The sequence below is a fragment of the Streptomyces sp. NPDC002181 genome (assembly GCF_042890485.1).
In the GTDB taxonomy this organism is placed as follows: Bacteria; Actinomycetota; Actinomycetes; order Streptomycetales; family Streptomycetaceae; genus Streptomyces.
Map to the genome: position 1 here is coordinate 171,762 of NZ_JBIASC010000006.1, position 55,906 is coordinate 227,667.

At 73.2% G+C, this 55,906-nt stretch carries 50 protein-coding genes (2 of these 50 only partly in view); 34 read left to right on the forward strand and 16 right to left on the reverse strand.

Annotated features, from left to right (window positions below; all coding sequences use genetic code 11):
- The 3 genes from ACFYXV_RS18055 to ACFYXV_RS18065 form a co-directional block, all read right to left on the reverse strand.
- Positions 1-2,690, reverse strand: partial view of an AAA domain-containing protein gene (locus ACFYXV_RS18055; protein WP_389383412.1) — the 5' portion only. 1,177 nt of this gene lie to the left of the window's left edge; only the first 2,690 of its 3,867 coding nucleotides appear in the window; its start codon is at positions 2,688-2,690; its stop codon lies beyond the left edge, outside the window.
- Complete coding sequence (locus ACFYXV_RS18060) at positions 2,687-3,103, reverse strand: hypothetical protein (RefSeq protein WP_389383414.1); 417 nt, start codon at positions 3,101-3,103, stop codon at positions 2,687-2,689. Before ACFYXV_RS18060 ends, ACFYXV_RS18055 begins: the two co-directional genes overlap by 4 nt.
- Positions 3,104-3,255: 152 nt before the next feature.
- Entirely contained in the window at positions 3,256-3,705 is a 450-nt protein-coding gene (locus ACFYXV_RS18065; RefSeq protein WP_385460494.1) for an Lrp/AsnC family transcriptional regulator, read from the reverse strand.
- A gap of 138 nt (positions 3,706-3,843) precedes the next feature.
- Here ACFYXV_RS18065 and ACFYXV_RS18070 point away from each other — a divergent pair, with 138 nt between their 5' ends.
- Positions 3,844-4,845, forward strand: coding sequence for an asparaginase (locus ACFYXV_RS18070; RefSeq protein ID WP_383337491.1), 1,002 nt, complete (start codon positions 3,844-3,846; stop codon positions 4,843-4,845).
- 67 nt (positions 4,846-4,912) lie between these two features.
- On the opposite strand, the gene meaB is transcribed toward ACFYXV_RS18070, so the two are convergent.
- The 3 genes from meaB to ACFYXV_RS18085 are packed head-to-tail and all read right to left on the reverse strand — an operon-like array spanning position 4,913 to position 10,003.
- A complete protein-coding gene (gene meaB, locus ACFYXV_RS18075) occupies positions 4,913-5,905 on the reverse strand; it encodes a methylmalonyl Co-A mutase-associated GTPase MeaB (RefSeq protein WP_383337493.1) in 993 nt (330 codons plus the stop codon).
- 10 nt (positions 5,906-5,915) lie between these two features.
- Positions 5,916-8,102, reverse strand: coding sequence for a methylmalonyl-CoA mutase (gene scpA / locus ACFYXV_RS18080; protein ID WP_385460500.1), 2,187 nt, complete (start codon positions 8,100-8,102; stop codon positions 5,916-5,918).
- On the reverse strand, positions 8,099-10,003 hold the full coding sequence (locus tag ACFYXV_RS18085) for a methylmalonyl-CoA mutase family protein (RefSeq protein WP_389383415.1): 1,905 nt from the start codon (positions 10,001-10,003) through the stop codon (positions 8,099-8,101). The genes scpA and ACFYXV_RS18085 overlap by 4 nt, the downstream gene beginning before the upstream one ends.
- A gap of 794 nt (positions 10,004-10,797) precedes the next feature.
- Here ACFYXV_RS18085 and ACFYXV_RS18090 point away from each other — a divergent pair.
- The 6 genes from ACFYXV_RS18090 to ACFYXV_RS18115 are packed head-to-tail and all read left to right on the forward strand — an operon-like array spanning position 10,798 to position 16,529.
- The gene (locus ACFYXV_RS18090) at positions 10,798-11,733 is read left to right on the forward strand and encodes a TauD/TfdA dioxygenase family protein (RefSeq protein ID WP_383337499.1); all 936 of its coding nucleotides are present in this window, start codon (positions 10,798-10,800) and stop codon (positions 11,731-11,733) included.
- A gap of 32 nt (positions 11,734-11,765) precedes the next feature.
- Entirely contained in the window at positions 11,766-12,317 is a 552-nt protein-coding gene (ssuE, locus tag ACFYXV_RS18095; RefSeq protein ID WP_383337501.1) for an NADPH-dependent FMN reductase, read from the forward strand.
- A 37-nt stretch (positions 12,318-12,354) separates the two neighbouring features.
- Positions 12,355-13,395, forward strand: coding sequence for an ABC transporter substrate-binding protein (locus tag ACFYXV_RS18100; protein ID WP_385460507.1), 1,041 nt, complete (start codon positions 12,355-12,357; stop codon positions 13,393-13,395).
- A gap of 5 nt (positions 13,396-13,400) precedes the next feature.
- On the forward strand, positions 13,401-14,246 hold the full coding sequence (locus ACFYXV_RS18105) for an ABC transporter ATP-binding protein (RefSeq protein ID WP_385460510.1): 846 nt from the start codon (positions 13,401-13,403) through the stop codon (positions 14,244-14,246).
- Positions 14,243-15,166, forward strand: coding sequence for an ABC transporter permease (locus ACFYXV_RS18110; protein ID WP_389383416.1), 924 nt, complete (start codon positions 14,243-14,245; stop codon positions 15,164-15,166). Before ACFYXV_RS18105 ends, ACFYXV_RS18110 begins: the two co-directional genes overlap by 4 nt.
- Before the next feature lie 31 nt (positions 15,167-15,197).
- Complete coding sequence (locus ACFYXV_RS18115) at positions 15,198-16,529, forward strand: LLM class flavin-dependent oxidoreductase (RefSeq protein WP_389383417.1); 1,332 nt, start codon at positions 15,198-15,200, stop codon at positions 16,527-16,529.
- A 53-nt stretch (positions 16,530-16,582) separates the two neighbouring features.
- Here the strand turns inward: ACFYXV_RS18115 and ACFYXV_RS18120 are convergent, their stop codons facing one another.
- Both ACFYXV_RS18120 and ACFYXV_RS18125 read right to left on the reverse strand, forming a co-directional pair.
- Complete coding sequence (locus ACFYXV_RS18120) at positions 16,583-17,503, reverse strand: NADP-dependent oxidoreductase (protein WP_389383418.1); 921 nt, start codon at positions 17,501-17,503, stop codon at positions 16,583-16,585.
- A gap of 49 nt (positions 17,504-17,552) precedes the next feature.
- Entirely contained in the window at positions 17,553-18,266 is a 714-nt protein-coding gene (locus tag ACFYXV_RS18125; protein WP_385460522.1) for a DUF2470 domain-containing protein, read from the reverse strand.
- Between the two features lie 163 nt (positions 18,267-18,429).
- On the opposite strand from ACFYXV_RS18125, the gene ACFYXV_RS18130 reads away from it, so the two are divergent.
- From ACFYXV_RS18130 to ACFYXV_RS18145, 4 genes are all read left to right on the forward strand, one after another.
- Positions 18,430-18,825 carry a cell division protein SepF gene (locus ACFYXV_RS18130; protein WP_030154409.1) on the forward strand — a complete coding sequence of 132 codons (396 nt, stop codon included), beginning with the start codon at positions 18,430-18,432 and terminating at the stop codon, positions 18,823-18,825.
- Between the two features lie 67 nt (positions 18,826-18,892).
- The gene (locus ACFYXV_RS18135; RefSeq protein ID WP_389383419.1) at positions 18,893-20,155 is read left to right on the forward strand and encodes an ATP-binding protein; all 1,263 of its coding nucleotides are present in this window, start codon (positions 18,893-18,895) and stop codon (positions 20,153-20,155) included.
- A complete protein-coding gene (locus ACFYXV_RS18140; protein ID WP_385460527.1) occupies positions 20,152-20,547 on the forward strand; it encodes a nucleotide pyrophosphohydrolase in 396 nt (131 codons plus the stop codon). The genes ACFYXV_RS18135 and ACFYXV_RS18140 overlap by 4 nt, the downstream gene beginning before the upstream one ends.
- 123 nt (positions 20,548-20,670) lie before the next feature.
- Positions 20,671-21,156, forward strand: coding sequence for a DUF6099 family protein (locus tag ACFYXV_RS18145; RefSeq protein ID WP_383337519.1), 486 nt, complete (start codon positions 20,671-20,673; stop codon positions 21,154-21,156).
- 106 nt (positions 21,157-21,262) lie between these two features.
- On the opposite strand, the gene ACFYXV_RS18150 is transcribed toward ACFYXV_RS18145, so the two are convergent.
- The gene (locus tag ACFYXV_RS18150; RefSeq protein WP_385460531.1) at positions 21,263-21,529 is read right to left on the reverse strand and encodes a hypothetical protein; all 267 of its coding nucleotides are present in this window, start codon (positions 21,527-21,529) and stop codon (positions 21,263-21,265) included.
- Positions 21,530-21,732: 203 nt separating this feature from the next.
- Between ACFYXV_RS18150 and ACFYXV_RS18155 the strand changes: the two genes are divergently transcribed.
- Together ACFYXV_RS18155 and mmuM are read left to right on the forward strand one after the other, a co-directional pair.
- Positions 21,733-22,656, forward strand: a complete 924-nt coding sequence (locus ACFYXV_RS18155) for an LLM class F420-dependent oxidoreductase (protein WP_383337523.1) — start codon at positions 21,733-21,735, stop codon at positions 22,654-22,656.
- A 15-nt stretch (positions 22,657-22,671) separates the two neighbouring features.
- Positions 22,672-23,607, forward strand: coding sequence for a homocysteine S-methyltransferase (gene mmuM / locus ACFYXV_RS18160; RefSeq protein ID WP_389383420.1), 936 nt, complete (start codon positions 22,672-22,674; stop codon positions 23,605-23,607).
- Here the strand turns inward: mmuM and ACFYXV_RS18165 are convergent.
- Positions 23,586-24,590, reverse strand: coding sequence for a PASTA domain-containing protein (locus ACFYXV_RS18165; RefSeq protein WP_389383421.1), 1,005 nt, complete (start codon positions 24,588-24,590; stop codon positions 23,586-23,588). The genes mmuM and ACFYXV_RS18165 overlap by 22 nt on opposite strands.
- Positions 24,591-24,805: 215 nt before the next feature.
- On the opposite strand from ACFYXV_RS18165, the gene ACFYXV_RS18170 reads away from it, so the two are divergent.
- The 5 genes from ACFYXV_RS18170 (at position 24,806) to argF (ending at position 31,995) form a co-directional block, all read left to right on the forward strand.
- Positions 24,806-26,338: a 3' terminal RNA ribose 2'-O-methyltransferase Hen1 gene (locus ACFYXV_RS18170; RefSeq protein ID WP_389383422.1), complete on the forward strand. Its 1,533-nt coding sequence runs from the start codon at positions 24,806-24,808 to the stop codon at positions 26,336-26,338.
- The gene (locus ACFYXV_RS18175; protein WP_389383424.1) at positions 26,335-28,911 is read left to right on the forward strand and encodes a polynucleotide kinase-phosphatase; all 2,577 of its coding nucleotides are present in this window, start codon (positions 26,335-26,337) and stop codon (positions 28,909-28,911) included. Before ACFYXV_RS18170 ends, ACFYXV_RS18175 begins: the two co-directional genes overlap by 4 nt.
- Before the next feature lie 197 nt (positions 28,912-29,108).
- Entirely contained in the window at positions 29,109-29,576 is a 468-nt protein-coding gene (locus ACFYXV_RS18180; RefSeq protein ID WP_385460544.1) for a hypothetical protein, read from the forward strand.
- A 101-nt stretch (positions 29,577-29,677) separates the two neighbouring features.
- Positions 29,678-30,904, forward strand: a complete 1,227-nt coding sequence (locus ACFYXV_RS18185) for an arginine deiminase (protein WP_383337535.1) — start codon at positions 29,678-29,680, stop codon at positions 30,902-30,904.
- 77 nt (positions 30,905-30,981) lie between these two features.
- On the forward strand, positions 30,982-31,995 hold the full coding sequence (gene argF / locus ACFYXV_RS18190; protein WP_389383426.1) for an ornithine carbamoyltransferase: 1,014 nt from the start codon (positions 30,982-30,984) through the stop codon (positions 31,993-31,995).
- 55 nt (positions 31,996-32,050) lie between these two features.
- Here the strand turns inward: argF and ACFYXV_RS18195 are convergent, their stop codons facing one another.
- Positions 32,051-32,494, reverse strand: coding sequence for an ATP-binding protein (locus ACFYXV_RS18195; protein ID WP_389383427.1), 444 nt, complete (start codon positions 32,492-32,494; stop codon positions 32,051-32,053).
- Positions 32,495-32,800: 306 nt separating this feature from the next.
- On the opposite strand from ACFYXV_RS18195, the gene ACFYXV_RS18200 reads away from it, so the two are divergent.
- Both ACFYXV_RS18200 and ACFYXV_RS18205 read left to right on the forward strand, forming a co-directional pair.
- The gene (locus ACFYXV_RS18200; RefSeq protein WP_385460550.1) at positions 32,801-33,628 is read left to right on the forward strand and encodes an enoyl-CoA hydratase family protein; all 828 of its coding nucleotides are present in this window, start codon (positions 32,801-32,803) and stop codon (positions 33,626-33,628) included.
- A 4-nt stretch (positions 33,629-33,632) separates the two neighbouring features.
- Complete coding sequence (locus ACFYXV_RS18205; RefSeq protein WP_389383429.1) at positions 33,633-35,891, forward strand: bifunctional salicylyl-CoA 5-hydroxylase/oxidoreductase; 2,259 nt, start codon at positions 33,633-33,635, stop codon at positions 35,889-35,891.
- A gap of 16 nt (positions 35,892-35,907) precedes the next feature.
- Here ACFYXV_RS18205 and ACFYXV_RS18210 read toward each other — a convergent pair whose 3' ends face one another.
- The 3 genes from ACFYXV_RS18210 to ACFYXV_RS18220 form a co-directional block, all read right to left on the reverse strand.
- Positions 35,908-36,747, reverse strand: a complete 840-nt coding sequence (locus ACFYXV_RS18210) for a GNAT family N-acetyltransferase (RefSeq protein WP_389383430.1) — start codon at positions 36,745-36,747, stop codon at positions 35,908-35,910.
- A 91-nt stretch (positions 36,748-36,838) separates the two neighbouring features.
- Positions 36,839-37,645, reverse strand: coding sequence for a PaaX family transcriptional regulator C-terminal domain-containing protein (locus ACFYXV_RS18215; RefSeq protein WP_389383432.1), 807 nt, complete (start codon positions 37,643-37,645; stop codon positions 36,839-36,841).
- A 45-nt stretch (positions 37,646-37,690) separates the two neighbouring features.
- Entirely contained in the window at positions 37,691-39,319 is a 1,629-nt protein-coding gene (locus ACFYXV_RS18220; RefSeq protein WP_389383433.1) for an AMP-binding protein, read from the reverse strand.
- Positions 39,320-39,458: 139 nt separating this feature from the next.
- On the opposite strand from ACFYXV_RS18220, the gene ACFYXV_RS18225 reads away from it, so the two are divergent.
- From ACFYXV_RS18225 to ACFYXV_RS18235, 3 genes are all read left to right on the forward strand, one after another.
- Positions 39,459-40,586: an acyl-CoA dehydrogenase family protein gene (locus ACFYXV_RS18225; protein ID WP_389383434.1), complete on the forward strand. Its 1,128-nt coding sequence runs from the start codon at positions 39,459-39,461 to the stop codon at positions 40,584-40,586.
- Positions 40,583-40,987: a RidA family protein gene (locus tag ACFYXV_RS18230; RefSeq protein ID WP_389383435.1), complete on the forward strand. Its 405-nt coding sequence runs from the start codon at positions 40,583-40,585 to the stop codon at positions 40,985-40,987. The genes ACFYXV_RS18225 and ACFYXV_RS18230 overlap by 4 nt, the downstream gene beginning before the upstream one ends.
- A 110-nt stretch (positions 40,988-41,097) precedes the next feature.
- Entirely contained in the window at positions 41,098-41,721 is a 624-nt protein-coding gene (locus tag ACFYXV_RS18235) for a hypothetical protein (RefSeq protein WP_385460571.1), read from the forward strand.
- Positions 41,722-41,750: 29 nt separating this feature from the next.
- Here the strand turns inward: ACFYXV_RS18235 and ACFYXV_RS18240 are convergent, their stop codons facing one another.
- On the reverse strand, positions 41,751-43,133 hold the full coding sequence (locus ACFYXV_RS18240) for an aminopeptidase P family protein (protein ID WP_389383436.1): 1,383 nt from the start codon (positions 43,131-43,133) through the stop codon (positions 41,751-41,753).
- Positions 43,134-43,323: 190 nt separating this feature from the next.
- On the opposite strand from ACFYXV_RS18240, the gene ACFYXV_RS18245 reads away from it, so the two are divergent.
- From ACFYXV_RS18245 to ACFYXV_RS18290, 10 genes are all read left to right on the forward strand, one after another.
- Entirely contained in the window at positions 43,324-45,726 is a 2,403-nt protein-coding gene (locus ACFYXV_RS18245) for a collagenase (protein WP_389383437.1), read from the forward strand.
- Positions 45,727-45,863: 137 nt separating this feature from the next.
- The gene (locus tag ACFYXV_RS18250) at positions 45,864-47,012 is read left to right on the forward strand and encodes an NAD(P)/FAD-dependent oxidoreductase (protein ID WP_385460580.1); all 1,149 of its coding nucleotides are present in this window, start codon (positions 45,864-45,866) and stop codon (positions 47,010-47,012) included.
- Positions 47,009-47,329: a (2Fe-2S)-binding protein gene (locus ACFYXV_RS18255; RefSeq protein ID WP_385460583.1), complete on the forward strand. Its 321-nt coding sequence runs from the start codon at positions 47,009-47,011 to the stop codon at positions 47,327-47,329. Before ACFYXV_RS18250 ends, ACFYXV_RS18255 begins: the two co-directional genes overlap by 4 nt.
- On the forward strand, positions 47,304-48,734 hold the full coding sequence (locus tag ACFYXV_RS18260) for an FAD-dependent oxidoreductase (RefSeq protein WP_389383438.1): 1,431 nt from the start codon (positions 47,304-47,306) through the stop codon (positions 48,732-48,734). Before ACFYXV_RS18255 ends, ACFYXV_RS18260 begins: the two co-directional genes overlap by 26 nt.
- An 88-nt stretch (positions 48,735-48,822) precedes the next feature.
- On the forward strand, positions 48,823-49,755 hold the full coding sequence (locus ACFYXV_RS18265) for a dihydrodipicolinate synthase family protein (protein WP_385460589.1): 933 nt from the start codon (positions 48,823-48,825) through the stop codon (positions 49,753-49,755).
- 18 nt (positions 49,756-49,773) lie between these two features.
- A complete protein-coding gene (locus ACFYXV_RS18270) occupies positions 49,774-50,778 on the forward strand; it encodes a proline racemase family protein (RefSeq protein WP_385460592.1) in 1,005 nt (334 codons plus the stop codon).
- Positions 50,775-51,821 (forward strand): proline racemase family protein, encoded by a 1,047-nt coding sequence (locus tag ACFYXV_RS18275; protein ID WP_389383439.1) that lies wholly within the window; start codon positions 50,775-50,777, stop codon positions 51,819-51,821. The genes ACFYXV_RS18270 and ACFYXV_RS18275 overlap by 4 nt, the downstream gene beginning before the upstream one ends.
- Complete coding sequence (locus ACFYXV_RS18280; protein WP_389383440.1) at positions 51,818-52,780, forward strand: ornithine cyclodeaminase family protein; 963 nt, start codon at positions 51,818-51,820, stop codon at positions 52,778-52,780. Before ACFYXV_RS18275 ends, ACFYXV_RS18280 begins: the two co-directional genes overlap by 4 nt.
- 56 nt (positions 52,781-52,836) lie before the next feature.
- Positions 52,837-53,550 (forward strand): GntR family transcriptional regulator, encoded by a 714-nt coding sequence (locus ACFYXV_RS18285; protein ID WP_385460601.1) that lies wholly within the window; start codon positions 52,837-52,839, stop codon positions 53,548-53,550.
- Between the two features lie 63 nt (positions 53,551-53,613).
- Positions 53,614-54,048 (forward strand): cytidine deaminase family protein, encoded by a 435-nt coding sequence (locus ACFYXV_RS18290; protein ID WP_385460604.1) that lies wholly within the window; start codon positions 53,614-53,616, stop codon positions 54,046-54,048.
- 191 nt (positions 54,049-54,239) lie between these two features.
- On the opposite strand, the gene ACFYXV_RS18295 is transcribed toward ACFYXV_RS18290, so the two are convergent.
- Complete coding sequence (locus ACFYXV_RS18295) at positions 54,240-55,187, reverse strand: SMP-30/gluconolactonase/LRE family protein (protein WP_385460607.1); 948 nt, start codon at positions 55,185-55,187, stop codon at positions 54,240-54,242.
- A 155-nt stretch (positions 55,188-55,342) separates the two neighbouring features.
- Between ACFYXV_RS18295 and ACFYXV_RS18300 the strand changes: the two genes are divergently transcribed.
- A protein-coding gene (locus ACFYXV_RS18300) for an HAD family hydrolase (RefSeq protein ID WP_389383441.1) crosses the window boundary here: on the forward strand, positions 55,343-55,906 show its 5' portion. Its footprint extends 87 nt past the window's final position; the window shows 564 of its 651 coding nt (coding positions 1-564); it begins with the start codon at positions 55,343-55,345; the stop codon falls past the right edge of the window.

Genomic DNA, 55,906 nt, shown 5'->3' on the forward strand with positions numbered 1-55,906 from the left:
AGGACCGACGGGATCGAGCACTGGCTCGCTTCGTCGATCACCACCAGGTCGAAGAGCTTCGGAACGAGCTCCAGCTGGCGCACGGAGTGCGTACTGATCGCCCACCCCTTGAGGTGCGCCATCAAATTGCGCTGGCTCCTCTGGAAGCCGGATCGCCGGCGCAGAGCCTGGAGCCGCTGGCCCATCAGGGAGCGCCCCCGGACCATGGCCTCGGCCGCCAGGGCGCGTGCGAGCTCGCCCGACGCCCTGGACAATCCGGCCGCGCTCTCCAGCCGGACCCGTTTGAGTTCGTCCTCGTCCACGGCGAGGAGCTTCGGTACGCGTTCTCGCACCGCACCCTCCACGGCCACGGCCTCCGCCAGGGCGATGAGGAGCTCAGGTGCGACCGGCCGCTCGGACGCCCAGGACGGCCACGGGACGGACGGCTCCGTGCCCGCTGCCGCGACGAGAGCTGCGAGGGCCCGGCCCCGGCGCCATCGGCCGAGGGAGAACCACCCCGCCGAGGCCGCCTTGCGGGCCCGGCCCTCCCAGCGGGAGAGCGCCGCGCTCCCGCTGTCGGCCCACGCTGCTTCCAGCAGCGCCGGCGGCAGTCCGAGCCCGTCGGTCTGCCGGGCACGCTGCCGCAGCAGCTTCAGCACGCTCAGCTCCTCGTCCACCAGGCCGGCAGCCTCGGCCCGGTGTTCCGCCGACCGGACGTGCCGGTTGCGAAGCTCACCTGCCACGGTCGCCGAGCTGCGCCCCGGCGGCTCGGCGGGGCCGGCCAGGAGCCGCTCAAGTCTGACCGCTTCGCGCTGGAGCGCTTCGGAATTGCCGGTGCGCATGAGCAGGCCGGGCGAGATGGCGTCGCAGCGTTCGGCCACGACGTTCACGGCCTCGTTGTTGGTGGACGCCACCAGTACGGTCTGGCCGGCGGCGACGGCAGTCGTGACAACGGCGGTGACGACCTCGCTCTTGCCGGTGCCGGGCGGTCCGGTGGCAACGGTGAGCGGACGGGTCATCGCGGAGGAGACCACCAGCTCCTGGCTCTCGTTGCACGGTCCCGGAGCGACGACGGACGGAGCCTCGCGATGCCCGTCTCCGACGCCGGCGCCCGTCAGGAGCGCATCCAGCGCGGTGCCGGAGATCTGCCCCGTACGCTCCGACATCTGGAGCAGGTTGTCCACGAGGGCCTGGCCCGCATGCCGCTCCACGCCCGAAGGGGCGAGCAGGACGGCAGCGTTGTGCGCGCCGGGCCTCAGCGAATCCATCACGGACCGCTCACTGAGCGCCGAGAGGTCGAGCGGCTCCAGCTCCGGGAGGCCGAGTTCGGTCAGGAGCTCCCGGACGGCACGCACCATCTGGGCGTCGTTGCCCTCCTGCCACGCAGGCTGCCAGCGTGCGATGAGGTCGGCAGCGTCGTCGTCGTCCAGCAGCTCCGTGATCAGCCCGGTGTGCAGGGCGGGCACCCCGTTCGGACGGAGCCGGTCGTGTCCGCTCTCGTCGGGCGCGAGCTCCATGGGCCGGATCAGCAGCGGTGCGATCCGTACTGCGGTGCGACGGCGGCCGTCCCCGTTCCGCTCGGGGAGGGTGATCGCCGGGTAGCCGTACCAGTACTCGTGCAGCCCGGCGCCGTCGCCCTGGGCACCCCCGGCCTTGGGCTTCGGCAGCTGGGAGGGTGCGCGCAGCGTGGCTCCGCGCCCGGACTGGAGCGTCTCGGAGCCCTGGCCGAGCAGGAAGTAGGCGGAGCCCCGACCGCTGTCCCGGTCGGGCAGCATGCCCGACGCCGCCTGCGCGCTCAGGCAGTGAACGTAGTAGCGAAGGAGCTGCTGGCGGTCGATGCCGTCGCGGGCGTCGAGTCCGGCCAGCGCCCGTGCCTTCGAAAGGGCGGGGGAGGTCCGGGCCGCCCGGGCGGCGTCGTGTGGCGGGGCGGGCAGGTTCACGGAGCGGGCCACGGAGCGGGCCAGAGGCAGTGAATTCGTCGCCCGGATCGTGGACTTGGTCGGCCGCTGCTCCTGGGGCACCCCGTTGCGCACCATCTGTGCGGTCAGGTACGCGAACAGGTCGTCCGGTGTGATCCAGCCGCCGTCTTTGATCCGTCCCGAGCGCAGGCCTTCCACGATCTCGCCGGTGAACCGGGAAGTGCCCAGGGAGGATCCGGCCGGTGCCATGGCAGAGGCGGCCTGGAGGGCGTCGGAGGCGGTGATGAAGTACACGCCGGTGGGGCGCAGCAGGGTGCTGGGACCGGGCCGCCGGTCCGTGTCGCTCGCACCCTTCGCGGTCCATCCCTGGACCACCGACCCGCTGGAGCAGCAGTCCAGGAGGACGACCTTGGAGGAGGCCCGGCAGGACTGGAGCATCCGCTCCAGGAACTCGGCGGGCACGGCCGTCCCGGGCAGGTCGTCGGGGTCGGCGTCGCGGGTGAGGAAGTACAGCTGGTTGTCGGCCTCGCAGAATTCCCCGTGCCCGCTGAAGTAGAGCAGGGCCGTCTCGCTGGACTGCCGCTCTTCCAGGAACGTCTCGATGGCGTGCAGCATTTCGGCGCGGGTCGGCTCGGCGACCATCGCGCAGTCGTTGTACATGCCGATCTCGGTGCTCTCCAGTACCGCCTGCATGTAGTGCAGGTCGGCCCGGACGGGCGGCAGGTCGTGGTAGTGGTCGCTGTCGTACGTGGATACGCCGATCAGCATGGCGTACCGGTCGTTGTCACTCACTGTGCGGAGGGTCCGTCCGCGGAGCCGCTCTCCGAGCGGCCGCCGGTGAGGAACCGCTGGATCCGCTCGTCGTCGGCCCGGGCCTGCTTGCCGGAGATGCTCAGCGTGGCCCCGTCGGGCCGGGTGACGGTGATCGTGCGTTGCGGCACGCGGGAGAGCCAGATCTGGATGCCGGCGGCCACCAGGGACCCGCCACTGAACACGAGTCCGATCAGGTCGGTGACCGGCCCGCCCTTGGGCACGGGAAGGCCGTGTTCGGCTGCCTGCTGCGGCCGGGGGATGTCGAGAGCGGCGTGCGGATCGCAGTCGCTGATGAGGGCCAGCAGTTCGCGTGCCTCGCGTCGTGCGCGCAACGGGTCTTCGTCGACGATGGAGATGCGGTGGCCGGCCGGTCCCGCTTCGCTGGTGCTCACGTTCACTGTCCCCCTGTTCGCCCGTGCTGCGGACACACGGACCCGCGAGGCTATCGAGACGAAGGTCAACTCACCCCCGAATAGCCGAAACTTGCTGGTCAATGGCGTGAAATGAGATCCATGGATGTGCGGCCGAAGTCTTCCGGCGGGGGCTAGACCGGGAGGCCCGTCGGTTCCTTGATGCGCTTCATGATGATCTGGGAGTTGACCTCGGTGATGCCGGTGAGGGCCGTCAGCTTTTCGATCCAGAGGCGTTCGTAGGCGCGGAGGTCCGCCACCGCGATGCGCAGCAGGCAGCCGGGGCTGCCGAAGAGGCGGTAGGCCTCGATGACGTCGGGGATGTCCTGGAGCGCCGCCTCGAACGCCTCGACCGCCTCCCGGTCGCGGCGGACCTCGACCGAGACGAGGACCTCGAAGCCCCGGTCGACCGCCTCCGGGGAGATCACCGCCCGGTAGCCCTGGATCACCCCGTCCTGTTCCAGCTGGCGCACCCGGCGCATGCAGGGGGAAGGGGTCAGCCCCACGCGCTGGGCCAGCTCCTGGTTGCTGAGCCGGCCGTCGGCCTGTAGCTCGCGCAAGATTTCGCGGTCGATCGCATCCATCGCGCAATCATCCCCCACGCTTACCGGGCAGGGCGAGTGGAAGACGCAATCGCATTGCGCCCAAATCGCTCTATCATTGCTGCTTTGGGTACATGCGTGCGACCCACGTACGAGTGAATGGAAGGGTGGCCAGGAGCCATGGGACGGATCGTCGTCATCAGCACCGGCGGCACGATAGCCAGCCGCTGGCAGGGTTCCGGCTTCGCGGCCGACGCCGACGGGCGCGAGGTCATGGCCACCGCGCCGCTGCCCGAGGACATCACCGTCGAGGTGGTGGACCTGTTCAGCGTGAACAGCCCCCGGCTGACCACCGCCCACCAGCTCACCCTGCTCCGCACCGTGCACGAGGTGCTCGCCGATCCGGGCGTGGACGGCATCGTCGTCACGCACGGCACCGACACCCTGGAGGAGTCGGCGTTCCTCGTCGACCTGCACCACCACGACCCGCGCACCGTGGTCTTCACCGGCGCGCAGCGGCCGATGGGCACCGCGGACGGCGACGGCCCGGGCAACCTCTACGACGCGCTGCTGACCGCGGCGAGCGCGCGGGACCTCGGCGTGCTGATCGCCTTCGGCGGGCGCGTCCACGCGGCCCGCGGCACGGTGAAGACACAGGCGGTGGCGCTCGACGCGTTCGCCGACCCCTCGAAGGAACTGCTCGGGAAGATCGGCTTCGGCAAGGTCACGATGCTGCGGACCCCGCAGCGCCCCGAGCCGCTGCCGCTGCCGGCCATGCCGGAGGTGCCGCCGCGGGTGGACGTCGTGATGCACCACGCCGACGGGGACCCGGTGCTCCTGAACGCCGCGGTCGCGGCGGGCGCCCGGGGCCTCGTGCTGGTCGGTACGGGGGCCGGGAACGCGACTCCCGAGATCGTGGACGCGGTACGGGAGGCCATCGCGCGCGGCGTGCTGGTCGCGCTGACCACCCGGGTGCCCGCCGGGCCGGTGACGGAGATCTACACGCACGGCGGCGCGGTGGACCTGGTGGCGGCGGGAGCCGTCGCCACGGGAACGCTGCGGGCGCCGCAGGCGCGGATCGCCGTGCTTTCGGCGCTGCTCGCCTCCGAGGACGAGGCGGACCGCGTCCGCATCCTGCAGCGCAGCGTGTCCTCGGCCGGACCGGCGCTCGTCACCGCCTGAAGCCGGCGCCCGTGAGCGGCGGCGGGGGGCGGCGCCGCCCCCCGCCGGCACCAGCCGCCCCCGCGCCTCAGCCGCCCGAGGTGCCGAACGCCGCCAGGATGCGGTCCGCCGCCGAGGTGGGCGTGACCGTGCCCGCGCGGATCGCCGCCTCCAGGGCGGGGGACAGCTCGCGGACCGCCGGGTTGCCGCGCAGCCGGTCCAGGAGCTCGTCGCGGACCATCGACCAGGTCCATTCCACCTGCTGCTGCGCCCGCTTGGCCGCCAGGCGGCCCCCCGCGTCCAGCAGGCGGCGGTGCTGCTCCAGGCGGTTCCACACCTCGTCCAGACCCGCCGACTCCCGCGCGCTGCACGTGAGGACCGGCGGGGTCCAGGCCGCGTCCGCCGGGTGCATCAGGCGCAGCGCGCCCGACAACTCCCGTGCCGCCGCCTTCGCGTCGCGCTCGTGCGGCCCGTCCGCCTTGTTCACCGCGAGGACGTCCGCCAGCTCCAGCACGCCCTTCTTGATGCCCTGGAGCTGATCCCCCGTACGGGCCAGGGAGAGCAGGAGGAACGAGTCCACCATGCCGGCGACCGTCGTCTCGGACTGGCCCACGCCCACCGTTTCGACGAGGACCACGTCGTAGCCCGCCGCCTCCATGACGATCATGGATTCGCGGGTCGCCTTCGCCACCCCGCCCAGCGTGCCGGCCGAGGGGGAGGGGCGCACGAACGCCGCCGGGTCCACCGACAGGCGTTCCATCCTCGTCTTGTCGCCCAGGATGGAGCCGCCCGTGCGCGTGGACGAAGGGTCCACCGCGAGGACCGCCACCCGGTGGCCCAGCCCCGTCAGCATCGTGCCGAACGCGTCGATGAACGTGGACTTGCCGACCCCCGGCACCCCGCTGATCCCGATCCGGCGCGCCCGCCCCGTGTGCGGGAGCAGCTCCGTCAGCAGTTGCTGCGCCAGCGCGCGGTGGGCGGGCAGGGTGGACTCGACGAGGGTGATGGCGCGCGCGATGAACGCGCGCTTCCCGCCGAGCACCCCCTTCGCGTAGGCCTCGATCTCGATCTTCGGAGGCATCCGCCGCGCCCTACAGCTCGTGGCCCAGATCCGCGGCCAGCCGCGTCACCAGGTCGTGGGCCGCGTCCGGGATCACCGTGCCGGGAGGGAACACCGCCGCCGCGCCCATCTCCAGCAGCGTCGGCACGTCGGCCGGCGGGATCACCCCGCCCACCACGATCATGATGTCCTCGCGCCCCTCCTCCGCCAACTGCTCGCGCAGCGCCGGTACGAGGGTCAGGTGGCCGGCCGCCAGCGAGGACACGCCCACCACGTGGACGTCCGCCTCGACGGCCTGGCGGGCCACCTCCGCCGGGGTCTGGAACAGCGGGCCGACGTCCACGTCGAAGCCCAGGTCGGCGAAGGCGGTCGCGATCACCTTCTGGCCGCGGTCGTGCCCGTCCTGGCCCATCTTGGCGACCAGGACACGCGGACGGCGGCCCTCCGCCTCCTCGAACCGGTCGACCAGCGCGCGCGTGCGCTCCACGTTCGGGGACTCTCCTGCCTCGGTGCGGTACACACCCGAGATCGTACGGATCTGGCTCGCGTGCCGCCCGTACACCTTCTCCAGTGCGTCCGAGATCTCACCCACCGTGGCCTTGGCGCGCGCCGCGTCCACCGCCAGCGCGAGCAGGTTGCCGTCGCCGCGCTCGGCCGCGTTCGTCAGCGCCCGCAGGGTGTCCTGCGTGACGGCCTCGTCGCGCTCCTCGCGCAGCCGCCGCAGCTTCTCGATCTGCTGCGTGCGCACCGAGGAGTTGTCGACCTTGAGCACGTCGATCTGCTCGTCGTTCTCCACCCGGTACTTGTTCACGCCGATCACCGGCTGGCGGCCGGAGTCGATCCGCGCCTGCGTACGGGCGGCGGCCTCCTCCACGCGCAGCTTCGGGATGCCCGCGTCGATGGCCTGCGCCATGCCGCCGGCCGCCTCGACCTCCTGGATGTGCTGCCAGGCACGGCGCGCCAGGTCGTACGTCAGCTTCTCCACGTACGCGCTGCCGCCCCAGGGGTCGATCGACCGGCAGGTCCCCGACTCCTGCTGGAGCAGGAGCTGGGTGTTGCGGGCGATGCGCGCCGAGAAGTCCGTCGGCAGCGCGAGCGCCTCGTCGAGGGCGTTGGTGTGCAGCGACTGGGTGTGCCCCTGGGTCGCCGCCATCGCCTCGATGCACGTACGCGTCACGTTGTTGAAGACGTCCTGAGCGGTCAACGACCAGCCGGAGGTCTGCGAATGGGTGCGCAGCGAAAGCGACTTGGCGTTCTGCGGGTCGAACTGCTTGACGAGCCGCGCCCACAGCAGGCGGGCGGCGCGCAGCTTCGCGACCTCCATGAAGAAGTTCATGCCGATCGCCCAGAAGAACGAGAGGCGCGGCGCGAAGGCGTCCACGTTCAGCCCGACCGCCTGCCCGGCGCGCAGGTACTCCACGCCGTCGGCGAGGGTGTACGCGAGCTCCAGGTCGGCCGTGGCCCCGGCCTCCTGGATGTGGTACCCGGAGATCGAGATGGAGTTGTACCGCGGCATGTTCTGCGAGGTGAACGCGAAGATGTCCGAGATGATCCGCATCGAGGGCTTGGGCGGATAGATGTAGGTGTTGCGGACCATGAACTCTTTGAGGATGTCGTTCTGGATGGTCCCGGCGAGCTTGTCGGGGGAGACGCCCTGCTCCTCCGCCGCCACGATGTAGAGGGCGAGGACCGGCAGCACGGCGCCGTTCATCGTCATCGACACCGTCATCTTGTCCAGCGGGATGCCGTCGAAGAGCTGCCGCATGTCGTAGATCGAGTCGATCGCCACGCCCGCCATGCCGACGTCACCCGTGACGCGCGGGTGGTCGCTGTCGTAGCCGCGGTGCGTGGGCAGGTCGAAGGCGATCGACAGGCCCTTCTGGCCGGCCGCGAGGTTGCGCCGGTAGAAGGCGTTCGACTCCTCGGCCGTCGAGAAGCCCGCGTACTGGCGGATCGTCCAGGGCTGGTTGACGTACATGGTCGGGTACGGCCCGCGCAGGTACGGAGCCACGCCCGGGTAGGTCCGCAGGAAGTCCAGGCCCTCCAGGTCCCGGCCCGTGTACAGCGGCTTCACGCCGATGCCCTCGGGGGTCTCCCACAGCAGGTCGCCCGGGGCGGTCCCGGTGGACTCCTTGACCGCCGCGCGCCACTGGTCCTCGGACCCGGCCGCGGCGGCGCCGCCGCCCAGCGCGAGGGCGGAGAAATCGGGGATGCTCACAGGGAGACTCCCATCCGGTCGAGTACGGAGGACAGTACGGCGACCGCGTCGCAGCCGGCGAAGACGTACTCGTCCACGGCGCCGGCCGAGGTGCCGGGCTTGCCCGCGAGGAACACGGTCGTCGCGCCGGCCGAGCGCAGGGCCGCGGCCACCGCCTCGGCCTGCTCCTCGTACAGCGGATCGCTGGAGCACAGCACGGCCATGCCGTCCGCGCCGCTCGCGGCATAGGCCGCGGCGGCCGTCGCGGGGTCCACCGACACCGGGTCGTGGACCGGTGTGACTCCGCCCGCCTGGAACAGGTTCGCGGCGAAGGTGGCGCGCGCGGTGTGCGCCGCCGCGGGTCCCAGCGCGGCGAGGAAGATCCGCGGACGGTTCCCGGTCGCGGCCAGGTGCGCGTCGCTGCGGGCGCGCAGCGCCTCGTACGCCTCGTCGCGCCGGACGCGGGGGAGTCCGCCGGTGGGGCCCGCCGGGGCGGGCTCGCGGTCGAGGGGCTTCTCCGAGAGCAGCGGGAACTCGCTGACACCCGTGATGGGTTCACGGCGCCTGGCGAGCTTCTTGGAGCGCTCGGCCCAGGTGGCGGCGAGCCGGTCGGCGACCAGCCCGGAGCGCAGGGCGGCGGCCAGGCCGCCGGCCTTCTCGATCGTCTGGAAGAACTCCCAGGCGGCGTGCGCGAGTTCGTCGGTCAGCCGCTCCACGTAGTAGGAGCCGCCGGCCGGGTCGATGACGCGGGCCAGGTGCGACTCCTCCAGGAGGATGGTGGAGGTGTTGCGGGCGATGCGGCGCGCGAAGGCGTCCGGCAGGCCGATCTCGTGGTCGAAGGGGAGCACGGTGACCGAGTCCGCTCCGCCGACGCCCGCCGCCATGCAGGCGACGGTGGTGCGCAGCATGTTCACCCACGGGTCGCGACGGGTCATCATCACCGGCGAGGTGACGGCGTGCTGGCGCTGGGCACCGGCCTCGGGGGCGCCGCAGGCCTCGGCGATCCGGGCCCAGAGGCGGCGCGCGGCGCGGAACTTCGCGATGGTGAGGAACTGGTCCGCGGTCGCGGCGTAGCGGAATTCGAGCTGGCCGAGGGCGGCGTGGAGGCCGAGGCCTCCGGCGCCGGGGGCGGTGTCGCCTTCGGTGCCCGAGCCGGCTTCCGTCAGGGCGCGCAGGTACGCGACTCCGGTCGCCAGGGACAGGCCGAGTTCCTCGGCGGCCGAGCCGCCGGCCTCGTGGTACGGCAGCGCGTCGACGGTGAGCGCGCGGATGCCGGGCCAGTGCGCGGCGGCCTCCCGGGCCAGACCGACGGCGTCGGCGGGGTCGAGGACCTCACCCGTACGGGCCTCATGGCCGAGGGGGTCGGCGCCGAGGCTCGCGCGGGCGGCCTCGGGGGCCACCTGCCGGTCGGCGTACAGGCGCAGCAAGGCGCGGGCGGCGTCGGCGTATTCGGATCCGGCGTCGAGGGCGACGGGGGCCAGGTCGAGGTAGACGCCGTCGAGGGCGCGGGGCAGCGCGTCGGCGGGGAGGCCGCCGGAGCCTTCGCCCACGGACAGCCAGAGGGAGGTGACCCCGTTCTCAAGGTCGGTGAGGACGGCCTCGTTCACGCGTACGGGGTCGTTTCCGACGTACCGCTGACGCACGTCCCAGCCGGCGGCCGCACCGCCGGCGGGGCTGCCGCCCCGTATGAACGGCGCGAACCCGGGGAACCCGGTCTCGTCGGCCGCCTCGGGTGCGGTGTACAGCGGGCGGGTGGTGAGCCCGTCCTCTAGCTTCGTGGACAACGCGTCTTCTGCGGCCTCGCCGGATACGTCCTTGCCGGACTTGCGTAGAACGCCCTCTACCAGGCGCTGCCACTGCTCATGCGTCGCGTCAGGGAACTCGGCGGCCAAGGAGAGCCCGTCATCAGGCAGGACCGTCATGGCTCGAATGCTAGGGGGGTCGCCTCGGGAACGACTATAACCACCGGATGTGATCTCGCCCTCTCATGTGAGACGGGTAGGGGCACGAAAGAGCACGCCGGGGCGGGTGTGCGCGCCGGGGCGGCCGGTGCCGGGCCGGTGCAGGACCGCTCCGGGGCCGCTCCGGGACTGCTCCCGGACCGCTCTCGGCCCGGTGCCGGCGGGTGCGTGGCGGTCGCGTTGCGGGGGCGTGAAATCCGGCCATGGGTTTTCGGCCGTTCGGGGGTGTGGCCGGCGGCCGCCGGAGCGGTCGAAACGGCAGGTCAGGGATGGGGCGCCGGGGCGGTCCAAGGCTCCGGTCCGGGTTTGTTTCGGGGTGTCGGGCGGGGCTTGACCCGTCCGGGGGCGGCTGACACGCTCCGAGCCATGTCCGCGTTCGAGCTTTCCGCCCCGCGGCTCCACACCCCCGGCTCCTGTACCGCGCCGGGTGCGTGTCCGGGCCGCTGTCAGGCCCCGCACCGCGCCTGAGCCCCGCTCAGGGGCCCGGTCGACGACCGCTCGCCTTCGATGCCGGTCCTCGGTTCCGTACCGGCCCGTGGGCCGGCCCACGCGCCGGCCGTCCCCGGCCCGATGTCCGCCCGGCCCGTGACCGTGCCCCTCGCCCCGTGCCCCTCGCCCCGTGACCCGTGGCCCGTGGCCCGCGGTCGACCCCGTCCCCTCAGCCCGCACCCGGGCCGGGACCCCTCGCCGCTCCGTACAACCAGCCCGTGCCGAACCCGCCTTCGGCATGCCCTGAACGCACCCAAGGAGTTCCCATGACCACCGCCACCCGTACCCAGCCCCTCGTCACCCGGATCGGCGGCCGGATCGGCGCCGAGATCGGGGGAGTGCGGCTCGGGGGTGAGCTTCCGGCGGAGGCCGTCGCCGAGATCCGGGCCGCCCTCCTCGCCCACAAGGTCGTCTTCTTCCGCGACCAGGACCACCTCGACGAGGCCGGCCACGAAGCCTTCGCCCAGTTGCTCGGCACGCCCGTCGCCCACCCCACCGTGCCCTCCGCCGACGGCCGCTACGCCCTCGGCATCGACTCCCACCACGGCGCCCGCGCCAACCAGTGGCACACCGACGTCACCTTCGTCCCCGCCTACCCCGCCTTCTCCATCCTGCGGGCCGTCACCATCCCCCCGTACGGCGGCAACACCCTCTGGGCCAACACCGCGGCCGCCTACGCCCACCTCCCCGAGCCGCTGCGCACCCTCGCCGACGGCCTGCGCGCCGTGCACACCAACGAGTACGACTACGCGGCCCTCAAGCCCGACGCGCTCCCCGAGGCCCTCGCCCAGTACCGCGAGGTGTTCACGTCCACGAAGTTCCTCACCGAGCACCCCGTCGTCCGCGTGCACCCCGAGACCGGCGAACGCACCCTGCTCCTCGGCAACTTCGTCCAGCGGATCAACGGCCTGACCGGGCAGGACTCCCGTGCGCTGCTCGACCTCTTCCAGTCGCACATCGAGCGCCCCGAGAACACCGTCCGCTGGCAGTGGCGGGCCGGTGACGTCGCGATCTGGGACAACCGCGCCACCCAGCACTACGGCGTCGACGACTCCGACGACCACGAGCGCACCCTGCGCCGCGTGACGGTCGACGGCGACGTCCCCGTCGGCCCGGACGGGGCGCCGTCCCGCCTGATCAGCCCCGAGACCGTCCCCGACCCGTCCTTCGGCATCCCGTCGGGCGCGTCCGCCGCCGCCTGACCCGCAGCCCGTACGAAGCCCCAGGAGGCACCGTGCCCACCCTGCTCGCCCTCACCGGAAGCCCCTCCCCGCACTCCCGTACCGCCGTCGTCGCCGAGCACGTGCTGCGCCGGCTCGCCCACGCCGGGTTCGACACCGCCCACCTCGCCGTACGGGAGCTCCCCGCCGCCGATCTCCTCTCCGCCCGCCGCGGCGAGCCGGAGATCCGCCGGGCCCTCGAAGCCGTGGCGGAGGCCGACGGGATCATCGTCGCCACCCCGGTCTACAAGGCCTCGTACACCGGCCTGCTCAAGGCCTTCCTCGACCTGCTCCCGCAGGACGGGCTGGCCGGGAAGACGGTCCTGCCGATCGCCACCGGCGGCAGCCTCGCCCACGTACTGACCCTCGACTACGCCCTGCGCCCGGTGCTCGCCGCACTCGGTGCGCGGCACGTCACCGCCGGCCGGTTCGTCCTGGATTCCTCCGTGGAGCGCGGGACCGGCCCCGGCCGGCTGCGGCCCGAGGCGGAGCTGGACCTCTTCCAGGCCGTCGACGAGTTCGCCGAGGCGCTGAGCGCCAAGCCCTTCGCGACGACCGCTCCGTAGCAGCCCCCGCACACCCGATCCCCGACAAGGAACCCCGATGCCCGCAGCCCTCGCCTCCACCACCACCTCCCGACGCCAGTTCCTGACCCTGCTCGGCATCTCGGCGGCCGCGGTGAGCTGCGGTACGGCCACCGCATCCGGCGGATCCGGCGGATCCGGCAAGCAGGTCACCAAGCTCAAGTACCAGGGCGCCGTCGGCGCCGTCTCGCTCCCCGAACTGGCCGCGGACCTCGGCTACCTGGGCGGTCTGACCCTCGACTGGGTCGGCAACACCATCAGCGGCCCCCAGGACATCCAGTCCGCGGCCACCGGCCAGACCCACTTCGGCGGAGCCTTCAACGGCGCCATCGTCAAACTCGCCGCGAGCAAGGCCCAGATCCAGTCCGTCGTCTCCTACTACGGCTCCGACAAGGACACCTACCTCGGCTACTACGTCCTGGAGGACAGCCCGATCCGCTCGCCCCGCGACCTGATCGGCAAGAAGGTCGGCATGAACACCCTGGGCGCCCACGCCCAGGCCCTGCTGGAGATCTACCTGGAGCGCAACGGCCTCTCCAAGGCGGAGGCGGCGAAGGTCGAGTCCCTCGTGGTGCCGCCCGTCAACACCGAGCAGGCCCTGCGCCAGAAGCAGATCGAGGTCGGGGTGCTCAGCGGGGTCCTGCGCGACAAGGCCCTCGCCACCGGCGGCATCCGCCCGCTGTTCAAGGACTACGAGCTGCTGGGCGCCTTCAGCGCCGGGTCGTACGTGATGACCCGGCGGTTCATCAAGGAGAACCCCGACACCGTGCGGACCTTCACGACCGGCGTCGCCAAGGCCATCGAGTGGTCCCGGACCACCCCGCGCGAGGAGGTCATCGCCCGGATGACCGAGATCGTCAAGAAGCGGGGCCGCAACGAGGACGCCTCCACCCTCCAGTACTGGCGCTCGTTCGGGGTGGCCGAGACCGGCGGCCGGATCGCCGACAAGGAGTTCCAGCTGTGGATCGACTGGCTCGGTGAGCGCGGCGAAGTCAAGAAGGGCCAGGTCAAGGCCTCCGACCTGTACACGAACGAGTTCAACGGCCAGGGGAAGGGCTGAGCACCATGGCGAAGATCGTGTTCGAGTCCGTGACGAAGACCTTCCCGAGGAAGCAGACCAAGGGGAGGAGGGCCGGGGCCGCAGGCGACGGCGGCACCTTCACCGCGCTCGACGGCGTGGACCTGGAGATCGGGGCCGGGGAGTTCGTGGTGGTCGTGGGCCCCAGCGGCTGCGGCAAGTCCACCCTCCTGGACCTGCTGGGAGGGCTGACCCGGCCCACCTCCGGCCGGATCCTGCTCGACGGTGAGCCGGTCACCGGGCCCGGCCTGGACCGGGGCATCGTCTTCCAGCAGTACGCCCTGCTGCCCTGGCGCACCGCGCTCGGCAACATCGAGTTCGGGCTGGAGGCGACCGGCGTTCCGCGCCGTGAACGAAACGAGAGGGCCCGGGAGTTCCTGGACCTCGTCGGCCTCGCCGGGTTCGAGGACCGCCACCCGCACGAACTGTCCGGAGGAATGCGGCAGCGCGTCGCGATCGCACGCTCCCTCGCGTACGACCCGGACGTCCTGCTGATGGACGAGCCGTTCGCCGCGCTCGACGCGCAGACCCGCGAATCCCTCCAGGACGAGCTGCGCCGCATCTGGCAGCGCACCGGCAAGACCGTCGTCTTCATCACGCACGGGATCGAGGAGGCCGTCTACCTGGGGCAGCGGGTGGCCGTGATGACCTCCCGGCCCGGCCGGATCAAGGAGACCGTCCCCGTCTCCTTCGGCGACCGGGCCACCGGCGCCGGCGGGGAGGAGCTGCGCTCCAGCCCCGAATTCGCTCGCTACCGCCACGAGATCTGGACCCTGCTCCACGACGAGGTGGCCCGCGCCCGCCAACTGGAGAAGGAGGAGGCCACCGTATGAGCACCGGAATCGATACGAAGAGCATCGTCATCGAGGCGGAGGCCGATCGCGCGGACGGGGGGCGCACCCCTGCGCCGGCGCCCGTACGGGAACCCGCGCCGGTACGGGAACCCGCCCCGGCCCCCTCCGCCACGGCCCCGTCCGCCCTGCTCGCCGCCGCCGGCCGGTGGCTGCGCGCGGCGGCCCTGCGCTCGGCGGCGCTCGTCGCCCTGCTCGCGCTCTGGGAGGCGGCGCCCCGGCTCGGACTGGTGGACTCCACCTTCCTCCCGCCGGTCAGCGAGGTCGCGGCGGCCTGGTGGGAACTGGCGGGCAACGGCCAGCTCGCAGAACACACGCAGGCCAGCCTGGTCCGCTCCTTCGGCGGATTCGGCATCGCCGTCGTCCTCGCGGTCCCGCTCGGCCTGCTGATCGGCTGGTACCGCCCGGTCGCGGTACTGCTCGGCCCGCTGCTTGAGGTGTTCCGCAACACCGCGGCCCTCGCCCTGCTGCCGGTGTTCGTCCTGCTGCTCGGCATCGGCGAGACCTCGAAGGTCTCGATCGTCGTCTACGCCTGCGTCTGGCCGATCCTGCTGAACACCATCAGCGCCGTCGGCAACGCCGATCCGACCCTGGTCCGGCTGGCCCGGTCCATGGACCTGTCCACGCCGAGGCTGTTCCAGAAGGTGATCCTCCCGGCCTCCGTACCGGCGATCTTCACCGGCATCCGGCTGGCCGGCGCCGTCTCGATCCTGGTCCTCGTGGCCGCCGAGATGATCGGCGCCAAGGCGGGTCTCGGGTATCTGATCAACGCCTCGCAGTTCAACTTCGCGATTCCCGAGATGTACGCGGGCATCGTCACCATCTCCGCCATCGGCGTGGCCTTCAACCAGCTCCTCGTCAGCGTCGAACGCCGCCTCAGCCTCTGGCGCGTCCCCGCCTGACACCCGTCTCTCCCACCCGAGGAACACCACCATGACCGCACCGCGGACGCTCCACCTCAACGCCTTCCTCATGAACGCCGGGCACCACGACGCCGCCTGGCGCCATCCCGACAGCAGTCCCGAGCGGGTCACCGACCTCCGGTACTTCCAGGAGCTGGCGCGGACCGCCGAGCGCGGGCGGCTCGACTCGATCTTCTTCGCCGACGGACTCGCCCTCTGGGGCAAGGCCCGCTACAACGCCCTCGGCGGGTTCGAGCCGCTCACCCTGCTCTCCGCCATCGCCGCCGTCACCGAGCACATCGGGCTCATCGCCACCGTCTCCACCACGTTCAACGAGCCCTTCCACCTCGCCCGCAAGTTCGCCTCCCTCGACCACATCAGCAACGGCCGCGCAGGCTGGAACATCGTCACCTCCGGAACGGTGGACGAGGCCCGCAACTTCGGCCAGGAGGAGCACCTCGAACACGGGCTGCGCTACGAGCGCGCCCGCGAGTTCCTCGACGTGGCCACCAAGCTCTGGGACAGCTGGGAGGACGACGCGATCGTCCTCGACAAGGAGCACGGCATCTACGCCGACACCGACAAGCTCCACCCCGCCGCCCACCGCGGTACGTACTTCGGCGTCGCCGGCCCGCTCAACGTGCCCCGCTCCCCGCAGGGCCATCCGCTGCTCGTCCAGGCCGGCTCCTCGGAGGACGGCAAGGAGTTCGCCGCGCAGTACGCCGAGGCCGTCTTCACCGCCCAGCAGACCCTGACCGACGGGCAGACCTTCTACAAGGACCTGAAGTCGCGCCTCGCGAAGTACGGCCGGACCGAGTCCGACCTCCTCGTGCTGCCCGGCATCGCCCCCGTGATCGGCTCCACCGAGGCCGAGGCCAAGGCCCTGGAGCGGCAGCTCACCGACCTCCAGGTGCCGGAGTACGGGCTCGCCCAGCTCTCCGGCATGCTCGGCACCGACCTGACCGGCCTGCCCCTGGACGGCCCGCTGCCCGAGCTCCCGGAGGAGCGGGACATCAACGGCAACAAGAGCCGCTTCACCCTGGTCGCCGAACTGGCCCGCCGCGACGGCCTCAGCCTGCGCGACCTGATCGCCCGCCTCGGCGCCGGCCGCGGCCACCGCGTCTTCGCCGGCACCCCCGAGCAGATCGCCGACCAGCTGGAGGAGTGGTTCACGCAGGGCGCCGCCGACGGGTTCAACGTCATGGCGCCCGTGCTGCCGACCGGGCTCACCGACTTCGTCGACCACGTGGTGCCGATCCTGCAGCGGCGCGGCCTCTTCCGCACCGAGTACACCGGTACCACCCTGCGCGAGAACTACGGCCTCGCGCGCCCGGCGAACCGGTACGCGCCGGCCGTCGCCTGACGGGCCCGCCGCGGGCCGCCGGAGCTCCGCGCTCCGGCGGCCCGCGCGCGTCGTCAGACTGTCAGGACGATCTTCCCCCGGGTACGGCCCGACGCGCTGAGCTCCCAGGCCTTCGCGGCTTCGGCGAGCGGCAGGGCGTGCTCCACGTTGACCGTGAGCCCGCCCGCGTCGGCGAGTTCCGCCAGGAACGTCAGGTCGGCGGTGTCCGGGCGCACCCACAGCTGGTGCGCGCCCTTGGCGGCGGCCTCGTAATCGGCGATGGAGACCACCCGGGCGCGGTCCTTGACGAGGGACTGGAGCAACTCGACGGCGCCGTCCCCGTAGAAGTCCAGCCCGGCGTCGATGCCGTCGGGGGCGAGGGCGCGGATCCGGTCCGCGAGGCCCTCCCCGTACAGGACGGGCTCGGCGCCGAGCGAGCGCAGGTATGCGTGGTTGTGCGCGCCGGCCGTGCCGATGACGCGCAGGCCGAGCGCGACGGCGATCTGCACGCCGAAGGAGCCGGTGCCGCCCGCGGCGGAGTGGATGACGACGGTCTCGCCGGCCTTGAGGCCCGCGCGGGTGAGGGACTGGTACGCGGTGAGGCCGGCCAGCGGGATGCCCGCGGCCTGCTCGAAGGTCAGGGCGCGCGGCTTGCGGGCCAGCGTCCGCACCGGTGCCGAGACGAGTTCGGCGTAGGTGCCGAGCTCGACCCACTCCTTCCGGACGTACCCGTACACCTCGTCGCCGAGGGCGAAGTCGAAGGTGTCGGGGCCGACGGCCTCGACGACTCCGGCCACGTCCCAGCCGGGTATGACGGGGTGGCGGACTTCGAGGATGGGGTCGAGGTATCCGGCGGCGAGCTTCCAGTCGACCGGGTTGACGCCGGCCGCCTTGACCCGGACCAGCACCTCGCCGGGGCCGACCTTGGGCGGGCTTACGTCAACGAGCTTGAGGTTCTCGGAAGTTCCGTATGCGTCGTACGTGATTGCCTTCATGATCGTCCCCAACGGGAGCCCCGGCGGGCCTATTCCCGTGCGGGAGTCCTCAGGCGGGCAGGCTGTTGCGGTGCGAGCGCCGCCGGGCCGCGCTGAACAGGGCCTGGATCTGCACCCCGGACTGCTCGACGTCGTCCAGCGGGGAGGGGAACGGAAGCCGTACGTCCTGGTGGCCGCGGTGCAGCTCCAGGCGCAGGGTGATCCCGTAGCGGTCCATGGCCAGCGGCAGCACGCGCAGGATCGCGGCGGCGGGCAGCGGCCGGACCAGGCGCAGGAGCAGCGTGACGAGCTCGGCGTGGTCGTCGAGGAGGTGCGTGAGCATGCCGGCCTCGTACGGGGCGAGGGGGTCGGGGCAGGCGGCGTCGAGCTCTTCGAGGCCGACGCAGGTGCGTCCCTCGTCGGTCTCCAGCACGGCCCGGCCGAATTCCATGCAGGTGGAGTCGGCGCCCTCGTCCGTATAGGGCGTGAGCAGGCGGCCGGTGACCGTGACGCGGGCGCGCACGCGGTCCCGTACGGGAGTGGGGGCGATGTCGGTGAACTCCAGCCGGATCGAGGGCCGGTACTCGGATTCGCCGCCGGGCTCGGACGGGTGCAGGTGCAGCCGGCCCATCGGGTCCGATCCGTCGAGGTGGCGGACCTCGCTGCTCAGCCCGTCGGTGACCACGGTCATGGAGTGGGCGGCGGCCAGGATCGACCGGACCCGCTCGGCATCGGTGGGCCGGCCGGCGGCCGGGGTGGCGGGGGCAGCACCGGGCATGCGCATGCGGGATCTCTCCATCGTCCTGGGCGAGTGACTTAGGTATGCCTAACCTAACCTATTCGCTTCTGCGGGAGTACCCCGTGTCGCTCGTGTCGTTGTTGGGCTGAACGGGTGAAACGCGAGAGGATGGGGGGATGCACATGAAGCGCACGGCCGAGGCGGCCCGGTGAGCAGGTACGACGTCACGGACGAACAGTGGGAGGGGCTCGCGCAGGTGGTCCCCCTGCGCAGTCGCAACGAGTGGCCCTCCCGGGTGGACCACCGCACGATCCCCACGGCGCCGGGGGCGTCCGCGGCGGAGCAGCGGCGCTTCGTCGTGATCCGGGTCCAGGTCTTCGCCGATGCCCGGGAGGTGGCCGAGTACCTGATCGCGCAGATCCCGGTGCTGCTCGACCTCACCGGCGCGGACGGCGAAGTGGCCAAGCGGATCCTCGACTTCAGCAGTGGCGTGGTCTTCGGACTGGGCAGCGGGATGCACCGGGTGGACCGCAACGTCTTCCTGCTGGCGCCCGTCGGGACCGAGGTCGAGGGGATCGCGGCCGCCGCCGTCCCCCGATCGTAGGAAGGTCGCCGGGGCGGAACGGTTCGCCGGACCCACCGGGGGTCCGGCGGGCCGTACCGTCCGGCGCATGGACGCCACCTTGGACCCGGGCGCGCAGGCGGACCCCGCCCCCGCCCGGTTATCCGCCCCCGTTGCCGGCGATGCCCTTCGGGCCGCCGCCCCCGCCGCTCCCGCCGCCCCCGGCGGTGCCCCGCCGGCCGCCGCCGTGCACCACCGGCCCGCCGTCACCGAGTTGCGGCTCTCCGCCTTCGGGGCGCACCGCGGCGCCGTCTTCGCGCTGGGCCCCGTGACCTTCCTCGCCGGACCCAGCGGCAGCGGCAAGTCCCAGGTCCTGGCCGCCTACGGGGCGCTGGCCGCGCTCGGGGCCGGGGCCACCCTGGAAGAGGCCTTCCCCGATCCGCAGGGTCGGATCCCCGACCGCGCGCTGCCCGACGGGCAGGGACGGCGCGGGTTCCGCGTCGGCTGCACCGTCGACGGCCCCGCCGGGCCCGTCCGCCTCGACCTCGCCGTCCAGGCCGAACCCGCGCTCCGGATCGTCGGCGAACGGCTCGCGCTGGACGGGCAGATCCTGCTCGCCACCGCACTGCGCGACCCCGGCCGGCGCTCCGTGCAGGCCTCCTGGCTGACCGGCGGAGCCGTCGGCGTGACCCGGGCCCCGCTCCCCGACGACCGGCTCAGCACCGCCCTGCTGCCGCTGCGCGTCGCCGGCTCCACGGCCGGGCAGCGGCAGGTCCTGGCGGCCGCCGAGCAGGTGGTGGTGGCGCTGCGCTCGGTGTTCCCCTGTGACCCGTGCCCCGATCGGATGCGCGCACCCGTCCCGCCGGGCGAGGGGCGGCTGCTCGGCGACTGCGCGAACCTGGCCGACGTCCTGCGCCGGACCCGCCACGAGTGCGGCACCCGCCACGCGCTGCTCGCCGCGGCCGCGCGCACCGGATGCGCGGGACCGGTCGAGGGGCTGGACGTGCGGGCCGCCGCGCACGGCCCGATCACGGCGGTCCTGGACCGCGGCCGCGCCGGGCCCGCCACGGAACTGGGCCGGCTCGGCGCGGGCGAGCTCCGCTTCCTGGCGCTGGCGCTGGTCCTGCTGACCGGCCCGGGGGTGCTCGCCATGGACCCGGCCGCCGAGCTGCTCTCCGCCCGGCAGGCGCTGACGGTCCTCGCCGAGGGCTTCGACCGCGACCTGGACCGGCGGCAGTGCGCCGAGCTGCTGAGGCTGGCCCTGCTGTCCTGCGGCCGCGGCCATGTCCGCCTGCTGGCGGCGGTGGGGGAGGCGGCGGCCGCGGCCGCCCGGGTGACCCCGGGGGTGACGGTGGTAGACCTGACGCCATGAGTGACGAGCAGGGCGTACAGCACGGGGAAGGGCCGCACCCGACCGAGCGGCTGCACCGACTCCAGCGCAGACTGGCCGAGTTCGCGGCGGCGCGCGGCTGGGAGCCGTACCACACGCCCAAGAACCTGGCCGCGGCGCTGAGCGTGGAAGCGTCCGAACTGGTCGAAATCTTCCAGTGGCTGACCCCGGAGGAGTCGGCGAAGGTCATGGAGAAGGCGGAAACCGCGCACCGCGTGGCCGATGAGGTGGCCGACGTGCTGGCGTATCTGCTGCAATTCTGTGAGGTTCTCGGGGTGGATGTGCTGGATGCGCTCGCCGCGAAGATCGAGAGGAACGAGCTCCGCTTCCCGGTGACGGGGCCTCCGACATCGAATTGTCACTCTTCGGAGTGATGGCGCCGTCCACAACCATGTTTGTGTCCACAGATTTCCGAATACCCCTGGCTTTACTGGCCCATTGCCCTCACTCTGGGTAGTGGTGAGAACGGTGGATGTCGTGCGGACGGGGGACGGCATATGGATGCGGTACGGCTCATCGCGGCCGGCCGGCACGCGCTGGCACAGAGCGGGGCGGCGATGGACATCGTGGGCGAGGCCTGGCAGGCGCAGGCGCTCGCGCAGGGGATCGGGAGCTGGCTGGCGGTCACGGGGCCGCCGGAGCTGAGATCGGAGGCACGGGGGCTGGGTGAAGCGGGGGGCAGAGGATGCGGGGTGCTCGACAGAGCGGCCCTGAGCGGAGAGGGCAGCGCGCCCGACTACCCGCCGAGAGCCGCGCAGCTGACCGAGGTGGCGGATGTGCGCCAGGCTCTGCTCGGGTTGCAGGCGCTGCTCGGCGAAGTGGGGATAGCCCTGGTCGGGGTGGCCTGCGCGACGGACGACGAGGGGCTGTACTGGCAGTGCATAGAGTCCATAGACGCGGCCGACGAATCGAGCGACCGGGTCCGGGCCGTCCTGCGCCGGCTGACGGTCCGCGAGCGCGGGTCCGCCTCTGGTGTGGCCTGACGGGAGGGGGCGGGCAGCCTGACGGGCGGGCCGGGAATGCGGTGAGTCACGGGGTCGGGGGTCCCGCCGTGCGCGACGGGACCCGCGGGGTCATCCGACGTGCCGGTCAGTACGACCGGTGGGAGGGGCGCTCGCTCTCGGAGGTGCGGCTGCTCGGGGTCAGCGGCGAGCCGGGGGCGCGGTCCGTGGAGGACTGGAGGTCGGCGTCGAGCTGCGACAGGTCGGCGTTCAGCGCCGCCATCAGCTCTTCCATCTGCTGGAGCAGGCCCTTCGGTGCGCCGCCCTGCGCGGCCGCCGCGGGCTCCTGACGTGCGTGGTCGTGTGCTGCCTGTGCTGCCTGTCCGGTGTGCTCGGGCACGGCCTCGTGGGACATGGCGGCCTCCTCGGCCCTGGCCCTTCCCAAGCGGAAGGGGGCGGTGGACGCATCGGCGAAAGGCCGCCGGCGCGCGGGCCGGGCGGTCCGGCTCCGTCCGAGCCAACGATCCCCATCCGGGCTGGTCACTGGCCGGGCCGGGGGTCGACCGTCCGGTTGACGCAGATTCACCCTGCAGGGGTGGGCGGGGCAGGATGGGAGTCATGGATCTCCGTATTTTCACCGAGCCCCAGCAGGGCGCGAGCTACGACACCCTCCTGACCGTCGCCAAGGCCACCGAGGACCTGGGCTTCGACGCGTTCTTCCGCTCCGACCACTACCTGAAAATGGGGTCGGCGGACGGCCTGCCCGGGCCCACCGACGCCTGGATCACCCTCGCGGGCCTGGCCCGGGAGACGCGGCGGATCCGGCTCGGCACGCTGATGACGGCCGGCACGTTCCGGCTGCCCGGCGTGCTCGCCATCCAGGTGGCCCAGGTCGACCAGATGTCCGGCGGCCGGGTCGAACTGGGCCTGGGCGCGGGCTGGTTCGAGGAGGAGCACAAGGCGTACGGCATCCCCTTCCCGGCGGAGCGGATGGCCCGGCTGGAGGAGCAGCTGGCCATCGTCACCGGCCTGTGGGCGACCGCTCCCGGAGCCACGTTCGACTACGCGGGCACCCACTACCAGGTGGAGAAGTCCCCGGCGCTGCCCAAGCCGGCCCAGGCCAAGGTGCCCGTGCTCATCGGCGGCCACGGCGCCAAGCGCACCCCGCGCCTCGCCGCCCGGTACGCGGACGAGTTCAACATGCCGTTCGCCTCGATCGCGGACAGCGAGCGGCAGTTCGGCCGGGTGCGGCAGGCCGCCGAAGAGGCCGGGCGGGGGGCCGGCGACCTCGTCTACTCCAACGCCCTCGTGGTGTGCGTGGGCAAGGACGACGCCGAGGTCGCCCGCCGGGCCGCCGCCATCGGCCGGGACGTGGACGAGCTGAAGGCCAACGGCCTGGCCGGCTCCCCGGCCGAGGTGGTGGAGAAGATCGGCGCCTACGCGGCCGTCGGCAGCTCCCGCGTCTACCTCCAGCTGCTCGACCTCGACGACCTGGACCACCTGGAGCTGATCTCGGCCCAGGTGCTGTCCCAGCTCGGCTGAGGGAGGCGGACTGCCGTGCCCCGCGCGTCGCGCCCGCTCGCCGAAGCCCTGGCCGACAGGGCCGTGCTCCTGGACGGAGGACTGAGCAACCAGCTCGCCGACCAGGGCTGCGACCTGTCCGGCGGCCTCTGGTCGGGCCGGGTGCTGGCCGAGCGGCCCGACCAGGTGGAGGCCGCCCACGCGGCGTACGCGCGGGCCGGCGCCGAGGTGCTGATCACCGCGAGCTACCAGGTCGGGTACGAGGCCTTCGCCGCACGCGGGTACGACCGGGCCGGGACCACCGCACTGCTGCACCGCGGCGTCGCGCTGGCGGCCCGGGCGGCCGAGGCCGCCGACCACGAGGTCTGGGTGGCGGCCTCGGTCGGCCCGTACGGGGCGGTGCTCGCCGACGGCTCCGAGTACCGAGGGCGGTACGGACTGGGCGTGCGCGGGCTCGCCGCCTTCCACCGCCCGCGGATCGAGGCGCTGCTCGCGGCGGGCGCCGACGTCCTGGCGCTGGAGACCGTCCCGGACGCCGAGGAGGCCGAAGCGCTCCTCGGCGTCCTCGCCGGGACCGGGGCGGCCGCCTGGCTGAGCTACACGGTGGCCGGCCCGCGCACCCGCGCGGGCCAGCCGCTCCCCGAGGCCTTCGCCCTGGCGGCCGGGGCCCCGGAGGTCATCGCGGTCGGCGTCAACTGCTGCGACCCGGCGGACGTCCTGCCGGCCCTTGAGGCTGCCGCCTCAGTGACGCCCAAGCCGCTCGTCGCCTACCCCAACGACGGCTCCGTCTGGGAGGCCGCCACCGCCACCTGGCACGCCCCGGCCCACCCCGCCCCCTGGCCCGTGGAAGCCTGGCGCGCGACGGGAGCCCGCCTGATCGGCGGCTGCTGCCGCATCGGCCCGGCGGGCATCGCCGAACTGGCCGCGGGGACTTCGGGAGGCGGGACCGGTCACTGGCGCCAGCGGGGCTGACCGGGACCCTTGCAGGTGTAGGCGATGCCCTTCTTGCTGACGCCGGTCGCCCCGGCGGGGGAGCAGAACGCCCCGGGGGTGACGGTGCCCGAGCTCGCTGCGCCGCCGCTGTCGGACCCACCGGAGGAGGAAGAGCCTCCGGAGGACGACCCTCCGGAGGACGACCCGCCGGAGGAAGAGCCGCCCGATGCCGTGCTGCCCGAGCCGTCGTCGGACGGGGGCACGGGCTCGGGGTGGAGGCGGGTGTTCGGCGTACCCGGGCAGCCGGTCCCGGGGGACACCAGCTTCAGGGAGGCGGAAGTGGTCGCCGGAGCGCTGATCTCCGTGCCCTCCGCGGGATCCTGGAAGCAGACGGCCCAGTCGTCCACGGCGGCCGGAAGGGTGACGTCCGTGAACGCGCTCTGCGGCTCGATCTTCTGGAGGCCGATCGGCTTGAGCGCCTCGGAGGCCTTCGCGAAGGTCAGGCCGATGACCTTGGGCATCTTCGGACGGGGGATCGGATCCCCGTCCTTCGCCGGGCACGGGGCGTCGGTGCGGACCACACCGAAGTCGAGCGCGGGTATCGCACCGGCCTTCTCGGCGACCAGGCTCTGGAAGCACACCTTCCAGCCGTCCTCGGCCGCTTGGGCGGCGTTCCCGTCGGAGGCGTCGTGCGAGAGCGCCTGGAACCCGGCGGCGAGCGCCGCCGCCTTCGCCTCCTTGAGGTTCCGGCCGACGAGGGAGGGCGGCTCGGTCCGGCCGGTGCTCGCGCTCGGCGAGGCGGACGCGAGGGCGGCCGGCTTGGAGTCCGCCTCGGCCTTCTTCGGCGGGTCGCCCAGGAAGGGCGTGAGGAACCACAGACCGGCGAGGACGGTTGCGATGACCTTCTTGGGCCGCCCCCACCGGCTCGTCCAGGCGAGCGCGATGCCCGCGGGCGGGATCACGACCAGCAGAGCGATGATCAGGGCGGGATGCTGCCACCAGCGGCGCACGGGCGCGGGCATGGGTGGGTAAGGCTGCGGCGGGTACACGAGAGAGGCCCTCCTGGGGCTGCCGGGATGCCGGGGGCACGGGGAACGACGTGTTCCGCGGACCGTACAACGCGTGGTGCGGGCGCGTCGGGCACTTGCCCGAATCGGGATCCGCACACGGCGCGGCGTGCCCGGGCAGGGGGAAAACCAGTGGCCCCCGGCGACCAGCGGCATCCATGCTGAGCTGCATGTTCTTGACGATCTCCACCACTGGCGGTGCCGAGCGCCCGGCCACCGATCTGGGCTTCCTGCTGCACAAGCACCCGGGGAAGACGCAGGCGTTCTCCACCTCCCACGGCGTCGCCCACGTGTTCTATCCCGAAGCCGCCGACGAACGGTGCACGGCGGCGCTGCTGCTGGAGGTGGACCCCGTCGCGCTCGTGCGGCGCGGCCAGGGCAAGGGGCGGGGCGGAGCGCCCGACGCCGCGCTCGCGCAGTACGTCAACGACCGCCCGTACGCGGCGTCCTCGCTGCTCGCCGTCGCGCTCAGCTCCGTCTTCCGCAGCGCGCTCAAGGGGCAGTGCACGGCCCGCCCCGAACTGGCGGAGCAGGCCCGTCCGCTGCGCATCGAGATACCGGCGCTGCCCGCACGCGGCGGGGCGGAACTCGTGCACCGGCTGTTCGATCCGCTCGGCTGGGACCTCGTACGGGCCGATCCCCTGCCGCTCGACGAGCAGTTCCCGCAGTGGGGGGACTCCCGGTACGTACGGCTCGTACTGGAGGGCGAGCTGCGCCTGGCCGACGCGCTGCGGCAGCTCTACGTCCTGCTGCCCGTGCTCGACGACGCCAAGCACTACTGGGTCGCCCCCGACGAGGTCGACAAGCTGCTGCGCGCCGGAGACGGATGGCTGGCCGCGCACCCCGAGAACGGGCTGATCAGCGCCCGATATCTGGCCCGCCACAAGCGGCTGACCCGCGACGCCCTGGAGCGGCTGGAGCTGCTGCGGCTGGCCGAGGCCGACGGCAGCGAGGTCGAGGAGCTCGACAACGCCGTGGACGAGAACCGCGACACAGAGGAGAAGCCCGTACCCCTCGCCGTGCGGCGGCGCGAGGCGATCCTCGCCGCGCTGCGCGCCGCCGGCGCGGCCCGGGTGCTCGACCTCGGCTGCGGACAGGGGCAGTTGGTCCAGGCGCTGCTGGGGGACGTGTCGTTCACCGAGATCGTCGGAGTCGACGTGTCCATGCGGGCTCTCGCCATGGCCGCCAAACGGCTGCGCATCGAGCGGATGGGGGAGAAGCAGAGCAGCAGGGTCCGGCTGCTCCAGGGCTCGCTCGCGTACACCGACAAGCGGCTGGCCGGCTACGACGCGGCCGTGCTCAGCGAGGTCATCGAGCACCTGGACCTGCCGCGGCTGCCCGCCCTGGAGTACGCGGTGTTCGGCGCGGCCCGCCCCCGCACCGTCCTCGTCACCACCCCCAACGTGGAGTACAACGTCCGCTGGGAGAGCCTGCCCGCCGGGCACGTCCGGCACGGCGACCACCGCTTCGAGTGGAACCGCGAGGAGTTCCGCGGCTGGGCCGCCTCCGTGGCCGGCCGCCACGGGTACGAGGTGGCCTTCGTGCCCGTCGGCGACGACGACCCCGAGGTGGGGCCGCCGACGCAGATGGCCGTCTTCACCCGGATCCGGACCGACAACGACACCGATACCAACACCGATACCAACACCAAGACCGGCACCGACACCGGCATCGGCACCGCAAAGGAGGGAGAGGCCGCATGACCAGTACCGGCAACCGCGTACTTCCCGTCACCGATCTGTCCCTCGTCGTCCTCGTCGGGGCCACCGGATCCGGGAAGTCCACCTTCGCCCGCAAGCACTTCAAGCCCACCGAGGTCATCTCCTCCGACTACTGCCGGGGTCTGGTCGCCGATGACGAGAACGACCAGAGCGCGAGCCGCGACGCCTTCGACGTCCTGCACTACATCGCCGGCAAGCGGCTGGCGGCCGGACGCCTGACCGTGGTCGACGCCACCAGCGTGCAGGCCGAGGCCCGCCGCGGGCTGGTCCGGCTGGCCCGCGAGCACGACGTCCTGCCCATCGCCATCGTCCTCGACATGCCCGAGGAGGTCTGCGCCGAGCGCAACGCCGGGCGCCCCGACCGGGCCGGGCTGCCGCGCGCCGTCATCCAGCGCCACCGCCGTGACCTGCGCCGCTCGCTGCGCGGACTGGAGCGCGAGGGCTTCCGCAAGGTGCATGTGCTGCGCACTCCGGAGGAGGCCGAGAGCGCCGAAGTCGTGCTGGAGAAGCGGTTCAACGACCTCACCCACCTCACCGGCCCCTTCGACATCATCGGTGACATCCACGGCTGTTCCTCCGAGCTGGAGACCCTGCTCGGCAAGCTGGGGTACGAGGACGGGGTCCACCCCGAGGGCCGCACCGCCGTGTTCGTCGGCGACCTCGTCGACCGGGGCCCGGACAGCCCGGGCGTCCTGCGCCGGGTGATGGGCATGGTCGGCTCCGGCAACGCCCTGTGCGTGCCCGGGAACCACGAGAACAAGCTCGGCCGTTACCTGAAGGGCTCCAAGGTCCAGCGGACCCACGGCCTCGCCGAGACCATCGAGCAGCTGGAGGGGGAGCCGGAGGAGTTCGTCCAGGAGGTGCGGGAGTTCATCCGCGGCCTCGTCAGCCACTACGTGCTCGACGGCGGCAAGCTGGTGGTCTGCCACGCCGGCCTGCCCGAGAAGTACCACGGCCGCACCTCCGGCCGGGTCCGCTCGCACGCCCTCTACGGGGAGACCACCGGCGAGACCGACGAGTTCGGCCTGCCCGTGCGCCACCCGTGGGCCGAGGAGTACCGGGGCAAGGCGGTCGTGGTCTACGGCCACACCCCGGTCCCGAACACCGCCTGGGTCAACAACACCATCTGCCTGGACACCGGCGCCGTCTTCGGCGGGAAGATGACCGCCCTGCGCTGGCCCGAGCGCGAACTGGTCGACGTACCCGCCGAGAAGGTCTGGTACGAGCCGCTCAAGCCGCTCGCCACCGAGGCGCCGGGCGGACACGACGGCCGCCCGCTGGACCTGGGCGACGTCCACGGGCGCCGGATCGTCGAGACCCGGCACCTGGGCAACGTCACCGTGCGCGAGGAGAACGCGGCCGCGGCCCTGGAGGTCATGAGCCGCTTCGCGGTGGACCCGCGGCTGGTCCCGTACCTGCCGCCGACCATGGCTCCGACCGCCACCTCGCAGGAGGGGGGCTACCTGGAGCACCCGGCCGAGGCCTTCGCCCAGTACCGCAAGGACGGCATCGCCCAGGTCGTGTGCGAGGAGAAGCACATGGGCTCCCGCGCCACCGTCCTCGTCTGCAAGGACGCGGAGGCGGCCCGGGAACGCTTCGGCGTCGGGGGCGCCCCCCACGCCGAAGGCGGTGGGGGAGGGCCGACCGGTTCCGTCTACACCCGCACGGGACGGCCGTTCTTCCAGGACCCCGAGGTCACCGAGGAGGTCCTCACCCGGCTCCGCGGCGCGATCACCGACGCGGGCCTGTGGGAGGAACTGGCCACGGACTGGCTGCTGCTGGACGGGGAGCTGCTCCCCTGGTCGCTGAAGTCCGCCGGCCTGCTGCGCAACCAGTACGCCGCCGTCGGCGCGGCCTCCCGCGCCGTGTTCCCGGACGCCCTCGGCGCCCTGGCCGCGGCCGCCGGGCGGGGCGTCGACACGGGCGGGCTGCTCGCCCGCCAGCGGGAGCGGGCCGCCGACGCCGAGCGGTTCACCGACGCCTACCGGCGCTACTGCTGGACCACGGACGGGCTGGACGGCGTACGGTTCGCCCCCTTCCAGCTGCTGGCGGCGGCCGGGCGCTCGCTGGCCGCGGTACCGCACGACGAGCAGCTGTTCTGGCTCGACCGGCTCGTGGCCGCCGACGAGGCGGCCGGGACCGGGCTGCTGCGCCGCACCGGCCGCATCCTGGTCGACACCGCCGACGAGGACTCCGTACGGGCGGGCACCGACTGGTGGCTGGAGCTGACGGCCGCGGGCGGCGAGGGCATGGTCGTCAAGCCGCTCCAGGCGTACGCCCGGGACGGCAAGGGCCGCCTGGTCCAGCCCGGGATCAAGGTGCGCGGGCGGGAGTACCTGCGGATCATCTACGGCCCGGAGTACACGCGTCCGGAGCAGCTGGAGAAGCTGCGGCAGCGGTTCCTCGGGCACAAGCGCTCGCTGGCCCTGCGCGAGTACGCGCTCGGGCTGGAGGCCCTGGACCGGCTGGCGGTCGGGGAGCCGCTGTGGCGGGTGCACGAGGCGGTCTTCGCCGTGCTCGCACTCGAATCGGAGCCGGTCGACCCGAGGTTGTGAGCGGGGGACGGTACGCGCAGCCGTAAAGGAGAGGCCCCTGTACGGCCCCTAATTAGGTCGTATGGGGGAACTTTCCCGGAGAACGCCGGGAAAACCACCGGCGGGATCGTTCATCCAGGGCAGCGGAATGTCCGCGACCCTGGAAGGACGGAACGTCACCTATGAAGATGACCGCGCGCGGAAGCATTGCGGCACTCATGACCTGTATGGCCGCGGCCGGCGCTGCCACCCCGGCCGTGGCCGACTCGGTTCCGGTGGGTGTCCCCCTGGACGCCGTGAAGACCACGCTGGGCGTGGACACCCCGCGCGTGGCCACCGCGGTGCCGGTGCCCGTCGTCGGCGCTCCCGAGGCGCCCCGTTACCACTCGGGTGACCTGCTCCCCAGCCCCATCCTCCCGGTGATGCCCATCAGCACCCGGCTCGGCGACACCCTGGTCGGCACGCCGGTGCCCAACCTGCTCGGCGACCCGAAGACGGACGGCGAGGGCACGCTGGAGTCCCCGGCCACCAACCTGCTCGCCCGCACCCCCGGCGCGATCGTCGGCGCCCCGCTGACGATGCCCGACGGCAGCAACTACGGCATCCCGAACCTGACCACCCCCAAGCTGGGCCTGACCGCCCCGGAGGTGATCGGGGCCCCGACGGCGCTCCTCGGTCTGCGCTGACCCCGGCCGGCGCCGCCGGGACCGCGGTGGATGCCGACCGTGCCGCGTCTCCTGAGCGAACGCCAGGTCAAAAGGCCGTCCGGTCTGCGAACGTGTACGCCATGGGATTCCATGTCGACTCCGAGACCGGGCGGCTTCGCCGCGTCATCCTCCACCGGCCCGATCTCGAGCTGAAGCGGCTCACACCGAGCAACAAGGACGCGCTGCTCTTCGACGACGTGCTGTGGGTGCGCCGGGCCCGCCAGGAGCACGACGGTTTCGCCGACGTCCTGCGCGACCGCGGCGTCGAGGTGCACCTCTTCGGCGACCTGCTGTGCGAGGCCCTGGACGTTCCGGAGGCCAGACACCTCGTCCTGGACCGGGTGTTCGACGAGAAGGAGTACGGTCCGCTCGCCACCGATCACCTGCGCGCGGTCTTCGACCAGCTGCCGGTGACCGCGCTGACCGAGGCGCTGATCGGCGGGATGACCAAGCGCGAGTACCTGGAGCGGCACGCGGAGCCGGTGTCGGTCCGCTTCCACGCGATGGAGCTGGACGACTTCCTGCTGGGGCCGTTGCCCAACCACCTGTTCACCCGGGACACCTCCGCCTGGATCTACGACGGGGTGTCCATCAACGCCATGCGCTGGCCGGCCCGGCAGCGCGAGACGGTGCACTTCGAGGCGATCTACAAGCACCACCCGCTCTTCACCTCCTCCGGGGCCTTCCACTACTGGTCGCAGGGGCAGGCGGACTACCCCTCCACCATCGAGGGCGGCGACGTGCTCGTCATCGGCAACGGCGCGGTGCTGATCGGGATGAGCGAGCGGACCACGCCCCAGGCGGTGGAGATGCTCGCGCGGGGCCTGTTCGCCGCCGGGTCGGCGAAGACGATCGTGGCGCTGGACATGCCGAAGCGGCGGGCCTTCATGCACCTGGACACGGTGATGACGATGGTCGACGGAGATACGTTTACTCAGTACGCGGGCCTCGGCATGCTGCGCTCCTACACGATCGAGCCGGGCGAGGGCCTCCAGGAGCTGAAGGTGACCGACCACCCGCCGGAGCACATGCACCGGGCGATCGCGGCCGCGCTCGGGCTGGACTCGATCCGGGTGCTCACCGCGACGCAGGACGTGCACGCGGCGGAGCGCGAGCAGTGGGACGACGGCTGCAACGTGCTGGCCGTGGAGCCGGGGGTGGTGGTGGCGTACGAGCGGAACGTGACGACCAACACGCACCTGCGCAAGGAGGGCATCGAGGTCATCGAGATCCCGGGCAGCGAGCTCGGGCGGGGGCGGGGCGGGCCGCGGTGCATGAGCTGCCCGGTGGAGCGGGACCCGGCCTGAGGTCCCTCTGTATATCAATACGGGGGATCGTATAGACTTCCAGCATCCCCTGTCAGCGTGACCTTTGGAGTGTCCCCATGGCCAGCGACCTCGTCGGCCGCAGTTTCCTCAAGGAGCTCGACTTCACCGCCGCCGAGTTCCGCGGTCTGATCGAGCTCGCGGCCGAACTCAAGGCGGCCAAGAAGGCCGGGGTCGAGCAGCGCCGCCTCCAGGGCAGGAACATCGCGCTGATCTTCGAGAAGACCTCGACGCGCACGCGCTGCGCGTTCGAGGTCGCGGCCGCGGACCAGGGCGCGCACACCACCTACCTCGACCCGGCCGGCTCCCAGATGGGCCACAAGGAGTCGGTCAAGGACACGGCGCGGGTGCTGGGGCGGATGTTCGACGGGATCGAGTACCGCGGTGACAGCCAGGAGGCCGTCGAGGCGCTCGCCGCCCACTCCGGCGTGCCCGTCTTCAACGGCCTCACCGACGACTGGCACCCCACCCAGATGCTGGCCGACGTCCTCACCATGACCGAGCACTGTGCCAAGCCGCTGGAGGACACCGTCTTCGCCTACCTCGGCGACGCCCGGTTCAACATGGGCAACTCGTACCTGGTGACCGGTGCGCTGCTCGGCATGGACGTGCGCATCGTCGCGCCGAAGGCCTACTGGCCGGCCGAGGCCGTGGTCTCGCGGGCCCGCGAGCTCGCGGCCTCCAGCGGGGCGCGGATCACGCTGACGGAGGAGGTCGCCGAGGGCGTGGCCCAGGCCGACTTCGTCGCCACCGACGTATGGGTCTCCATGGGCGAGCCCAAGGAGGTCTGGGACGAGCGGATCGGCGCCCTGGCCCCGTACGCCGTCACGATGGACGTGCTGCGCGCGACCGGCAATCCGGACGTGAAGTTCCTGCACTGCCTGCCGGCCTTCCACGACCTGGGCACCAAGGTGGGCCGGGAGATCCACGAGCGGCACGGGCTGGACTCGCTGGAGGTGACGGACGAGGTGTTCGAATCCGCGCACTCCGTCGTCTTCGACGAGGCCGAGAACCGGCTGCACACCATCAAGGCCGTCCTCGTCGCGACCCTCGCGGGCCCCGCCGCCGGTTAGGGCGTGTCCCGCGGATCGGGGCGGGGCGAGGCGGGGCGGGGCCGGCTCCGCATAGTCATGCGGGCCGCGCCGCCAGGGTGAACCAGACGGCCTTCCCGTCCGCCGTCGCGCGGTGACCGCAGGCGGAGCTGAGTGCGCGGATCAGCAGCAGCCCGCGTCCGTGCTCCTGCCAGGGGTCGGGCATGAGGTCGTCCAGCCGGGTGCCGGCGCCGCCCTGGGTGCCGATCGCGCCGAGGACGCCGGGCGGTCGCGGATCGCCGTCGTGGACCTCGACCTGGCAGCCGCTCGCCCGCAGCTCCACGACCAGCTCGATCGGGCACTCACCGGCGGTGTGCTCCACCGCGTTGGCGACCAGCTCCGCGGTCAGCAGCTCCGCCGTGTCGCTGTCGGCGTGCGCGGCGGGCACGTCGGTGAGCGCCGTGCGGACGAGGGCGCGGGCGATCGGCACGGCGGCCGGCGTACGGGGCAGCGGGATCCGCCAGGCGGAGACGTCGGGCATGAGGGACCGTCCGTTCCGGTAGACAGGGGACAGCGGGCAGGGGCTCGGTGCGGAGGGTGCGGGGCAGGGGCGGAAGTGTGAGGAAGGCGAGAAGGCGGGAGGAGGAACTTCCGCTTTCAACGATACGGAGTGCCCTCGCGTTCCCGTAGGGCACCCCGGCGACCTCGCAAGGGACCGGGGTCACGGCGCGCCGGGACCTTCGCCCCCGGTTGCCGCGAACCCTTCGCCCCCGGTCGCCGTGAACCCCCTCACCCGTGTGTCGCGTTTCTGTGACGGCAGTCACGATGCAGTGATACCGTCGATCCCGTGAGCCCCTTCATCGGTTCCACAGCAGCGACCGAACGGTGGCGCCACCTGCGGGTGACCCGGCAGGACGGCGTGGCCACCGTCACCCTCGACCGCCCCGAGAAACTCAACGCCCTCACCTTCGGCGCCTACGCCGACCTGCGCGACCTGCTCGCCGAGCTCTCCCGCGAACGCTCCGTACGCGCCCTCGTCCTCGGAGGCGAGGGGCGCGGCTTCTGCTCCGGCGGGGACGTCGACGAGATCATCGGCGCCACCCTCGCCATGGACACCGCCCAGCTCCTCGACTTCAACCGGATGACCGGCCAGGTGGTGCGCGCCATCCGCGAATGCCCCTTCCCGGTGATCGCCGCCGTGCACGGGGTCGCCGCCGGGGCCGGGGCCGTCCTCGCACTCGCCTCCGACTTCCGGATCGCCGACCCGACCGCACGCTTCGCCTTCCTCTTCACCCGCGTCGGCCTCTCCGGCGGGGACATGGGCGCCGCGTACCTGCTGCCCCGCGTCGTCGGCCTCGGCCACGCGACCCGGCTGCTGATGCTCGGAGAGCCCGTGCGCGCCCCGGAGGCCGAGCGCATCGGCCTGCTCAGCGAGGTCACCGAGGAGGGCAAGGCCGGCGCGCGCGCCGCCGAGCTCGCCGCGCACCTCGCCGCCGGGCCGGCCCTCGCGTACGCGCAGACCAAGGCACTGCTGACCGCCGAACTCGACATGCCGCTCGCCGCGTCGGTCGAGCTCGACGCCAACACCCAGGCCCTGCTGATGAACGGCCGGGACTACGCCGAGTTCCACGCCGCCTTCACCGCGAAGCGGCCCCCGGAGTGGAAGGGCAGGTAGCGCCATGCCGGCAGGCAGCGCATTGCGGGTCGCCGTCATCGGCGGCGGGCCCGGGGGCCTGTACGCCGCCGCGCTGCTGGCCCGCCAGGGCCATACGGTCGAGGTGTGGGAGCGAAACGCCCCCGAGGACACCTTCGGCTTCGGCGTGGTGCTCTCCGACGAGACCCTCGGCGGCATCGAACGGGCCGACACGGTGGTCTACGCGGCCCTCGGCGCCGAGTTCGTACGCTGGGACGACATCGACATCGTGCACCGGGGGCGGCTGCTGACCTCCGGCGGCCACGGCTTCTCCGCCCTCGGCCGGCGCCGACTGCTGGAGATCCTCCACGAGCGCTGCGCCGGCCTCGGGGTCAGACTCCGTTTCCGCACCTCCGCACCGGCTGCCGCCGCCCTGGCGGCCTCGTACGACCTGGTCGTCGCGGCCGACGGGGTGCACAGCGCGACCCGGCAGGGCGGCGCCGCGCACTTCCGCCCGACCCTGACGAGCGGGCACTGCCGCTACATCTGGCTCGCCGCCGACTTCGCCTTCGACGCGTTCCGCTTCGAGATCGCGGAGACCGAGCACGGCGTCATGCAGCTGCACGCCTACCCGTACTCCGCGGACGCCTCCACCGTCATCGTGGAGATGCACGAGGACGTCTGGCGGGCCGCCGGCTTCGACCTGTGCGACGAGGCCGAATCGGCTGCGCGCTGCGCCAAGATCTTCGGCGAGGCCCTGCGCGGGCGCCCGCTGCACGGCAACCACTCGGCGTGGACCGAGTTCCGCACGGTCGTCAACGAGCGGTGGTCGCACGGGAACACCGTCCTGCTCGGGGACGCGGCGCACACCGCGCACTTCTCCATCGGCTCGGGTACGAAACTGGCGGTGGAGGACGCCCTCGCGCTCGCCGAAGCCGTGGCCGCGGAGCCGGACGTGCCCGCCGCCCTCGCCGCGTACGAGGCCGCCCGGCGGCCGGCGGTGGCCTCGACCCAGCGGGCCGCCGCCGCCAGCATGCGGTGGTTCGAGGAGCTCGCCGGGTACGTGGACCAGCCCGCCCGGCAGTTCGCCTTCAACCTGCTCACCCGCAGCCGCCGGGTGACCCACGACAACCTGCGGCTGCGCGACGAGCGGTTCACCCGGGCCGTGGAACGCGACTTCGGCTGCCCCGACGAGCGCACCCCGCCGATGTTCACGCCGCTGAGGCTGCGCGGGCTGACCCTGCGCAACCGCGTCGTGGTCTCCCCGATGGACATGTACTCCGCGCAGGACGGCGACGGGACGCCCGGGGACTTCCACCTGGTGCACCTGGGGGCGCGTGCCCTCGGCGGAGCCGGCCTGGTGATGACCGAGATGGTCTGCGTATCGGCCGAGGGCCGGATCACCCCCGGCTGCACCGGCCTGTACACGGCCCGGCAGGCGGCGGCCTGGACCCGGATCGCGGACTTCGTGCACGGCTCCGCGCCCGGCACCGCGCTCGGAGTCCAGCTCGGCCACTCCGGCCGCAAGGGCTCGACGCGGGTGATGTGGGAGGGCATGGACGACCCGCTCCCGGAGGGCAACTGGCCGCTCGTGGCGGCCTCGGAGGCGCCCTACCGGCCCGGCGTCTCGGCCGCTGCGCGCGCGCTGACGGCAGCGGACATGGCATCGATCCGCTCCGATTTCGCGGCCGCCGCCGTACGGGCCGCGGGCTGCGGGTTCGACCTGCTGGAACTGCACTGCGCCCACGGCTACCTGCTGTCCGGCTTCCTGTCCCCGCTCACCAACCGGCGCACGGACGCCTACGGCGGGCCCCTGGAGAACCGGCTCCGCTTCCCCCTGGAGGTCTTCGACGCGGTGCGCGCCGTCTGGCCCGCCGACCGGCCGATGACCGTCCGCATCTCGGCCACCGACTGGGCCCCCGGCGGGACGTCCGCGCAGGACGCGGTGGACATCGCGGCCGCCTTCGCCGCGCACGGCGCCGACGCCATCGACGTGTCGACCGGCCAGGTGGTGGCGGACGAGAGCCCCGAGTACGGGCGCTCCTACCAGACCCCGTACGCGGACCGGATCCGCAACGCGCTCGGCGTACCCGTCATCGCCGTCGGCGCGATCTCCTCCTGGGACGACGTGAACTCCCTGCTGCTGGCGGGCCGCGCCGACCTCTGCGCCGTGGGCCGCCCCCACCTGTACGACCCGCACTGGACCCTGCACGCGGCCGCCGACCAGTCCTACGAGGGCCCGGCCGCGCCCTGGCCCGCCCCCTACCGCGCCGGCAGCCGCACACCCCCGACCGGCCGCGGCTGACGGAGGGCCGGACGGCTCACAGCGCGGCCACCTCGACCCGGTCCTCCACCGGGGCGTAGCCCAGGCGCCGGTAGACGCCGTTGCTGGTCGCATTGGCCAGGTCGGTGAAGAGCAGCACCTCCGAGGCGCCGGCCGCGTACGCCGCCCCGCTGACCGCGTGCGTGACCCCCGCCGCGTACCCGCGCCCGCGCAGCCCGGGCGGGGTGTACACCGGGCCGACGCGGCAGGCCGGGCCGATCACGCGGAAGAACCCGGCCATGGCCACCGGCCGCCCGCCGTGCTCCCACAGCAGCGCGCCCCCGTACGAGAGCCGGTCGCGCAGGGCGGCCTCGGAAGGGCCGCCCGGCTGCCCGGTCTCCCGCTTGAACGCCCCGGTCCAGTCCAGCAGCAGCGGCAGATCGGCGTCGGTGGCGGTCCGGGCCCGGCCGGGCGGGGCGGGGTCCGGGGCACGCAGTCCGGCGAGCCGGTACAGCCGGCTCTCCACGGTGACCTCGCTCGGCCTGCCCCAGGCCTCGGCCAGCGCCCCGGCGTCGCGGCGCCGGGCGTTCAGCGCCCCGACCCCGGCGAGCAGCGGCTCGGTGGCGAGGGCGGTCGCCAGCCCGCGCACGGCCCGCTCGGGCAGCGCCCCGATCAGCAGCGGGTGCGGCGGGGTGCACAGCAGGGCGCCGGCGACGCCCCCGTCGGCCCCGGTCCACCAGCCGAAGAACGGCTCGGCCGACCCGTAGGCGTGCCGGCCGCGCCGCTCCAGCGCGTCCAGCACCGTCAGCAGGGTGGTGTTGGACACGGGCTCGGCGGCCACGGCAGGGCCCGCCGCGGCCCGGAAGGCCGCCAGATCATGGGTGAAGGTCCAGGTCATGGCTCATGATGGCGGCGGGCCGTCCCCTCTCGCACGGGGATTTCCCCCCGGGCGCAGGGCGGCCGGTGCGGCTCAGGGCCGCCGGAGCGGCTCAGGGTTCGAGGAACCCCGCCCCGATGTCCCGCAGCCGGTCGTGCAGGTCGGTGAAGACCGCGGCCGCGCGGTCGCCCGGCCAGTCCGCGGGCAGCAGTTCCCGCGGCAGCCCCGGGTCGGCGTACGGCAGGCGCCGCCAGCTGTCCAGGGCGAGCAGGTAGCCGCGGTAGGCCTCCTCCGCGGTGGGGGCCGGGCCCGTCTGCAGGGCGCGCAGCACCGGCTCGTGCAGGTCCAGGAACTCCTCGTGCTGCTTGGCCAGTGAGGTCAGGTCCCACCACCGGGCCACGGCTTCGGCGGTCGGGGCGAAGCCGAGGTGGCCGCCGCGGAACAGCTCCACGTACGCCGTCAGGTGCAGCCGGTCCAGGGTGTGCCCGGTCTCCTCGTACAGGTGGGCCGGGGCGATCCACACCCCCGGCGCCACCGCGCCGAAGCCCAGGCGGGCGAGGCGCGAACGCAGCAGGTGCCGCTTGTGCCGCTCCTGCTCCGGTACGGAGAACACCGCCAGCAGCCATTCCCCCGCGGGCTCGGCACCCCGCTCCCCGTAGATCCTCCGGTCGCCGTCGTCCAGCAGCTGGCGGGCCTCGGCCGAGAGCTCGTACCCCGCCGAGCCGTCCACGGCGCGCCCGGGCAGCAGGAAGCCGCGCCGCTTCAGCCGGGAGACCGACGAGCGGACCGACGGGGCGTCCACACCGGCCGCGCCCAGCAGGCGGACCAGCGCGGACACCGGGACCGGCCCCTCGAAGGACCGCCCGTAGGCGCCGTAGAACGTCACGATCAAAGACCGCGGAGTGTGCTGCTCGACCACGGCATCACTCTAGGGGCCGGACACCCCTTGCGGGCGTCCTGCCGGTCAGGGCGGGTTCACGGCGTCGCGCAGCCGGAACCGCTGCAGTTTGCCCGTCGCCGTCCGGGGGAGGGCCGGCAGGAAGACGAAGGCGCGCGGGCACTTGTACGGGGCCAGCTCCGCCCGCATGAACGCCCGCAGCTCCTCCTCGCCCAGCTGCGCGCCCGCCCGCGCGACGGCGTACGCCACCACGATCTGCCCGCGCCGCTCGTCCGGGCGCCCCACCACCGCCGCCTCCACCACGTCCGGGTGGCGCAGCAGGGCTTCCTCCACCTCCGGGCCCGCGATGTTGTAACCCGCCGAGACGATCATGTCGTCGGCCCGGGCGACGTACCGGAAGTAGCCCTCCGGATCGCGGACGTAGGTGTCCCCGGTCAGGTTCCAGCCGTCCCGGACGTACTCCTCCTGCCGCGGATCCGCCAGATAGCGGCAGCCCACCGGGCCGCGCACCGCCAGCAGCCCCGGCTCGTTGTCCGCGACCGGCCGCCCGGAGGCGTCCACCACCCGGGCCTGCCAGCCCGGCACCACGCGGCCGGTCGTCCCCGGGCGGATGTCCTCGTCGGCCGCGGAGATGAAGATGTGCAGCAGTTCGGTGGCGCCGATGCCGTTGATGATCCGCAGTCCGGTGCGCTCGTACCAGGCCTGCCAGGTGGCCGCCGGGAGGTTCTCGCCCGCCGAGACGCAGCGGCGCAGCGCGGACAGGTCGTACGGGCCCACCTGGTCCGGGCCCAGCTCGTCCAGCATCGCCCGGTACGCGGTCGGCGCGGTGAACAGCACCGAGACCCGGTGCTGCGCGAGGGCCGGCAGCAGCCGGCGCGGGACCGCCTGGTCGAGCAGCAGCGCGGAGGCCCCGGCGCGCAGCGGGAAGACGACCAGGCCGCCGAGCCCGAAGGTGAAGCCGAGCGGCGGACTGCCCGCGAAGACGTCGTCGGGGCGGGGGCGCAGCACGTTGTGGGAGAAGGTGTCGGCGACCGAGAGCAGATCGCGGTGGAAGTGCATGCAGCCCTTGGGGCGGCCCGTGGTGCCCGAGGTGAAGGCGATCAGGGCCACGTCGTCGGCGGAGGTCTCCACGGCGGGGAACGGCGCCGTGTGCCGGTCGGCCAGCCGCAGCAGATCGTCCGCGTCCTCCCCGCCGTACGGGGTGATCCGCAGGCCGGGCACCTCCGCCTTGGCCAGGTCGTCCAGCACGTCCACGTGGCACAGCGCGTGCCGCACCCGGGCCATCGCGCAGACCGTGGCCAGCTCCTGCGCCCGCTGCTGGGCGAGCACGGTCACCGCCACCGCGCCCGCCTTCATCACCGCGAGCCAGCAGGCGGCGAGCCAGGGGCCGGTCGGGCCGCGCAGGAGGACCCGGTTGCCCGGGACCACGCCGAGGTCGGCCGTGAGCACGTGGGCGATGCGGTCGACGCGTCTGCGCAGGCCCGCGTACGACCACACCTCGCCGGTGCCGCTGCGGAAGGCGGGGCGGTCGGGACCGAACCGCTCGATGGTGGCGTCGAGCAGCTCCGCGCCGCAGTTGAGCCGGTCCGGGTAGGCCAGTTCGGGGAGCTCGAAGAGGAGCCGCGGCCAGGCGTGCGGCGGCGGCAGATGGTCGCGCGCGAAGGTGTCGGCGTGGGCGGAAGGCTTGAGCTCCAAGGCGGGTTCGCCCCCTTGCAACGACAGCGGCTCCCCGGGTGAGGGGCCGAAGTGGCGGAGCGGGCCGTGCGAGTGCGCTACGAGCGTATCGTGATGGTGACGGCAGTCAACAGGACGCGATAGAAGCGGGGATGTTCGGATGACCGGATTCGCGCTCGGGGCGGAACAAGAGGAGTGGTGCGGGCAACTGCGCGCGCTGGCGGCGGACCGGCTGCGCCCGCTCGCCGACAAGGGGGAGCCGGGGCGGGTCAACCGCCCGCTGCTCGCGGCGCTGGGCGAGCTGGGCCTGCTGGAGCGGGTCTTCACCTCGGGGGCGCTGGAGCTGTGCCTGCTGCGCGAATCCCTCGCGTACGGGTGCACGGAGGCGGAGACGGCCCTCGCCCTGCAAGGCCTGGGGGCGCATCCGGTGCTCGCCTCGGGTACGCCGGAGCAGCGGGAGCGCTGGCTGCCGGAGGTACGGGCCGGGCGGGCGGTGGCGGCCTTCGCGCTGAGCGAGCCGGGGGCCGGCTCGGACGCGGCGGCGCTGGCGCTGGAGGCCGTACGGGACGGGGGCGGGGAGCCCGGTGGCGGCGGCTGGCGGCTCAGCGGGGAGAAGTGCTGGATCTCCAACGCCCCCGAGGCGGACTTCTACACGGTGTTCGCCCGCACGGGCGAGGGCCCGGCCGCCAAGGGGGTCACCGCCTTCCTGGTCCCGGCCGACCGGCCCGGGCTCTCCGGCGAGCCCCTGGACATGCTCTCCCCGCATCCGATCGGCCGGCTGTCCTTCGACGGGGTCCCGGTCGGCCCGCAGGACCTGCTCGGGGAGCCCGGCCGGGGCTTCCGCGTGGCGATGGACACCCTGAACCGGTTCCGGCCGAGCGTGGGCGCCTTCGCCGTCGGCATGGCCCGGGCCGCCCTGGACGCGACCCTGGCGCACACGGCGGCGCGCCGCGCCTTCGGCGGCGTACTGGGCGACCTCCAGGCGGTGGGCCACCGGGTGGCGGAGATGGCCACCCGCACCGAGGCCGCCCGGCTCCTGGTCTACGCGGCGGCGGGGGCGTACGACTCCGGTTCGCCGGACGTCCCGCGCCGGTCGGCGATGGCGAAACTGCTCGCGACGGAGACCGCCCAGTACGTGGTGGACCACGCGGTCCAGCTGCACGGGGCCGTCGCCCTCCAGCGGGGCCACCTGCTGGAGCACCTGTACCGGGAGGTCCGGGCACCGAGGATCTACGAGGGCGCCAGCGAGGTCCAGCGCACCATCATCGCGAAGGAGCTCTACCGGTGAGTCTGGAGCGGATCAATCCGGCGGGGCTCTCCCCGGCGACGGGCTTCTCGCACGCCGTGGCCGCGAGCGGCACCCGGCTCGTCTTCCTGGCGGGCCAGACCGCGCTCGACACCGAGGGCAAGGTGGTGGGGGAGACCCTGCCCGAGCAGTTCGAACGCGCGCTGGGCAACCTGCTGGCGGCCCTCGCCGCGTCCGGCGGGACACCGGCGGACCTGGCCCGGGTGACCGTGTACACGGTCGACGTGGAGGCGTACCGCGTCCACGCACCCGAACTCGGTCGCATCTGGCGCCGGCTGGCCGGCCGCGACTACCCGGCGATGGCGGTCATCGGGGTCGTCCGGCTCTGGGACGAGCCCGCTCTGGTCGAACTGGACGGTATCGCCGTACTCAGTACGGCCTAGTTCCGGTTGCCCCGGCACTGACCAGGTGCCTTTGACAGCGGGCCGAGGAGGAGTGAGGGTGGGAATGACCTTTTTGTAAGGAATGTCTCAATCTTCGGAGGTGCATGGTCATGCGCCGTGTCATCACCGCGACGATCGTGGCAGGAGCCGCGGGCGTCGCGCTCGGCCTGATGCCTGTCGGCGGAGCGGTTGCCGCAGGTCTGCCTCAGACGCAGCAGAACAACTCGGGATGGTGCTCCGACGACTGGCGCGGGAACAGCAACTGGCGTGACTGCTGCGACCCCTCCCGCTGGCACAACTGGAACGACCGGCCCAGCTGGTGCTGGGACAACGACTCGTGGAACAACGGCCGCCACAACAACGCCAATTGGAACGACAACTGGAACAACGGCCGGTGGAACGACAACCGCTCCAACCATGACAGCCGGGGCGACAACAACTGGAGCGGCAACCACGACAACGGCTGGAACGGCAACGGATCCGGCCGCGGTGGCGACGGCGGGGGCGGCCATGACGGCGGTGGCGGCGGAGGCTACGGGGGCGGCGGCGGAGGCGACGGCGGTGGCGGCGGCCACGACGGCGGAGGCGGGGGCGGCTACGGCGGAGGCGGGGGCGGCGACGGTGGCGGCGGCAACGGCGGCGGAGGCAACGGCGGCGGAGGCGGCGGCAACGGCGGAGGCGGCGGGGGCAACGGCGGCGGAGGAGGCGGCGGTGGCGGTGGCGGCGGCCACTGACGGGACCGCCGGCCACTGATCCTCCGGCCCTACCGGCTCTGCCCGCTCTCCAGCAGAGCCCCCATCCACTCCTCGATCCCCGCGACCGTGCGGGGCAGGGCGCCCGACATCAGCCGGGCGCCCTCTGCCGTGACGACCAGGTCGTCCTCGATGCGCACACCGATGCCCCGCAGCTCCGGCGGCAGGGTCTCGTCGTCCGGCTGGAGGTACAGGCCCGGCTCGACCGTCAGGACCTGTCCCTCCTCCAGGACCCCGTCCAGGTAGGTCTCCGCGCGCGCCTTCGCGCAGTCGTGGACGTCCAGGCCCAGCATGTGCCCGCTGCTGCACAGCGTGTACCGCCGGTGCAGATCGCCGCGCGCGTCCTTCAGGACGCCCCACTCCGCCAGCCCTTCCGCGATCACCCGCATCCCGGCCCGGTGGAAGTCCCGGAAGCTCGCGCCCGGTCGCAGCGCCGCGATGCCCGCGTCCTGCGCCGCCAGCACCAGTTCGTACACCTGCCGCTGGACCGGGGAGAACCGTCCCGACAGCGGCAGGGTGCGCGTGATGTCCGCCGTGTAGAGGCTGTCGGTCTCCACGCCCGCGTCCAGCAGCAGCAGATCGCCGCGGTCGAGCCGGCCGTCGTTGCGGATCCAGTGCAGGACGCACGCGTGCGCGCCCGAGGCCGCGATCGTGTCGTACCCCGTGCCGTTGCCCTCCGCCCTCGCGCGCAGGCCGAAGACCCCCTCGATCCACCGCTCGCCGCGCGGGTGCGCGAGAGCGCGCGGAAGCGCCCGTACGACGTCCTCGAAACCGGCGGCGGTGTGGTCGACGGCGAGCTGGAGCTGCCCGACCTCCCAGGCGTCCTTCACCAGGCGCAACTCGGACAGGGCGGCGGCCAGTTCGGTGTCGGTGGCGGCGTTGCGGCCCGCCGGGGCTCCCAGTTCGTCCAGGTGGGCGCAGCGCAGGCCGGTCAGGCGCTCGGCCTCGGCCAGGTCGGGGCGGCGGCCGACCCAGAACTCCCCGTAGCGGCGGTCCCGGTAGAACTCCTCGCTGCCGCCCGAGCGGGGTGAGCGGGGGCGCAGGTACAGCACGGGCTCGTGGCCCCGCGGTCCCGAGGGCTCCAGCACCAGGACGTGGCCCACCTGGTCCTCGCCGGTCAGTCCGGTCAGCCAGGCGTACGCGCTGTGCGGGCGGAAGCGGTGGTCGCAGTCGTTGGTGCGGACCTTGAGCTCGCCCGCCGGGATGATCAGCCGCTCGCCCGGGAAGCGCGCCGAGAGCCGCTCGCGCCGGGCCGGTGTGACCTCGTACGCGGAGACCCGTGCCGCGTCGGGCAGGGGGGACGGCGCCCAGTCGGCGGCCATGAAGCGGGACAACTCCGGTGACACCGGCAGGTCGTGGCTGCCGATGTTGAGGCGGGAGGGGGTGTCGGTCATCGGGGCTCCCTCAAGAAGATGCGAACTGGTGGGCGCACAGGGCTTGTCAGTGCAATTTCACATTACTATGTTACAGCTCACACTGCGGCACGTTAATCCCCGTCAAACGCCGGGTGACGCAGGGCAGTTCAGACATTTCACGTCTTCGCGCACCACTTCCCCCACCTCCCCTCCCAACCAGGAGTTCTTGGTGTCCCAGCACAGAGCTGTGCGTACGTCCCTCCTCTCCGCCGCCGTCGCGGTGACGCTCCTCGCCTCCGCCGGCCAGGCCGTCTCCCAGACCGCGGACCGGGCTCCCGCCGCCGCGCCCGCCCCGGCCGCCGTGCCCGGCACCTTCACCTCCGGCGCTCCCGGCGCGAACCCGTTCGACGAGGTCGACCACCTCGCCCAGCCCAAGGAGGCCGTGCCGGCGACGGGCCAGGCTCCCGGCGGGCTGGCCGCCGACGGCCGTGTCCCCGGGGCGGCCCCGGCCGCCGCCCCCGCCGCCCGCCCCGCCGGGGGCGCCGACAAGAGCCGCGAGCGCGCCGCCGCGCCCCAGGCCGCGCCCACCGCGCGCAGCGTCGCCGCGGGCGTCCCCTGCACCCTCGACGGGATCACGGGCCTCGGCCCGGAGCAGTTCGCCGACTTCCTCGCCGACCCGGCCGTCACCGCCGACGGCTGTATGCGCGGGCTCGTCTGGACCTGGGACGCCCGCCTCGCACCCGTCATGGACGACGCGCACGTCCAGGCCGTCGCCCGCCGGATATCCGGCCTGGCCGCCGCCCACGACGGCCGCAACTCCTCGCACCTGGAGGAGATGTTCACGTACCTGCACGCGGCCGTCTACCACGACTTCTCGCGCGAGGAGATCGACCTCACGGACGCCGCGACCGCCGACGCCATGAGCCGCGCCGTCACCGACTTCGGCAACGCGGCCCGCACCTTCGACGCCACCGCCTCCAACGCCCGGACCCTGCGCGAGGCCCTCTACGCCACCGGCCCCGGCATGCGCCAGACCCAGCTCGGACTGATCAAGAAGGTCCTGGCCACCCTGGACGCCTCGCACCCCGCCACCAGCGCGGACGCGAACTGGGGCGGCGCGGCCCTCGCCGCCCTCACCGTCAACTACCTCGGCGTGTACCCGGGCAACCAGGACGCCGCCTTCCACGCCGCGGCCAAGGCCGACCCCGCCTACCGGGCCGCCTTCAAGGCCTTCGCGGGCCACACCCACCTCAAGGGCACCGCCAACGCGTGGGTCGTCCGCGACGCGCTGGGCGAGTACGGCCGCTTCGGCCAGATCGAGGGCCTCCAGGACCAGACGTCCGCCGACCTCGGCGGCCTCCTGGAGCCGGTCAAGGCCGCCTGGGGCGCGGGCAGCGAGCCCTGGGCCAAGATCGTCTCCTGGCTGAACACCTACAACGCGTGCAAGCAGTACGGGGTGTGCAAGGAGGACATCGAGAAGATGCTCTTCCCGAACACGTACACCTACGACAACGGCGGCATCAAGGTCCGCACGGCCCTCGACCGGGCCACCGTCGACCAGCTCTACTACGCGAGCAAGCAGGTCAAGACGCAGTTCCACCGGGTCGTGGGGACCGACCAGCCGCTGGCCGGCGACCCCAACACCACGCTGAACATCGTGCTGTACGCCTCCCGCGCCGACTACGTGACCTACCAGACGATGCTGTACGGGTACGGCACCGAGAACGGCGGCATGTACATCGAGAACGGCGCCACCTTCTACACCTACCAGCGCCGCGTCCCGCAGGACTCCTCCCTCACCCTCGAAGAGCTCTTCCGGCACGAGTACACGCACTACCTCAACGGCCGGTTCGCCGTCCCCGGGTTCTTCGGCGAGGGTCCCTGGTACGAGGGCGACCGCACGACCGCCATGGACGAGGGCACGGCCGAGTTCTTCGACGGCGCCACCCGCGACAACGGCATCGCCGTCCGCAAGTCCCTGGTCAAGGGCATCATCGCCGACACGGCCGGCGGCGGTCCGCGCATGTCGGTCGAGCAGCTGCTCAACGCCACGTACGACGGCGACGGCTTCCGCTTCTACAACTACGCGGGCACCTTCTTCGAGTTCCTGTGGACCGAGAAGCCCTCGCTGCTGCGCGAGATGTACACCCACCTGCGGGCCAACGACGTGGCCGGGTACGACGCCTGGCGCCACCGGATGGGCTCGGACGCCTACCTCCAGCGCGACTACGACCGCTTCCTGGACGCGCAGATCGCCAAGGTCGACCAGCTGTACGTGCCGAACACCAGCTTCACCCCCAACGGCCAGCTGCGGGACGCGGCGCTGGGATCCGTGAAGTCGGCCTTCGCGACCGCCACGTACAACACCCCGGACTGCGTGGAGAACGGGGACCCGGGCAAGCGGCGGTTCACCTGCACCGGCCGGATCACCTCGAACCTGAAGAACTGGCGCAGCGACGACCAGAACTTCAAGGACATGTCGGAGACGGTCGACTACTTCATCCTCGACCGGGCGGGCGCGGCCTCCAACAACCTGGCCGACATGAACTGCTCCTTCGGCCCCGTGGAGGTCTGGACCGACCACAAGGCGGGCACGTCGAGCTACAGCTGCGAGGGTCCGCTGCGCAGCTGATCCGGCGCCGGCGGCCGGTCCCTTCGGCAACGGGGGGCGGGACCGGCCGCCGCAAGCCGGACACTCGGCACCAGGCACTCGGCACCAGGCGCCCCAGGCACCTGGGAACCCACTGAAGAATGTGACATATTACTGTCGTGCCCAAGAGACATCCCCTGGACGTCGTGATCATCGGAGCCGGCGTCGTCGGAGCCGCGATCGCGTACTACGCGGCCCGCTCCGGACTCTCCGTGGCCGTCGTCGACCGCGGTCCCGTCGCGGGCGGCACGACGGGAGCCGGGGAGGGCAACCTGCTCGTCTCCGACAAGGAGGCGGGCCCGGAGCTCGACCTGGCCCTGCTGTCGGCCGGCCTGTGGCGAGAACTCGCCGCCGTCCTCCCGCGGGAGATCGAGTACGAGGCCAAGGGCGGACTCGTCGTCGCCCCGGACGAGGCTTCGCTCAAGGCGCTGCGGGACTTCGCCGAAGGCCAGCGCGGAGCCGGGGTCGAAGCCGTCGAGGCGGGGGCCGGCGAACTCCGCGAGCTGGAGCCCCATCTGGCCCGCGGTCCGGTCGGCGGATTCCTGTACCCGCAGGACGCCCAGGTCCAGCCGGCCCAGGCGGCGGCGCGACTGCTGGCCGCCTCGGGGGCCTCGGTGCACCTGGGGGAGGAAGTGACGCAGATCCTGACCGGGCCGGCGGGTGTGCGCGGGGTGCGCACGCGCGGCGGCGAACTCCTCGCGCCGGCGGTGGTGAACGCGGCCGGAACCTGGGGCGGGCGCATCGCGGAACTGGCCGGGGTCACCCTGCCGGTGCTCCCGCGCCGCGGGTTCGTCCTGGTGACGGAGCCGCTGCCACCGCTGGTGCGGCACAAGGTCTACGCCGCGGACTACATCTCCGACGTGGCGAGCGGTTCGGCGGCGCTCCAGTCCTCGGCGGTGGTCGAGGGGACGCCGGCGGGGCCGGTGCTGATCGGGGCGACCCGCGAGCGGGTCGGTTTCGACCGCTCGCTCTCGGTGGAGGCGCTGCGCCGCCTGGCGACGCAGGCCGCCGCCCTCTTCCCCTTCCTGGCGGACGCCCGGGTGCTCCGTACCTACCACGGCTTCCGCCCCTACCTCCCGGACCACCTCCCGGCGATCGGCCCGGACCCCCGCCTCCCGGGCCTGCTGCACGCCTGCGGCCACGAGGGGGCCGGCATCGGCCTGGCCCCGGCCACCGGCATCCTGGTCGCAGCCACCCTGGCGGGGGAGCGACCCCCGCTGTCCCTGGACCCGTTCCGCCCGGACCGCTTCGCGGAGGACCCCCGATGAGCCAGACCCCGCGCAGCCTCGTCGGCGGTGCGCCGCAGGCGACGTACGTCCTGCGCTTCGACGGCCGCGAGCTCACCGCGCAAGCGGGCCAGAGCATCGCCGCGGTGCTCTGGGGCGCCGGGATCCTCGCATGGCGGACCACCCGCCACGGAGGCGCCCCGCGCGGGGCGTTCTGCGGGATCGGCAGCTGCCACGACTGCCTCGTCACCGTCAACGGCCGCCCGAACCAGCGCGCCTGCCTCGTCCCCGCCCGTCCCGGGGACACCGTCACCACCCAGGAGGGAACGGGCCATGCCGAAGCCGAACCCGGCAACTGATCTCGCCGTCGTCGGCGCCGGCCCCGCCGGGCTCGCCGCCGCGGTCACCGCCGCCGGCCTCGGGCTCCGGGTCACCCTCCTCGACGCGGGGGAGCGCGCCGGCGGCCAGTACTACCGCCACCCCGCGCCGGAGCTCGGGGCCGCGCGCCCCGAAGCCCTGCACCACGGGTGGTCCGCCTTCGCCGAGCGCGAGGCCGCCCTCCGGGCCCACCGGTCGGCCGGCCGCATCACCCACCTCCCGTCCCACCACGTCTGGACGGTGGTCCCGGACGGCCGGGGCGGCTGGACCCTGCACGCCGTCGCCGGCACCGGTCCCGACGAGGAGGCCGCCACCGTGCACGCGCGGGCCGTGCTCCTCGCCACCGGCTCCTACGAGCGGCAACTGCCCTTCCCCGGCTGGACCCTCCCCGGGGTGGTCGGGGCCGGCGGGGCGCAGGCCATGCTCAAGAGCGGGCTCGTACTGCCGGGCCGGCGCGTCGTCGTCGCCGGGAGCGGCCCGCTGCTGCTCGCCGTCGCGGGGTCCCTCGCGGCCGCCGGGGCCCGGGTGCCGGCCGTGGTGGAGGCCGCCGCGTACACCGCGTACGCCGGCCACGTCCCCGCCCTGCTCCGCAACCCCGGCAAGCTGGCCGAAGGAGCCGCCCACGGCAGCGCCCTGCTGCGCCGCCGCATCCGCCTCCTCACCCGGCACGCCGTGACCGAGGCGCACGGCGAAGACCGGGTCGAGGCCGTCACCGTGGCCCGCCTGGACCGGGAGTGGCGTCCCGTGCCCGGCACCGCCCGCCGGATCCCGTGCGACGCCCTCGCCGTGGGCCACGGGCTCGTCCCCCAGCTGGAGCTGGCGGCCGGCCTCGGCTGCGCCACGCGGCCGGCCGCCGACGGCACCGTCGCCCTCGCGCTCGACGCCGAGCAGCGGACCTCCGTTCCCGGGATCTGGTCCGCGGGCGAGACCGGCGGCATCGGCGGCGCCCAACTGGCCCTCATCGAAGGGGAGATCGCCGCTCACTCGGTCGCCGCCCGCTCCGCCGCCCGCTCCGCCGCCGGCGGGCCGCCCGCGCCCGCCGCCCTGACCCGGCGCCGCGCCCGCCTGCGCGCCTTCGCCGGGGCGATGGGCGCCGCCCACCGCCCCGCCGAGGGATGGACCGGCTGGCTCCGCGAGGACACCGACGTGTGCCGCTGCGAGGAGGTCCCGGCCGGCCGGATCCGCGAGGCCGTCTCCGGCCTCGGTGCGCGGGACGCCCGTACGGTCAAGCTCCTCACCCGCGCCGGAATGGGCTGGTGCCAGGGCCGCATGTGCGGACCGGCCGTCGCCGCCCTGGCCGGCGACGGGCCCGCGCCCGACCGGCGGCCCCTGTCCTGCCCGGTCCCGCTGCGCCACCTCGCCGAACTGCCCCCGGCGGACGCCTGATCGGGCGGACCGATCGGACGGCCCGGACCCTTGTGGCCGACTCGCACCCACTAGTAAAATGTCACACACCACTCTAGGGAGCTCTCTCATGACCGACGCGCACACCCCCGCGCCCACCACCGGTACGGACACCCGCACCCGCCCCTGGCACGGCATCATGGTCGCCACCACGCTGCCCCTGCGCGAGGACCTCACCGTCGACCACGACGCCTACGCCGAGCACGTGGCCTGGCTCATCGCCAACGGCTGCGACGGCGTGGTCCCCAACGGCTCCCTCGGGGAGTACCAGACCCTCACCGACGAGGAGCGGGCCCGCGTGGTCCGCACCGCCGTCGAGGCGGCCGGCGACGGCGCCCGCGTCATGCCCGGCGTCGCCGCGTACGGCAGCGCCGAGGCCCGCCGCTGGGCCGACCAGGCCGCCGAGGCCGGGGCCGGTTCCGTACTCCTGCTGCCCCCCAACGCGTTCCGGGCCGACGAGGCGACCGTACGCGCCCACTACGCCGACGTCGCCCGAGCCGGGCTGCCCGTCGTCGCGTACAACAACCCCATCGACACCAAGGTGGACCTGACCCCCGGCCTGCTCGCCCGCCTGCACGGCGACGGCAGCATCGTCGCCGTCAAGGAGTTCAGCGGGGACGTCCGCCGCGCCTACGAGATCGCCGAACTCGCCCCGGGACTCGACCTGCTCATCGGTGCCGACGACGTCCTGCTCGAACTCGCCCTCGCGGGCGCGGTCGGCTGGATCGCCGGCTACCCCAACGCCCTGCCGCGCTCCTGCGCCGAGCTCTACCGGGCCGCCGTCGCCGGGGACGTCGCCACCGCGCTGCCGCTGTACAAATCCCTGCACTCGCTGCTGCGCTGGGACTCCAAGACCGAGTTCGTCCAGGCCATCAAGCTCTCCATGGACCTCGCGGGACGACCCGGGGGCGCCACCCGTCCGCCCCGCTTCCCCCTCACCGGGGAGACCGAGGCGGCCGTCCGCGCCGCCACCGAGAAGGCCCTCGCCGAGGGCCACAACTGACATCCGAGGGAAGCCGGAATGCGTACGCGCCACATCTACCACGCGGTGGACTCGCACACCGAGGGCATGCCGACCCGGGTGATCACCGGGGGCGTCGGGGTGATCCCCGGCGCCACGATGGCCGAGAAACGGCTCCACTTCATCGAGCACCTGGACCACGTCCGGACCCTGCTCATGTACGAGCCGCGCGGGCACTCCGCGATGAGCGGCGCCATCCTCCAGCCCCCCACCCGCCCCGACGCCGACTTCGGCGTGCTCTACATCGAGGTGTCGGGCCTGCTCCCGATGTGCGGGCACGGGACCATCGGCGTCGCCACCGTCCTGGTCGAGACGGGCATGGTCGAGGTCGTCGAGCCGGTCACCACCGTGCGGCTCGACACCCCGGCCGGGCTGGTGAGCGTGGACGTCCGCGTCGAGGACGGGGCGGCCACCGCCGTCACCCTGACCAACGTCCCCTCCTTCTGCGCCGGACTCGACCTGAAGGCCGAGGTCCCCGGCTTCGGCACGGTCACCTACGACCTCGCCTACGGAGGGAACTTCTACGCCTTCGTCGAACTCGACGCCCTCGGGCTCCCCTTCGACCGGGAGCGCGGGGACGACCTGCTCGCCGCCGGACTCGCCGTCATGGACGCCGTCAACGCCTCCGGCGACCGGCCCGTCCACCCCGAGAACCCAGCCATCGCCGGGGTCAAGCACGTCTACCTCGCCGCCCCCGGCTCCGACGCCCGCCGCTCCCGGCACGCCATGGCCATCCACCCGGGCTGGTTCGACCGCTCGCCGTGCGGAACGGGCACCAGTGCGCGGATGGCGCAGCTGCACGCCCGCAGCCGCCTCGCCCTGGGCACGGACTTCGTCAACGAGTCCTTCATCGGGACGGAGTTCACCGGCCGGCTGATCGGGGAGACCACCGTCGGCGGTTTCCCGGCCGTCGTCCCCACCGTCACCGGCCGGGCCTGGATCACCGGCACCGCCCAGTACTTCCTCGACCCGTCCGACCCTTTCCCCGCGGGATTCCTGCTGTGAGCGCCGAGGCGGCCGCCGTACGCACCGCGGACTACCACACCGCCGGCGAGCCCTTCCGGATCGTCGACACCTCCGGGGCCGGCCTGCCGCCCGCACCCGGGGACACCGTCGCCGAGCGCTGCGCCACCGCGATCGGCCCAGGGGGCTCCGGGACGGCTCCGCGCCGCAGCCCCCTGGACGACGTACGGCGCTTCCTCGTGCAGGAGCCGCGCGGGCACGCCGGGATGTACGGCGGGTTCGTCGTGCCCCCGGACGACGACGGGGCCCACTTCGGGGTGCTGTTCTGGCACAAGGACGGCTACTCCACCGCCTGCGGCCACGGCACGATGGCCCTCGGCGCCTGGGCCGTGGACACCGGCCGGGTCGCCGCGCCCGACGACGGGGACGTACGGGTGCGGATCGACGTGCCGTCGGGGCGGGTCGCCGCGACCGTGCACCGCGCCGGCGGCCGCACCACCGGGGTCACCTTCCGCAACGTCCCGGCCCGGGTCGGCGCCCGCAAGGTGCCGGTGGCGACCACGCTGGGCCTGGCGGAGGTGGACATCGCGCACGCCGGGGCCTGCTACGCCTCCGTCGCCGCCCGGGACCTCGGCCTGGAGGTGACGCGGGCCGCGCTGCCCGAACTCGTCCGCGCCGGACAGGAGATCCGGGCCGCGCTGGCCACGCACCCCGGCACCTGGCACCCCGGCGGGCCGCTGCTCTCGGGGGTCTACGGGGTGATCCTCCACGAGGAGCTGCCCGGCACCCCCTTCGGGCCGCACCAGCGCAACGTCACCGTGTTCGCCGACGGGCAGATCGACCGCTCGCCCTGCGGCTCGGGGACCTCGGCGCGCCTCGCGCTGCTCGCGGAGGACGGCCGGATCGGGGCGGGGGAGGACCTGCTCCACGAGTCGGTGGTGGGCACGGTGTTCACGGGGCGGGTGGTGCCGGCGGGTTCCCCCGACGGCCTGGTCACGGAGGTCACCGGCACGGCGTACCGCACCGGAGAGCACGCCTTCTTCCGCGATCCGCAGGATGCCCTCGGCACGGGATTCCTGCTGTGATCCCGCAGTTCGAGGCGGCGGAGACGACCGCGCTGCTGACCCCGGCCGCGGCCGCCGACGCGCTGGCCGGCGCACTGCGGGCCGGGCTGGACCCGGAGTCCTGCCCGCGGCGCTCGGCGGTGGCGGTGCCGGGCGGGGGCGAGCTGCTGCTGATGCCGGCCGCGGAAGGGGCGTACGCCGGGGTGAAGATCGCCGGGGTGGCGCCCGGCAACCCGGCCCTCGGGCTCCCCCGCATCACCGGCTCGTACCTCCTGCTGGACGGGCCGACGCTGTGCCCGCTGGCCCTGTTCGACGGGGCGGCGCTGACCGCGCTGCGCACCCCGGCGGTCTCGGCGCTGGCCTTGCGGTACCTGGCTCCGGCCGGGCGGGCCCTGCGGCTGGTGCTCTTCGGCGCCGGGCCGCAGGCCTACGGACACCTCGAAGCGGTGCGGCACGTACGGGACCTGGCGGGGGTGGTGGTCGTCGGCCGTGACCCGGTGGCCGCGCGGAAGCTGGCGGAGCACGCCCGGGCCCTGGGGGTGCCGGCCCGTACGGGCGCCCCGGCGGACGTGGCCGACGCGGACCTGGTGCTCTGCTGCACGACGGCCCGCGAACCCCTCTTCGACGGGCGGCTGGTGGCCCCGGGGGCGACGGTGGTGGCGGTCGGATCGCACGAGCCGGACGCCCGGGAGACGGACACCGCCCTGGTGCGGCGGGCCGCCGTGTACGTGGAGTCGCGGGCGGCGGCCCTGCGCGAGGCGGGGGATCTGCTGGTGCCGGAGGCGGAGGGGGCGATCGGCCCCGGTCATATCAACGGCACCCTGGCCGACCTGGTGGCGGGCCGGATGCCGGCGGCCGGCGAGCCGGGTTGTCCACAGCTCTTCAAGAGCGTGGGCATGGCCTGGGAAGATCTCGCTGTGGCGGTGGCGATGTATCGCGCCGCCGGAGGTGCCACCACTCGGGGATCAAGCGCAACGTGACATTGTACGCTGTTCCCCTGCACTCGGTGGTGCAAAGCCGGTTCGGAGGAAAAGCAATGGGTGACCTGAAGCAGCACAGCCTCATCAAGGCCCAGGAACGGCTCCGCGACCAGGTCGGCCACGCCCTTCGAGCAGCCCTGATAGCGGGTGAACTGCGCCCCGGCAGCGTCTACTCGGCGCCCGGCCTCGCCGCCGAGCTCGGGGTCTCCGCCACACCGGTCCGCGAGGCGATGCTCGACCTGGCCCGCGAGGGCCTGGTGGAACCCGTCCGCAACAAGGGCTTCCGGATCACCGAGGTCAGCGAGCGGGACCTGGACCAGTACACCGAACTGCGCACGATGATCGAGGTTCCGACCATCGGCCGGATCGCGAAGATCGCCACGGCGGAGCAGCTGGAGGAGCTGCGCCCCATCGCCGAGGAGATCGTCACCAGCGCCCGCGAGCACAACCTCATCGGCTACCTGGAGGCGGACCGCCGCTTCCACCTCTCCCTGCTGGCCCTGGCGGGCAACGACCGCCTGGTCGAGACGGTCGGGGACCTGCGCAAGCGCTCGCGGCTGTACGGACTGACGGGCCTGGACGAGGCCGGAAAGCTGGTCTCCTCCGCCGAGGAGCACATCGAGCTGCTGGACCTGATGATCGCCGGCGACGCGGAGGCGGCCCAAGCCTGCATGGTCCGCCACCTCGGCCACGTCCGCTCCCTCTGGGCCCAGGGCCGTGACGAACCGGTGGGCCGCACCCCCGGAGGCCTCGGCTCGGGCACCCCCTAGCGGTGACCGTGCACCTTCACCGGGTTGCACGGCTCGGGGACGTGTGTGAGTAGTGTCTGCGGGATGGACAGCACGAGGCATCTGCCGACGGAAGAAGATCTGGAGCTGGTCGAGTTCGCCCGGCGCATTGTCGAGGCCAACGGTGACGGTGAGGTGCACACCGTCGGGGCAGCCGTGCGAGACGCGCAGGGCCGGATGTTCGGTGGCATCAACCTCTATCACTTCACGGGCGGACCTTGCGCGGAGTTGGTGGCGCTCGGGCATGCGCGCGCCGCGGGAGCACGCGACCTGGCGACGATCGTTGCCGTCGGTGACACGGGGCGCGGCGTGCTCGCGCCGTGCGGCCGGGACCGGCAGGTCCTGCTGGACCACCACCCGGGCATCCGCGTCCTCGTGCCGGTGGCCGGCGGCATTCGCAGTGTCACGATCTCCGACCTTCTGCCCCACGCCTATGTCTGGGGGGAGCAGTCCGCAGGGTCCGACAGCGCGCTGCGCTGATCACCCGTATCACTTCCCAAGCGGTTGCCGAGGCGGACGCCATCGCCGACGGGTTCCGCGATCTTGCCGAGCTGCACGACAGGCTGCGGTTCCACTACCCGGACATCAAGTCGGCCGATGACACCACCGTCGTTCACTTCCGTCTGACGAGCTGACCCGCCGGCCGGGGCCGGCACCCGCGCCGCGGGGGCTCAGGCGTCGAGCCAGCGGCGGCGCCCCGGGCCGGTCGGGTGCGTGCCGGTGACGCCCATGACCACCGAGTAGAGGCTGGTCTCCGCGGTGATGAAGAGGCGGTTGCGCTTGGCGCCGCCGAAGGCGATGTTGGAGACCGTCTCGGGGACGCCGAGCCGTCCGATCAGGGTGCCGTCGGGGTCGTAGCAGTGCACCCCGTCGTCCATCGCGGCGGCCCAGAGCCGGCCGCCGTCGTCGAAGCGGAGGTTGTCGAAGCGGGCCTTGCCGGGCACCGCTTCGGCGAAGACCCCGCCCTCTGACAGCGTGCCGTCGTCGCGGACGTCGAAGACCCGGATGAAGCCCGCCCGGGTGTCCGAGACGAACAGCTGCCGCTCGTCGAGGGAGAAGACCAGGCCGTTCGGCGCGCCGAACCCGTCCGCGACCAGCCGCACCGCCCCGGTGGCCGGATCGATGCGGTACACGTTGTTGGCGCCGATCTCGCTCTGCGCGCGGTGGCCCTCGTAGTCGCTGGTGATGCCGAAGTCCGGGTCGGAGAACCAGATCGAACCGTCGGACTTCACCGCCGCGTCGTTCGGGCTGTTCAGGCGCTTGCCGTTCCAGCGGTCCGCCAACACGGTGACGGTGCCGTCGTGTTCGGTGCGCGTGACACGGCGGTTGCCCTGCTCGCAGGTGATCAGCCGGCCCTGGCGGTCGAGGGTGTTGCCGTTGGTGTTGCCGGCGGCGTGGCGGAAGACGCCCACGGCGCCCGTCTCCTCGTCCCAGCGCAGCATCCGGTCGTTGGGGATGTCGCTCCAGACCACCTGGCGCCAGGCGGGCAGGTAGACCGGCCCCTCGGCCCAGCGGCAGCCGGTGTACAGGACTTCGAGCGCGTCGTCACCGTTCATGCACCGTCCGGTACGGAACCGGTCGTCGAGCATCTCGTACAGCCCGGGGCGCTGGCTGGTCATGGGGCCTTCCCTTCCTGGCACATGGTGGACCGAATCTCATCTTGTCCATGTCGAAGATTGCAAGACGACATACGGGCTGCGCCAGAATATTTCGAATGAAGAGGTGTGGATCACATGGGGGTGTCCCCGGCCGCCCCATCGCCTACCCTGCGGGAATGATCAAGCCGATAGAACTCGTGATATTCGACTGCGACGGTGTCCTCGTCGACACCGAACGCCTCGCGGTGCGCCTCCAGGTGGAGCTCGGCGCCGAGTTGGGCTGGCCGCTGACCGAGGACGAGGTGGTCGAGCGTTTCATCGGGCGCGCGAAGGAGGCGATCGTCGGACAGATCGCCGAGCGGCTCGGCGCGCGGACGGCCGGGCTCTGGTGGAAGCTGCTGATCGAACGGCACCGGGAGGCGGTCGACCTCGGGCTGGAGCCGGTGGCGGGGTTGCCCGAGGCGCTCGCCGCGATCACCCTGCCGACCTGCGTGGCATCCAGCGGCTCGCACGAGAAGATGCGGCACACGCTGGGGCGCACCGGCCTCTACGGCCACTTCGAGGGCCGCATCCACAGTGCGAGCGAGGTCTCGCGGGGCAAGCCCGCCCCGGACCTCTTCCTGTACGCCGCCCGGAAGATGGGCTTCGACCCGGAGGTGTGCGCGGTGGTCGAAGACAGCGGACCCGGCGTCCGGGCGGCCAGGGCGGCCGGCATGCGCGCGTTCGGCTACTCCGGTGGC

What these genes read in the sequence shown, in the direction of transcription:
- ACFYXV_RS18065 (WP_385460494.1), bottom strand. Translation starts at nt 3,705, where the DNA reads ATGGATGCGATCGACCGCGAAATCTTGCGCGAGCTACAGGCCGACGGC.
- ACFYXV_RS18070 (WP_383337491.1), top strand. Translation starts at nt 3,844, where the DNA reads ATGGGACGGATCGTCGTCATCAGCACCGGCGGCACGATAGCCAGCCGC.
- meaB (WP_383337493.1), bottom strand. Translation starts at nt 5,905, where the DNA reads ATGCCTCCGAAGATCGAGATCGAGGCCTACGCGAAGGGGGTGCTCGGC.
- ACFYXV_RS18085 (WP_389383415.1), bottom strand. Translation starts at nt 10,003, where the DNA reads ATGACGGTCCTGCCTGATGACGGGCTCTCCTTGGCCGCCGAGTTCCCT.
- ACFYXV_RS18090 (WP_383337499.1), top strand. Translation starts at nt 10,798, where the DNA reads ATGACCACCGCCACCCGTACCCAGCCCCTCGTCACCCGGATCGGCGGC.
- ACFYXV_RS18100 (WP_385460507.1), top strand. Translation starts at nt 12,355, where the DNA reads ATGCCCGCAGCCCTCGCCTCCACCACCACCTCCCGACGCCAGTTCCTG.
- ACFYXV_RS18105 (WP_385460510.1), top strand. Translation starts at nt 13,401, where the DNA reads ATGGCGAAGATCGTGTTCGAGTCCGTGACGAAGACCTTCCCGAGGAAG.
- ACFYXV_RS18110 (WP_389383416.1), top strand. Translation starts at nt 14,243, where the DNA reads ATGAGCACCGGAATCGATACGAAGAGCATCGTCATCGAGGCGGAGGCC.
- ACFYXV_RS18115 (WP_389383417.1), top strand. Translation starts at nt 15,198, where the DNA reads ATGACCGCACCGCGGACGCTCCACCTCAACGCCTTCCTCATGAACGCC.
- ACFYXV_RS18120 (WP_389383418.1), bottom strand. Translation starts at nt 17,503, where the DNA reads ATGAAGGCAATCACGTACGACGCATACGGAACTTCCGAGAACCTCAAG.
- ACFYXV_RS18125 (WP_385460522.1), bottom strand. Translation starts at nt 18,266, where the DNA reads ATGCGCATGCCCGGTGCTGCCCCCGCCACCCCGGCCGCCGGCCGGCCC.
- ACFYXV_RS18135 (WP_389383419.1), top strand. Translation starts at nt 18,893, where the DNA reads ATGGACGCCACCTTGGACCCGGGCGCGCAGGCGGACCCCGCCCCCGCC.
- ACFYXV_RS18140 (WP_385460527.1), top strand. Translation starts at nt 20,152, where the DNA reads ATGAGTGACGAGCAGGGCGTACAGCACGGGGAAGGGCCGCACCCGACC.
- ACFYXV_RS18145 (WP_383337519.1), top strand. Translation starts at nt 20,671, where the DNA reads ATGGATGCGGTACGGCTCATCGCGGCCGGCCGGCACGCGCTGGCACAG.
- ACFYXV_RS18150 (WP_385460531.1), bottom strand. Translation starts at nt 21,529, where the DNA reads ATGTCCCACGAGGCCGTGCCCGAGCACACCGGACAGGCAGCACAGGCA.
- ACFYXV_RS18155 (WP_383337523.1), top strand. Translation starts at nt 21,733, where the DNA reads ATGGATCTCCGTATTTTCACCGAGCCCCAGCAGGGCGCGAGCTACGAC.
- ACFYXV_RS18165 (WP_389383421.1), bottom strand. Translation starts at nt 24,590, where the DNA reads ATGCCCGCGCCCGTGCGCCGCTGGTGGCAGCATCCCGCCCTGATCATC.
- ACFYXV_RS18170 (WP_389383422.1), top strand. Translation starts at nt 24,806, where the DNA reads ATGTTCTTGACGATCTCCACCACTGGCGGTGCCGAGCGCCCGGCCACC.
- ACFYXV_RS18175 (WP_389383424.1), top strand. Translation starts at nt 26,335, where the DNA reads ATGACCAGTACCGGCAACCGCGTACTTCCCGTCACCGATCTGTCCCTC.
- ACFYXV_RS18180 (WP_385460544.1), top strand. Translation starts at nt 29,109, where the DNA reads ATGACCTGTATGGCCGCGGCCGGCGCTGCCACCCCGGCCGTGGCCGAC.
- ACFYXV_RS18185 (WP_383337535.1), top strand. Translation starts at nt 29,678, where the DNA reads ATGGGATTCCATGTCGACTCCGAGACCGGGCGGCTTCGCCGCGTCATC.
- argF (WP_389383426.1), top strand. Translation starts at nt 30,982, where the DNA reads ATGGCCAGCGACCTCGTCGGCCGCAGTTTCCTCAAGGAGCTCGACTTC.
- ACFYXV_RS18195 (WP_389383427.1), bottom strand. Translation starts at nt 32,494, where the DNA reads ATGCCCGACGTCTCCGCCTGGCGGATCCCGCTGCCCCGTACGCCGGCC.
- ACFYXV_RS18205 (WP_389383429.1), top strand. Translation starts at nt 33,633, where the DNA reads ATGCCGGCAGGCAGCGCATTGCGGGTCGCCGTCATCGGCGGCGGGCCC.
- ACFYXV_RS18210 (WP_389383430.1), bottom strand. Translation starts at nt 36,747, where the DNA reads ATGACCTGGACCTTCACCCATGATCTGGCGGCCTTCCGGGCCGCGGCG.
- ACFYXV_RS18225 (WP_389383434.1), top strand. Translation starts at nt 39,459, where the DNA reads ATGACCGGATTCGCGCTCGGGGCGGAACAAGAGGAGTGGTGCGGGCAA.
- ACFYXV_RS18235 (WP_385460571.1), top strand. Translation starts at nt 41,098, where the DNA reads ATGCGCCGTGTCATCACCGCGACGATCGTGGCAGGAGCCGCGGGCGTC.
- ACFYXV_RS18240 (WP_389383436.1), bottom strand. Translation starts at nt 43,133, where the DNA reads ATGACCGACACCCCCTCCCGCCTCAACATCGGCAGCCACGACCTGCCG.
- ACFYXV_RS18255 (WP_385460583.1), top strand. Translation starts at nt 47,009, where the DNA reads ATGAGCCAGACCCCGCGCAGCCTCGTCGGCGGTGCGCCGCAGGCGACG.
- ACFYXV_RS18260 (WP_389383438.1), top strand. Translation starts at nt 47,304, where the DNA reads ATGCCGAAGCCGAACCCGGCAACTGATCTCGCCGTCGTCGGCGCCGGC.
- ACFYXV_RS18265 (WP_385460589.1), top strand. Translation starts at nt 48,823, where the DNA reads ATGACCGACGCGCACACCCCCGCGCCCACCACCGGTACGGACACCCGC.
- ACFYXV_RS18270 (WP_385460592.1), top strand. Translation starts at nt 49,774, where the DNA reads ATGCGTACGCGCCACATCTACCACGCGGTGGACTCGCACACCGAGGGC.
- ACFYXV_RS18285 (WP_385460601.1), top strand. Translation starts at nt 52,837, where the DNA reads ATGGGTGACCTGAAGCAGCACAGCCTCATCAAGGCCCAGGAACGGCTC.
- ACFYXV_RS18290 (WP_385460604.1), top strand. Translation starts at nt 53,614, where the DNA reads ATGGACAGCACGAGGCATCTGCCGACGGAAGAAGATCTGGAGCTGGTC.
- ACFYXV_RS18295 (WP_385460607.1), bottom strand. Translation starts at nt 55,187, where the DNA reads ATGACCAGCCAGCGCCCCGGGCTGTACGAGATGCTCGACGACCGGTTC.